Genomic DNA, 57,493 nt, shown 5'->3' on the forward strand with positions numbered 1-57,493 from the left:
CAGATGATCAAAGTTTAAAGGTTTCTGTAAATATTCGTTGATGCCTACGTTGGTGAATTCTTCTTCAGAGTAGTTCTTCGCATTTCCTGTGATAGCAACAATGGGAATGTTTGATTTATTAGAATCTTCCAGGGCTCTGATCTGCTTAGTACATTCCATGCCATCCATTTTGGGCATACCTATGTCCATCAGAATAATGTCATAGTCTTCAGCTTCAATAGCTTTAAGTACTTCTTCCCCATTTTTAACAGAGTCTATCTCATAGTTCTGAAACTGGAGAACTTTTTTGGTCAGATTTTGAATCACTGAACTGTCTTCAGCTACTAACACTTTCTTAGTATTGGCCATCTTTAAATGATTTTGAAAAGCTTTTGAACTCAAGTTGAAATTCAGAAAAATATGATTGAAGGTTATCCATGTCTTCACTAAGCCCCTTCCTCTTACCTTGCTTAAGCTCAGCTTCAATTCGGGTTATCAGCTTGGCTAGTCGGTCTATTCCCAGTGTACTGGAATTACCTTTCAATGTGTGCAATTTACTTAAAATATCATCATAATCTTCTTTTTTGAGTGATTCAATGCAAGAATTAATCAGTGTTTTTGATTCCTCTTCAAAATCACTCAAAGTTTCAACGATTATCTCTTTGCCTCCATATTTTTCAAGGTCCTTTAAGACCTCAAAATTTACAATTTTATATTCCGAATCCAATGGTGCTCTATTATTCTGAGCTGAGGATTCCACTTCCTGGCTGCTCAATACTTCCACCAGTTTTTTGACCAATACCCTGGGACGTATAGGCTTAGACACATAATCATCAAGCCCTGCTTTGATGAACCTTTCTTTATCTCCCTGCATAGAATAGGCGGTCATAGCTATAATAGGAGGAAGATGTTTTATTCCCAGAGAGCGTATGTTCTGAGTTGCAACGATACCATCCATTTCCGGCATCTGTATGTCCATCAGAATAACATCAAAATCATGCTTTTTTACCAGCTCAATTGCTTTTTTTCCGCTGTCAGCAACCGTGACCAAACAGTGCGATTTTTCCAGTATTTTACTGGAAACTTTTCGGTTGACCAGGTTATCATCAACCAGTAATATATGAGGTTTTAATTTTTGGAGGTAGTCTTCTGCCCCTTCCCTATCAGGTTCATCCTGCTCAGGTATGTCAGCTTCACTGGCCTTGAATGTAAACCAAAATGTGCTACCAAAGCCTGGTTTTGAGTGCAAGCCTATACTCCCATTCATTAACGCAGCCAGTTGTTTTGAAATAGAAAGTCCCAAACCAGTACCTTTATATTTTTTTGTAACCGAACTATCCACCTGGTTAAAATTCTGAAAAAGCTCTTTCTGAGCACTTTCAGATATTCCGATCCCCGTATCAGTTACAGAAACTTTCAATATCAATTGCCCTGGTTTGAGTTGTTCACTTTCAACTTCTTCCCTGGAAACCTGTATGCTCACCCTGCCATTTTGATCTGTAAACTTGATCGCATTAGAAGTTAGATTAGAGATAATTTGCAAGACTCTGGTTTCATCTATTCTTACATATTCGGGTAAGCCATCTGCTACCTGATAGTCAAAAGAAATCCCTTTGGCTCGTGCCTGCTGAGAAAAAAGTGCGTATGCTTTACCGGGTACTGATTTAAGGGGTACGGTACTCTTATGTAATTTCATTTTCCCTGCCTCAATTTTTGACAGGTCAAGAATGTCGTTTAATATATTGAGGAGTACCTCTGATGACTTTTTGATCGTTTGCACAAAATCTTCCTGCTCATCATCCAGGGTAGTATCCGCCAGCAGATCAATCATACTAATGATACCGTTCATGGGCGTCCTGATTTCATGACTCATATTTGCCAGAAAACTTTCTTTAACTTTGAGCGAACGCTCTGCTACTTCTTTGGCTCTTTGTAACTCCTGGCTGGCTTTTTTTAGTTGTGTGATGTCTCGTGCAACACCTTCAATTTCAACTGGCTTTCGGGAATAATTATAAATCAAGCGAACATTACAGATACATTGTAACAGCTCGCCATCTGCCTTTATGATTGAAGCCTCAAAGTTTCGGACCGACCTATATTTTACCAGTTGCCGGATAAGATTTTTTGTTCGGCTATCGTAGAGGTAATAATTGGTAATATTTTTACCTACTACGTCATAGGTTTGGTAATCTGTCAGTTCATGCACTGAGGGACTTATCAGTGAAATAGTACCGTCCAGATGGCATCTGAAGTAGATATCCTGAAAGGATTCAAATATGTTTCTGAACTTCTCTTCACTCTCTATCATTCTGAGTTCTGACTCTTTCTTCAAAGAAACATCATGCGCCATGCCGGAAACTTCTCTGATGGTTCCATCTTCGCGGTAGATAGGGTTGATAAAAATATGAAACCATTTATGCTTAATTTTTTTACTCTCCAAATGCAACTCATATTCGGAAGGGTTACCATCCAAAGCCATTTCATAGCGCATTTGCCAAATATCCAGATACTGGCCGGTAGCCTTTTTGCTGCTTTTATTGAACACTTCACCCAAAACAGGGGACACACCATAACGCTCAAGAGCAAAATTTTCAAAATTTTTATTGAAAGTAGTGAAGCGGAGTGACCTATCAACCGACCAGATAAGGTGACTGCTACTCTGGAAAATCGCATTTAAGCGACTTGTTTGTTCATTTAACTTTTCTTCATTGAGTTTTCTTTCTACCGCCAGGGCTACCTGACCTGAAACGAAATCCAGAAGGTCTAAATCACGGGTAGTGAGGCCTTCTCCGGACTTATAATGTTGCAGCGAGATCAGTCCGATGGTTCTTTTTTTTATTTTCAGGGGTACGCCAAGCCAAATTTTAGGAAATACAGGTAATGGCTTAATTATATTTTTTTCTGCCAATTGCTCCAGATCCTTTTCATAAAGAATGACTGGCTCGTTTTTATGGATTACGTACCTTACCAGCTCAGCTTGCGTCAGATTTCTTGTATCCTGCCCTGTATTTTGCTTTGGTCCTGAAATAAAATAAGGAAACCTTACCTCTTGTTCTTCTCCAATTAAAGCAATGTAAAAATTGTCGGCCTGGATTACTCTTTTTAATTCCCGATGTATGTTAAAATACAGTGTATCAAGATCAGGACTGTGAATCGTCAGGTTAGCTATACTATTGTATAAATTTTGAGCCCTTTCTGCCCTTACCTGATCACTAATATCATAAAAAATGCCTCTATACTCAACTTCAGTCCCACTCCTTTTGACAGTCAAACTACCTGAGACATATACATTTTTTCCTGCCTTGTTAACAAAAATCGTATTGAAATTACCCCCGGTTCCTTCTGTTTTTAAACGATCCAGATGGTCCAGGGTATTTTGCTGATAATGGGGATGAATGAGGGATTTGAAATTAAGTTTTTCTATTTCCTGATCTGTATATCCCATTTTATTTCGCCAGGCTTTGTTGACAAACTGTAATTCACCCGACTCATTAAAGATCAGGATAAGGTCAAAAGCAGTATTGAAAAGCTCGGCAAGTTGCTTATTCTTTTCGTTAAGCTTGCGCTTTACTTCTTTCTGCTCAGAAATGTTTTCAGCAAGTATGCTTAAACCCGAAAATTCACCATCGTTTTCGTGATAGATGATACTGCTAAGGTTGAGCTTGACCAGCTTACCACTTTTTGTTTGGACACTACGTTTAAGGTTGACATGTATATCATTTTGAGCTGCCAAATTGAGAAAAGAGGGCATATTTAACTTTTCACCTCTTAAAGGCACAAACTCATCAAAGAGGTTATTACCTATGATTGACTTTCCACGCTCTTCCAGCGTTTCCTGCATCGCCGCATTTGCATAAATGATCTTACCCTTGGAGTCTACTGATACAGCCAGCAAATTGGCATCCTTTAGTGAATTCTGAAATTGCTCAAAAGAAACAGTAGATTTTTGTAAGGCTCTGCTGTTTTCCGGAACCTGTATAATAAGCCCCAGGACATGTACTGATTCGGAGCTCTGATTAGTGCTATCTAACAGAACAAGCCTTGCATTGGTCTTTTTTTCAGCGTTTTTTAAGTTGAATTCAAGGCTTAATAAAAGTTCGTTGATGGGCTGATTGATGAGTTTTTTGCTCTTTTGCAGGAGCTTTTCCTGAGAGGAGGCATCTAATAAGTCATAAAGGTTTTCATTATTCTTAGTATGAAGCGCCAAAAATTCTTTACACGGATTATTGATTTGCTCACCAACAATTTCACAGTAATTTTGATTGTACTTTACTTTGATAAGGCCAAGCGGGAGGTGACCATATTCAAGTAAAAATCTGAATACTTTTTCGTGCTCTCGCTCCTCTTGATTAGAATTGTCAATCATACTTAAAAATAAGTGCCCAATTTATTTATTAACGTATCATTTATCAAAGACTTATTTCAATTGTTAAAATGATTGCAAAAAATACTCCAACCCTTATTATTTTACTAGGTCCTACCGCTGTTGGTAAAACCAGCATAGCTATTGAACTGGGTATGTGGCTGAGCACTTCTATAGTTTCCACCGATTCCAGACAATTTTATAAGGAAATGAACATTGGTACCGCAAAACCTAGCCCTGAAGAACTTAATAAGGTAACACATCATTTGGTTGATTTTTTGTCGGTAAAAGATCCATATGATGTAAAAAAATTTGAGGAGGATGCGTTAAATTGTTTATCTACTATTTTCCAGCATAAAAAGTGTGCTATCGCTACCGGGGGCTCAGGTTTATTTGTAAAGACCCTCTGTGAAGGCATTGACCCTATGCCTGATATTCCTGAGAAAATCAGAAATAATTTGCAGCAGAGGTTGGAAGAGAAAGGACTAGAAAATTTATTGAGCGAACTGCTGGAAGTAGATCCTGAATATTATAGCGAGGTAGATCTATATAACCATCGCAGAGTGTTACGCGCATTAGAAGTGTACCATGCCTGTGGAAAGCCCTACTCCTCTTACAGAAAACAACAATTATCTAGGGTAAACCGCCCGTTTGAGATCGTTAAAATTGGACTTAATCGTGACCGCAAAGAGTTGTATGAAAGAATCAATCAAAGGGTAGACCAGATGGTTAATGAAGGTTTGTTCGCAGAAGTAGACTCTTTGGTTGACTTTCAAGAACACAATGCTCTGCAAACCGTTGGTTATCAGGAAGTTTTTCCATTCTTAAGAGGAGACTATGGGCAGGAAGAAGCCATACGGCTTATCAAAAGAAATACTAGGAGGTTTGCCAAACGTCAGCTTACCTGGTTCAGGAAAGATGCTGAAGTGAAGTGGTTTCAGTTGAGCGGAAGAGAAGAAGATGCATTACAGGAAATAAAAAATTATCTAAAAATCAGACTCAGCACAGGTGCATAATAATTATTTTTTTTTCAGACAACTAAGTCAAGCGCTTGAAGATAAGATTAAGGGCTGGATGTTAGCGACATGCTTTAGTCAAAACAAAGACGAGCTCATTATAGGCTTTGCTAATCCTGAACCCCCACACGAAGATTTTTATATTAAAGCCCTTTTGGAAAGCCAGTTTTCCTGTCTTCATTTTCCGGATGACTTTCACCGTAGTAAAAAAAATAGTGTAGACCTTTTCTCTACAGTGCTTGATCAAAAGGTAATTGAGATCAGGCAGACACCCAATGACAGAAGCTTTGCCATCATTTTGCAGCCTGAAACAGGCGCTGCATCTTATCAGCTATTATTCAAAATGCATGGAAATCGTGCTAACATATTATTGCTGAAAGAAAATGAAGTACTTGACATTTTCAAACACCAACTGGGCAAGGATGAAAAGCTGGATGTTACTCAACTTCCTCTACAGATTGACCACTCATTTGATGCTTTTAAAGCTAAACAGGCTAATCCCAATAAGCTCTATCCTACATTGGGACCTGTCCCGGCTTACTATTTAGAAGAGCGCGCATATGCCGAACGATCAATGGAAGAAAAGTGGCATCTTTTTGAGGCAATGGTGCTGGAACTGCAAAAGCCAAAAGCTTTCTATACCACAATGATCAGGGGCAACTTACACCTCTCTCTTTTAGAAACCGGAGACATTGACCAGCGCTTTCAACACCCCATTGAGGCAATTAATCACTTCTTCCTCAAATATATCAGAGACATGCACCTCATGCATGAAAAGGGTGGGCTGCTAAAAAAACTTACCAGACAGATTACCCAAACAGAAAATTACATTCAGAAAAATTATGAAAAATTAGAGGAACTGGAGCATGGGACCCAACACGGCCAGATTGCTGATATTATCATGGCGAATATGCATCAGATCCCACCCAATAGCAGAAAGGTAGTTTTCAATAATTTTTATACGAACCAACCGATAGAAATCAAACTGAAGAAAAATATCAGCCCCCAGAAAAACGCGGAGATTCTTTATCGCAAAGCTAAAAACCAAAAAATTGAACTGGAGAATCTTAGCAAAAATATTGAGCAAAAGGAAGCAGTTTTGCTCAAACTTTATGAGCATGTAGAAAATCTGGAAGCACTTGATGAAGTTAAGTCCATCAGGCAATATGCGAAACACCATCAACTATTACAGGAACAAAAGGCACAGGAAGAAGCATTGCCTTATAAGAGCTTTGTGATTGAAAATTTTCAGGTTTGGGTAGGCAAACACGCCAAAAGTAATGATACTTTGCTTAGGGAGTTTAGTTTTAAAGACGATTTATGGTTGCATGCCAAGGATGTGCCCGGCTCTCATGTACTGATCAAGCAGCAGGCAGGAAAACCCTACCCAAAATCAGTAATAGAAAAAGCAGCAGAACTAGCCGCTTATTACTCTAAAAGGAAATCAGACAGTCTTTGCCCGGTGATAGTGACCCCCCGAAAGTATGTACGAAAATCTAAAGGTATGCTTGCCGGGCAGGTAATTGTGGATCAGGAAGAAGTCATTATGGTAGAACCCAAAAAGCCGAACTAAGCACACGAAAAATAAGTGACAGGCCGTTTTTTGGGGAGATGATCATGTTGAACAGTAAGACCAGAATAAGCAGCACACTAAATACGCCTTGTAAACGGCGCTAGCATTGGGCTTCTTAGACCATCAATGCAATAAAAATCGTTGCAAATAGAAATTTGCATGCCGATGCCTTAACTTAAATCTTTCAAATTTATCACATCAGACCATTTCCATTTGCTCTTCAGTGGCTTCAAGATTATGATAGACCTTGGCTACATCATCGTCATCCTCCAAAGCTTCAATCAATTTCATTACGCTCAGAAAATCATCATCACCTAAGTTAACTGTGGTGGTAGGGATACGCTGTAATTCGGCGCTTTCAGTTTCTATATTCAGCTCTTCCAGCTTGTTTTGCAGGCTACCGAAGTCTTCCATGGCGGTGCTGACCTGCACATAGCCATTTTCATTGTCAAATTCCACTTCCTCTGCTCCTCCATCAATTAATTCAAGCATAAAGCTGTCTTCATCTTCAATATTTTCAGGGCGACGAAAGCTGAACATACCTTTGCGGTCAAACATGAATTCTACTGAGCCGTTTTTACTTAAGCTACCTCCGTGCTTGGTAAATATAGAACGAACACTGGATACGGTACGGTTAAGGTTATCAGTGGTGCATTCTACAAATACAGCTACTCCATGAGGTGCGTAGCCTTCATAAGTCACATCTGAATAATCTTCAGCATCAGCACCGGAGCCTTTAGTGATGGCTCTCTCAATGGTGTCTTTGGGCATATTTGCCCCCTTTGCGTTCTGAATGGCTAGCCTAAGCCTGGGGTTGGCATCAGGGTCTGGCCCTGCTTCTTTGGATGCTACAGTAATTTCTTTGATAAGTTTGGTAAAGACTTTAGCCCGTTTAGCATCCTGTGCACCTTTTCTACGCTTGATGTTAGCCCATTTACTATGTCCTGCCATACTACTTTCTTATTGTCCTTCTTCTGTAACTGATTCTTGTATTCCTTTATCTAAGTTAAATTGTAAAGTAACCCTTAATGTTTCCTGCAATGGATGGGTACGCCCGGGTTGGGTTCCCTGGGGCATCAGGTAAGCGAAATCCACACCAAATACCTGGTAGCGTAAACCAAGTCCCGCGGTAAAATAGCGACGATCTCCTTTGTCCTCGTTTTCATAGTAATAACCGGTTCTTACCGCGAAGAGGTCATTATACCAGTACTCTACCCCTACCGAAAGCATAAGCTCCTTAATTTCTTCACTAAAGCCGTCTGGCGCATCAGCAAAAGAACCAAACATACCAGCCAATAATCCCTTGTCTCTATAACTCAATGTAGAGTCAGAGGGATCAGGGGTGGGTACCATTAGCTTATTAACATCAAATGCGAAAGTCAGTTTGTTATAAGGATCAAGATGGGTAGTAAAGGCTGTACCCAAACGTAGATTAGTAGGAAGGAAATCGGCATTATCTTCGTTTAGATAAGTTATTTTAGGTCCTATGTTAGAAATCACCGCGCCAAAAGCGATGTTATTCTTTTTACCGCCTACAACGGCTTCCTTATTATAAAACATACTGATATCAGCCGCTGCACTGATACCGGGCTTGCCATTGCCCGCACCGCTACCTGAAGTGGTTCCGGCAAACAGATTGGAATGGATAAACCTACCGGTTAAACCAGCACTTAAATTTTCGCTAAGCTTCATGGCAAATGTACCGGCGAGAGAAAATTCCCGCGGACTTACCAGTTGAAGCAGGTTGCCCTGATTATCAGTAAGCTGAATATCTCCCAGATCAAAATAGCGCATAGATAGGGCCAGCGCCTGCTCTTCATTGATTTTTTTGTAACCGGAAAGATAAGAAATAGACATATCACTTACTACTTTTGCCAGCCAGGGCGTGTAAGATCCAGCTATTCCCAGTTCATTTTCCATAAATGCTAGTTTGGAAGCATTCCAGTAAGTAGCATTGGCATCAGGTGAAATCGCCACCCCAACATCTCCCATAGCCCCTGAACGGGCGTCCGGGGTAATAGAAAGGAAGGGTACCGCGGTAGTGATTACTCTTTCTCCATTTTGGCCAAGTATAGCTGTGGCTTGGGAGAATGCCTGTAAACAGGCCAGCAAACTGATACTCGTAAGTAAAGTGGTTTTAAATACCTTTAACATGAATAGTTCGTATTACTCGAGTTAAATATAACTAATTTGTAAGAATTATTTTTAGATTTTCCTCTGCTTCCTGCTGGTCACTTAGCGCTTTTATAGACACCTTCACAAGATAAATACCAGGGGTAAGCGCTTGCATAGTTTGCTCATCCATGCTCCAGTTCATTAGGTCAAGCCTGCTCGTACTATTTTCAAATAGCTTTTCAAATTCGGTAACATGCTTCCCATTACTGTCAAAAATCTGCATCTTAACCGTCAGGTCATCCCCTGCCCGGTTGTGATCTAACACAAATAATGTTGAGTGACTAAAAGGGTTGGGATAATTGTAAAAGCTACTCACTATAAGTTTCTCAGAATTGGAGACATAAAACACAACATCCGTTCTACTGCTATTATTATGTGTGTCCCACGCCTGCAATGTTAATATATATTTTCCTTCTTCCAAATATCCTAATGGGTAGCGAACTGTTCCTGAGGCGTAGGCATCTAAATCAGACTCATAAAACTCATTTAAGACAAGCTCATTTCTAAAAGTTCCATCCTCTCTATAAATAGTAGCCTTTATTTCCTGACCAGCCTCTTGCCTGCTTAAATTAATTCCTTGCTCGTCCCATAATCGTGCCAGTAAGAGAGGCGTATTGCCGCTGACATCTCCACTCACAAAACTGCTATCATCAAGATATAGTGATATTTGCGGGCCTGTCCTGTCTAAGGTGATATGATCATTACTACTGCCTACATAGAATTCATCTACTCCTCCAAAAGCGTCTGAAGCAGTATTTTTATCTGGCTTGGCATACAAATTCACTCTCCCCAATTCTGTGCGGTATATGATGTTTTTAGGTATTACAAAATCAATTGTAAAACGCCCGTTCTTTATGCTGGCGCGACCTCTGTGGATAACGTTGTTGGTTTCTATAAATTGCATGACAGTACCTTCGTTTCCCTTGGTGCTGACAGTAAAAGGCTTATCGTGCAAGGCTAGCGTTAATTCTCCATTAAAAGTTTCCATTAAATCCCCGCCTTGCTGATTAATAATCCGGCCGCTCAAACGGACTTCCGTAAGCGCTTTCAGTGTATCTATTTTTTTTTCTTCAGCGATAGAAACCGCACTGTCTATCTCAATTTGATAAGAAGGATACGCCAAGCGCATAGAGGGATCGGCCAGTAAAGAGAAATTACGGTTATCTCTCCCATTGAGCGCATCGTTTTTGGTTTTCATAAATATCTCCCCTAACCTTAAGAATTGCCCCTCTTGCTGTTCAAATACATGCTGATAAAATGCCTGATTTAGAAGATAGTTGGTATTGGAGAAAACCGGACGGGCAGTAGTGACCAAACCTATGGCACCTCCTTTGGGGTTAAGCAGCAGTTCCTCAGCTCCGGAAACTCGTTTTGGATCATCGTGGCGACCAAATTCACAGGTAGCCGTAACAAAAAACGGTAGCTTATCTTGGTTATCCCAATCGGAGATCATTCCCACATTGAGTACATTTTCTTCAGCCAACCTGAGCTCACTTCCATGCCCTACATAATTAAAAATAAGCACTCCATTTTTGATGGCATCTTCAACTGCCTGGTTTACTTCAGGCGCTAGTTCCTGATTAGGATACCTTTCCTGGGGATAAGCATCCAGGTAAATTTTTTGAGGATTGAAGCCGGTATAGCGCTCATATATTGCTCCTGAAAGGAGCTCACTGTCTTTTTGATAGCGGTCATTGTCACCATCATCAGCCAGAAACGCCAGGCGAGTGCGCCAGGTGCCTAAAGTGTTTTCACCACTGGCGTAATTAATCAGCTTGTCTACTACTGCCTGCGCTTCCTGAATATTTTTGACCGGCAGGCGTCCGACACCTATATCCAAGCTGTGGTCTCCGCGATAACTTTCCTCCCATGCCCCCTCATCATTTTCCAAAAAAGCATAGTAGTCATCAGATGGATAACTGTAAATAGGATGCACAGAATTACGTGATTGGTAGGTGGGAACCAGATTCGTATTGTTTTCCAGCCTGTCTTTATAGTCGTATGAGGATTTGCCAAAAAGTAAGAGGCACTTGAATTTTTCAGCATCTTTGTCGTAAAGCGCTTTTGCAAAATTACGAATGGCTGAGATGTCTTGCCTGCCGGATGAAAATTGATTGTAAACCTGTTCGGTGGTGGCAACCTGTACATCCAGCTGATCATGCTGACGGCGGAAGGTAGCCAGTCTTTCGGCCTCAGCCAGGAGTGAGCGTGGACTGACAATCAACAGCTCAGGCACTTCTCCATGAACAAGATCCTGATTTTCTACCTTTGTCATCCCTTGGACTTGTGGTAGCGCTTCGGGATTAAAAATCACAAATTCTTTCAGTTGACCTTGAGTTTCTGATACAAACGACCAAGCTCCCTCTGCATAGGCGGCTTTCACAACTACCGGCGACAAAGGCTTACTTATTTCCCATATCAATGCATTGGTATGGGTGCTACTGAGCTGAAAACGGCTGAATGTATGCTGCACACTCGCCATACTTCTGAAATGCAACTGATCTTTTTCAAATTTCAGATTTCGTACCAGCTTCAGGAGGATACGATTTAAATGTGCATCACCACCGCTACCATCATATTTTAGTCCTATGCTCAGCTCATCCTGAGTGAAAGTGCCTGCAGGCACTTTCAGGCTTTCAAAAATTTCCTTGCCCTTATCCGTATAGGTTGCGTTAATAATTGTTGGTAGTTCAAGGGTGGATACTGGTTGATTATTGACTAAAATTTCAAAACTTGAAGGTGTGGTTGACATCCCCAGCACGTCTATCTGAATCAGCATTTCTTCACCTCCCCTGATCTGGTCCAGGTCAACCGGATAATATTCGTTCTGTCCGTTGCTAAACCTCTCGCCATACCATTCTCTGCCTGAGCCGGGTTGCAGCAGATGAAATTCATCTTGTTCGTGTACCCAGTAGTCGTCAAAAAAAGTGATGGGAGCAGCATTTACTTCTTCAGCAATTCCAGGCTGAGTGGTTATTCTGCTGCCTTTGCCTTCGGTAGTACTTAAAAAATAAAAAGCTGAGTCAGCATAAAGGTTCTTTTTGTACTCAAAGACATAATTACCTTCTTCATCAGGAATAAATTGAAAGCGATCTGGTCCCTGAGCATAAAAGATAATATAATCTTCCTCATTAAACGCTCCATCTTCTACGCCTACCACACTTATCACGTTTTCAGGTAAGTCAGTGTATCTTTCCTCCGAAAGAGGCTGGGGAAGCATCCCACCGCCATAGCCAAATACTCCCAGTTGATCTGGCTCTATCTGACTGATATCAATTCCCTGTTCAGATAGTTGACGAGCAGTAATTTTATACAGCCCCTTATGGGCTACCGCAAATTTATACCATTCCCCCCTAGATAATACCGAATGAGAAGTGTTTACCTGCTGATGTCCGTTTGGGTGAACACCGTTCAGGTTACTTCCAGTATGTGCCACTACAAAATTACTGGTGAACAATGCTGTGAAGAGCACAAAACCATAAAGAAATATGTAAGGCTGAAGCATCAAAGCTATGCAGGGTATATGTATATGCTACGCAAAAATCAGCCCGTTATTATTTCAGGCTCAGGCTTTCTCCAGCTCAAATTCATAATTCTCCATAATCAAATTTGCGAGCAGCTTCTGGCAGGCGAGCTCTACTTTCTCGGAGGCCTCTTTTTCGTTTTCAGCATCTACTTCCATGGTGATATGCTTACCGATTCTTACATCGTGTATTTGACTCAGCCCAAGATTACCAAGCCCCAGACGTACCGCTTTGCCCTGTGGGTCCAGGATTTCTTTTTTAGGCATGATATTGACTTTTGCAATGAAGTTCATATTCTCAAATGATTAGCTATTAATTGATACCTGCAAAAATAATAATCAGGATGACTTACCAGGGCTGCTTCGCCATGATTTTTTTAAAATAGAGAAAATGATGTACAAAAGAATCACCAAAGGAATGGCAATGGTGTTCAGAAGAATCACCAATATCAGGGAAATGAGCATGAAACTGTATTTGAATTTATTTTTTTGCCATCCAAATCCATCAAACTTAAAAGCCATCAACTGAATGTTGGATACCAGCAGATATGAATCTACCAGCACCAGTAGGATCAGGAAGATGTAATTATTCATCAGCTGCTCTACCAGCGGTATGTTGCTTAGCGGAAGAGCACTGATCAATAAAGCGCTGGCCGGCGTAGGCAAGCCGATAAAACTGCTTTTCTGACGGGTATCTATATTAAATATAGCCAAACGAATGGCAGAAAATGCGGCGATAGCAAATGCAACAAATGCCAGATCGCTAAAAGCTTCGGGAAGTATATCCTTTAAGAGTGCGTAAATAATAAATGAGGGTAACACGCCAAAACTCACCATATCTGATAATGAATCCAACTCCCCCCCTATGCTGGAATGTGCGCTAAAGGCCCGGGCACTTAAACCATCAAAAAAGTCAAAAATGGCAGCAAGCCAAATCATATAGGCTCCTCCGTTCAAATTACCTTCTGCAATGAGTACAATACCTATACAACCGCTTAAGAGGTTACATATCGTTAAAAAATTGGGAATATACCTTACCATAAATTAGGTTTAAGAATTCTATTTATGCATCAAAAAAATACCTGGCTCTGTTCAGAGAGGATTTTTATTATTTACAAATTTGTATATTATTTCACATAATTCCACTTAAGCACCAATACAATCCATGAAATTTGACTTTTTCCTTGTGGGTCAGGGTATAGCCGGGACTACTTTAGCATGGCATTTTTTTGAGAAAGGAATAAAGTTTAAAATCTTTAATCTAAGCAAAAAAGAGTCTTCATCTATGGTTGCTGCGGGTTTATATAACCCAGTGACCGGAAGAAAAATGGTAAAAACCTGGAATGCCGATCAGCTTTTTCCCTACCTGGAATATTTTTATAAAAAAATTGAAAATATGACCGGGCAAAAGTTTTTCCATCCCAAACCCATTTACCGTCCTTTTTTTACGATAGAAGAACAAAACGACTGGCTTGCCAAAGCTGACAATAAAGCATTTGCCCCTTACGTTGAGAAAGTAGCAACGAGTAGCCTGTTTCCGGGGGTGCTGAATGATCCCTGGGGTGGTATTTTGTTGAAAAGCGCAGGTTATCTGGATGTACCAAAGTACTTGGAAGCCAGCCGTTCTTTTTTCATGAATCATAAGCTATATCAGGAAACGTCAATTGATTTCAGTAAACTGAAGCTGAAAAAAGTCAATGCAGGAGAAGGTAATATTGAGATTGGGCAACAAAAAGCCAGCAAACTGATATTATGCGATGGCCCTGATGCTTCCTCAAACCTTTATTTTGAATGGTTGCCATTCCAGCTTGTAAAAGGAGAAATTCTTTACATCAAGCCTGAAAAAGAACAGCAAGTGGTCTATAACCGAGGAATATTTATATTGCCAGTCGGACGGGAGTGTAAAGTAGGCTCTACATATGAGCATCATGATATAAGTTATGAAACTACCGAAAAAGCCCGGACATATTTGGAGGAAAAAATCCGAAAATTATGTAAGTTTCGTTATGAAGTTGTCTCCCAGAAAGCAGGCATACGGCCTGCCACGCAAGACAGAAAACCATTTATAGGAATTCATCCTGAGCATAAACCATTGGGGATATTTAACGGTTTAGGAACGAAAGGTGTATCATTGGCACCTTACTACGCCAAACAGTTTACCTCTTATCTGCTTAAGGAGGAATCTCTTGACGAAGAAGTAGATATTAAAAGATTTTACCATCTGTATAATTCAGTATTGACCTAAATGAACAGATTTACCTATATTCCTCTGATTTTCCTGTTGGTAGCCACCACATTTAGTGGTCACGCACAAATCAATACTTCTCAGTTTGGTCAAAACAGGGTGCAATACAAAAATTTCAACTGGCGCTTTTATAGCTCTGATAATTTTGATATCTACTTCTATGATGGAGGGCAGGATAATGCGCTCATCGCTGCGAAGTTCATAGAAAAAGAGTTTGAACGCATTACGGATATCATAGGCTATGCCCCTTATTCCAAGACCAAAATCTTTCTGTATAACTCCAACATGGACTTACTGCAAAGTAATGTAGGGGTAGGTGGCAACAAATATAATGTGGGTGGGCAGACGGATTTTATCAAATCACAGGTGGAGATTGCCTATCCGGGTACCATGATTGCCTTCAAAGATGAGCTGGTGAAGCAGATTTCAGAAATGCTCATCAGCGATATGATGTTTGGAGGTAGCCTCACTGACATGTTTCAGAGTGCTTATCTACTCAGTTTACCAGAGTGGTTTATTCAGGGTGCTGCACGCTACATCGCCGAAGGCTGGAGTATAGAAATGGATGATTTTATGCGGGAGCAGTTCAGGGAAAACAATAGCCTCAAACTTGGAAAGCTTTCCGGGGAAGACGCGGCGCTTGCCGGTCAGTCCGTTTGGAATTATATAGCCGCACGCTACGGTAGAAGCAGTATTTCAAATATCCTAAACCTTACCCGTATTATCCGTAATGAAGAAAGCAGCATAGTCAACACACTTGGTATTCCTTACAAATTATTTATGCGCCAGTGGGCGTCTTACTATGCTGAAATGGCTACCCAGGTCAATGAGTCCTATGATTATCCTGAAGCTGAACAGAAATTAAGGAATAAAAACCGTAAGAACCTGGCCTATAATCATGTGGCATTCAGCCCCGATGGCACCTACCTCGCCTATTCAGAAAACTACAAGGGCAAATACAAGGTAAAAGTGCTTAACCTGAAAAACAACAAAACTAAAACCGTTCACGCTTCAGGTTATAAGGTAATCAATCAGGATTATGATACCGAAGTACCGTTGTTAAGCTGGAGTAATACTCAAACTTTAGGAATCGTAGGCTACGAGAAAGGTAGAAATTACATGTGGCTGTATAATGTAGCAGCCAAAAGCAAAAGGAGGATAACGCTCAATCGCTTTAATCAGGTCAAATCCTTGGATTTTAACTCCAATGGAAGACTTGCTATTATGAGTGCTGACCTCAATGGTCAAAACGATCTCTATTTGTACAATCCCAACCGTAATACTTTTAGAAGGATCACTAACGATATCTATGATGATATCTACCCCCGATTCATTCCGGAAAGTGATAAGATCGTTTTTAGTAGTAATCGCCCTGAAGACTCTCTTTATTATGTAAATCAATCAGCAAGAGATATACAACTTAATAATGAGATAGATGATAATTTCAATATTTTCATTTATGAAGGGGATGAAACTGATTCACTCTTAAACAGGGTAACCAATACGGTCAGCAAAGATATAAATCCCATACCTTTGGATGAAAACACGATTTACTACTTAAGTGATCAAAGGGGTATTTATAATATTTACAAATACAACTTAACGGATAGTCTTTTTAATCAGGTGACTAATTATGCCCTGAGTGTGCAGGATTTTGATATCAACTTTTCTGAGGAAGCTTTATCATTCATCATGTTGTCTGAGGAGGATGATTATGTGTATATGGATAAAAGCTTTGATCTGAATCAAAATATCTTTACCCCTAAAACGCAAAGACAGGAAGCCATACAGGCCAGAGCAATTTCTCAAAGACTTACAGACAACAAAAGAAAACTCAGAGAGCAAGGTGTCGCAGACTCTTCTGCGGTAATTGCACCCAGCGATCGTGTGAGTCAACTGGATAGTCTGATCATAGATGTACCTGATTCATTGTTAAGTGACAGCATAATAGGTACTGTAACCCTTCCCATGCAGGATAGCATCCCTCTTGATAGTAATATGGTCAATACCGAAGACTATACCTTTGATGCGGGAGAAGCGGAAGGCATCATTGATACTGACAATTATGTATTTGATACTCCCGAACGTAGTGATGACGGTGATATATCTACTGATAATTTCCGCTTTGAAAGTGATGAGGAGTCCGGTATAGGAAATTCTTTCTTAGCACGCTATCGCAAGCTGCAAAAAGAAACACGTATCAATGGTCCATTTCCTTATGAAACGAGATTCAGTGCGGACAATATAGTAACCTCATTGACGGTTGACCCTCTCAGAAGGTTTGGTTTTAACATTCAGGTGCAGATGAATGACATGCTGGAAAATCATCGTTTTTACGGGGGCTTGGTACAATACACAGATCTGCAGAGTGGAAATATCTATGCAGAATATGAATACCTTAAAAACAGGGTTGACTTCAGAGCCAGGTATGAGCGAAATGGTTACCTCTTCAATTCCGGTGATCGGGATATCCAAAAATATACAACAAATATGTTCAGGGCTGGTGCTTCTCTCCCTTTTAACAACACTACCAGATTTGAGCTGAATCCATTCTACACCAATACTTATTTTATTGACCTCTCTCAGGTGAGTGCCAATATTGAAAGTACTTTTCATTATGGTGGTATCAATCTGGGACTTGTGTTTGATAATACTCTGGTTACCGGGCTCAAAAACTTTGAAGGAACCAGGGCTAAAATATTTTTTACGCACTATCAGGGACTCAACGATCCTGACAAAACATTCAGCAATATTGAAGTGGATGTAAGGCATTATCAAAAACTTTATCGTGATATTACACTTGCTACGAGGGTCTTCTACGGTAACTTTTTTGGTAACAATGCTCAGAAATATCTTCTGGGTGGTATGAGCAACTGGCTTTTCTTTGATACTGAAAGTCAGGAAGAAGATGACCCCCTGGCAATAGAAAGAAATGTGGACAATAGTAATATCGTATTTACTCAGTTCACTGATCTTAGAGGATTTAATTATAATAAGTTTAATGGAACCGATGTACTCACATTTACTGCTGAGTTAAGGTTGCCCATTATCAGGTTCTTTCACAGAGGCCCGATCGCTTCCAACTTTTTCCGCAACCTCGAATTTGTCGGCTTTTATGATATTGGCTCATCGTGGACCGGTACCAGTCCCTTTAGCGAGAAAAACAGTTTAAATACCGAAGTCATTGAAGATGGAGGACCATTCCGGGCAGAAATCAGCAATTTCAAGAACCCCTGGCTCATGAGCTATGGCGCAGGAGTGAGGACCGTACTTCTTGGCTATTACTTAAAGTTTGATATGGCATATCCGATAGAAGATGGAATTGTAGGTGACAAACCTAAGTTTTATCTCACATTAGGGTATGATTTTTGACCTGTAAACTGAAACCCAAATTAAGTTTCAACTAAATTTTTTTCTATGAAACGTATTCTTTTAATCACTGCAGCATTAAGCATATTTGCTTTTTCCAGCAGCTACGCACAGTTATTTACCATGGGACCTAAAATAGGTATCAGCAGTTCAAAAATAAGTGTAGACGATGCAGAAGCTATTGCCTCAGGCGATGCTGCTGTGGGTTTCCACGCTGGTGCTTTTGCTCGTATCTCTATTCTGGGTTTCTATGTGCAGCCTGAAGCACTTTTTACATCCGCCAAGGGTAATATTGTTATTGACGATGATAACCTGGAAAATAATGCTGAATCTATTCAGGAATTAACTTATAATAAACTTGATGTGCCTGTGATGTTAGGTTTCAAAATTGGGCCATTGATAAGGCTAAACGCAGGCCCTACATTCAGTTTTATTCTCGGGGATGATATCAGAAACGATGCCGGAGCCGCTATTGACCAGGTGGAGCAGGACTACAACAGCGCCAATGTTGGCTATCAAGTGGGTGTCGGCTTAGACATTTCTAAAATTATTATTGACCTGAAGTATGAAAATAATTTAAGCGCATTAGGTGAAAGTGTTACTTTTGCAGGAGAAACTTTTCCTACTGACATGAGAAACCGACTGTTTCAGCTTTCTCTTGGATACAAACTGTTCTAAGGAAAGTAATTGCTTATTCATAATTCAAAGCCACCCAAAGGTGGCTTTTTTTATGCCGATGTGGCAAGTCTGTGCCTGGGCACAAAAAACAAATAGGCAAAGGCAAATAAGGATAAAATTGCTCCCAACCCATAGGCAAAAATAAACCTGCCGGGATCATTAGCGTAAATCCAGCCGCTAAGTAGTGCTCCCAGCCCTATGCCTATTTCCAGCGCAATATACATGGTAGCCATGCCCCTACCCCTGTGTTTTTCATGACTCAGGTCTATGGTCCAGGCGAAAATGGTAGGCGTATTCATACCGGCAGCTAACCCGAATACGATTGCAGCAGTCAGAAAGAACTCAACACTGTCTGCAAGGCTTAGCATCAACATGCCTATAAAGAGGACGGTAGTAGAAACTTTAAGCACCTGTATTCTTCCAAACTTATCAGATGCCTTACCGGCAAAAAACCTTACAGCCACAGAAGCAATGGTGAAAAAAGTGTAGAAAAGCCCCCGATTCTGAATCCCTAATTCATCACTAAAGTCCGGGGTGATGGTAAGGATAACGCCAAATGAAAAAGCAGTCAGCAGTAATACTACACAAGGAGCAATAACTCTTGGCTCAAAAAGTTCATCTCGCTTCAGCTTAAGAAAAGATATTTGAAAAGGCTGCCTGTCTTCCAATGTTTCCTTCATACCTGCTAATATAATTATCGATAAAATGGCAGACACTGATGAAGCATAAAACATCATATCCAAAGAAAAATGATTGGCAAGCAAACTACCTATTGCCGGACCGCCAGCCATCCCCAAACTACCACAAAGCCCAAGAATGCCCATTGCTTCCCCCCTCCTACTTGCGGACACTACATCTGCCACATAGGCTGATGTGCCGGTTGGCTTAAAACCCGTGGAAAACCCATGAAAAAATCTGAGTAACAAAAAAAGAAAGACACTTGAGGCAAGCGGGTAAATAAATCCACAGACAAAGCATACTACTGCCCCAAAAATCATCACAGGAATACGCCCGATTTTATCAGCCAGTTTACCGCTGAAGGGTCGTGATAAACCAGCGGTAAGTGTAAACAGTGAAATGATCAAACCTTTATACTCTCCTCCACCCAATGACTCCAAATATGCCGGAAGCTCAGGGATGATCATATTAAAACTGGAAAAAAACAGAAAGGAACTTAAGCAGAGCAAACCAAACTGTAAGTTGTAAATAGATTTAGTATCAGACATCTGCTTCCCTAGAAATTGGATTGTAATATAAAATATAGTTTACGGTTCAATCTAAAAAAGTTTTGAGTTGATCTGAAAAAAAACAAATACCTCAATAAATATAGATACAAGACTGATAAAATGGGTTTTAAAAGTATTATAATCAATTATAATAGACTAAATATTATTTATCGGTGCATTAATTTTGTTTTAATACATAATACCATAAACAAATAAATATTCAGCGAGTTACTTAGGAGTAAGTATATTTTTTAACCTTAACACTGATTTAAAATGAATAATATCAAAGATAAAAATATCGCATTTTTAGTAGCTAACGGCTTTGAAGAAGTAGAGCTAAGCAAGCCTATTGAAGCACTCCAGGAGGCAGGTGCAAACATTAAAATTGTATCGACTGAAAAAGATAATGTAAAAGCATGGGACAAAACAGACTGGGGAAAAGATTACCCAGTGGATGTACACATAGATAATGCTCAGGCTGATGACTTTGACGCGATTGTATTGCCTGGAGGACAGTTAAACCCTGACTTTCTGAGGGTAAACGAAAAAGCTGTTAATTTTGTAAAAGCTTTTGCTCAGCAAAACAAGTTGATTGCAGCCATCTGCCACGGACCCTGGACATTAATTGAGGCAGACCTGGTGAGTGGTAAGCGGATGACTTCTTACCCATCCATACAAACTGACCTGAAGAATGCAGGAGCCCAGTGGGTAGATGAAGAAGTGGTAGAAGATCAGGGCATCATCACCAGTAGAAAACCAGATGATATACCAGCCTTCAACAAAGCTATTATTGAGGCTTTTGAGCAGGTTACCGCATAATTTAAATGTAGGACAAACATCAAACCCGGGCAATCGCTCGGGTTTTGTTATTTGTAAAATAACACAATGATTATAGCGCATACTCCTTCTTTTCAAACTGTTCTACCTCTTCCATCAACGCAAGCGCTTCATTTATTTGTTTTATTCCTGCACCTTCTATTCCCTTCTTTACCCAGCTATTATTGATATTGCTTGGACTTAGTTTTTTGAAAAGCCAGATTGTTAAAGGCACAAAAACAACTACACTAATGACGAACTGACTAATCCACCATCTTTGATCTCCATATTGGTAAATATCAATATCAAAAAGGACTTCAAACCAGAAAATGGTATGTGCGGTATAAAAAGGCAGTATCAGTAAGCTCAGTTTAAAATACTTAAGTATAACCAACCTCAGAGATCCTAACTTTTTTTGCAGACTTATTATAGATGATGTATAGTCTAGCGCTATGATCATTCTTAACTGCATTACTGCACTGTAGGCGATCAAAGCAGACCAAAAGAATAGGATACTGCCCGCAGCGACAAAATGGATTTCGTAGATGTGATTTTTAACAAAAGTGCCAAATACTATACACAAACTTATGCCAACTGCCAATACCATTGTATTTAACCATTGTAGGGATGTTAACCTGTTTTTCACCTTATCCAGATTGGCCTTGCGTAACAGGCTCAGGTTTAATTGCCATTGTTGTTCCAGCTTTTCATCATAGGCTTTCCATAGCTGTTTGATTTCATCTATTTCCATGCTTCTATTTTTCTAGGGTTGCAAATTGTTTTCTTAATTTCTGTTTGATCCTATTGATCTTGGTACCAACATTAGAGACTGAGATCTCCAGGATATTGGCAATCTCCTCATGACTGTGCTCATCCAGGTAGAGTATCATCAACGCTCGGTTCAGAGGGGCAAGCTGGTTGATAAATTGTCTCAATAACTTCAGATTTTCTTCATCGGCATGGTCTTCTGTTTCCGTGATTAGTAAGAAACTATCGTTCAGGGAAAAAGTACGCTGACTTATTTTACTTTCCTTGCGATAAAATGATATTGCCACATTCAGGGCTATACTGTACATCCAGGTTGACAGCTTATACTGTTCATCGTACTTAGAGAAACTTCGCCAAAGCTGCACGATCACTTCCTGAACCAGGTCTTTTCTATCTTCAGGATCATAGCAATAGGCATTGCAGACCTTAAAGATGATTTTTTTGTGCTGCTCCAGTACCCGGAGAAAAGTTTCCTTATCTTTTTTCATAGCGAAAGATCATTTTTCAGCTGAATGCTTTAAATGACTTAAGTGGTTAATTTTCCGCCCCAACCATATCCTCTTTCCATATTATTCGCAGCTTGAAGCCAAAAATCACAGTCAGACAGTATTTTTTTTATCCCTGATCATTATTTATTGTCAGCTCCAAACGCTTATCGATTCGCTGAATATCAGCAGAAATATGTATCATTAAGTTTAGAGGAATGAGAAATGATTAACAACCTAATTTATGTATTATGCTTAAATGCTATTTATTATCTCTACTCACACTGATTCCCTTCCTGCTGCTGGCACAGCACGGAAAAGTTTTTGATAACCTCAGCATGCAGAGTGACATTCTGGGAAGTGAACGAAAGTTTGCTCTGTATCTGCCTCCAGATTATGAAAGTTCCGAACGCTCCTACCCTGTTCTTTACCTTCTACACGGTGGCGGGGACGACCAGACGGGATGGGTTCAGTTTGGGGAAGTACTTCACATTGCGGACAAAGCCATCAACGAAGGCAAAGCAACTCCGATGATCATCGTGATGCCGGATGCAAACAGCGGACAGAGAGGCTACTTCAATAGCATTCAGGGTGACTGGCGCTATGAAGATTTTTTCTTTGAAGAGTTCATGCCTTATGTGGAAAGTACATATCGCATTAAGGGTGACAAAAGGTACAGAGCAGTGGCTGGGCTTTCTATGGGCGGAGGGGGCTCTTTTATGTATGCGCTACACCATCCCGAGCTTTTTTCTTCTGCCTGTCCACTCAGTGCCAGTACCGGCCCCCTGACTGTGGAAGACGTAGACCGCTACGCCGAAAGAATGGGAGCTGGCAATGCGAGCAAGGCGCAAAAGCAGAAATATTATGAAACGCACAGTGCTTTGGCCTTGGTGGAGAGCATGCCTGCGGAAGAAATCAAATCTGTACGCTGGTACATTGACTGTGGTGATGATGATTTCCTTTATGAAGGTAATTCATTAATACATATCGCTATGCGCAAAAAAGAGATACCTCATGAATTCCGCATAAGGGATGGAGGGCATAGCTGGACCTATTGGCGAGAAGCTTTACCTAATGTACTCTCTTTCGTCTCGGATGCTTTTCATCAATATTAAAGTTAGCTCGCCTTGCCAAACAGGGCGGGGCTAGGCTTTCACTTTGATCTCCATCAGTTTTTCGGGTTGTGCTATGGCTTCAAACCCTACCTTCTTATATAGGCCATGCGCATCATCAGTGCCTAGCCGCCAGATCCTGATGTTTTGTAGTCTTTCATCTTTAAGAATATGCTTTATGAGCCGTAAAGCCAAGCCCTGGCCTCTGTGTTCCGGTACGATAACTACATCCAACAGATAAGCCATAAACACATAATCTGTTAACAGGCGGGCATAGCCTAGCTGCTGGTTCTGTTTGTAAATGCCAAAATTTAGTGAATTGGCTACACAGGTATTTACTTCTTCCAGTGTTCTGTTTCTGGCCCAGGGGGTCTGGCTCAGACAGCGATGAATAAGCGGGATATCCAGTTTTTCAACATCACTGCTTACATATACTGCTTCTTTCATATTGAACTTCCTTGATTTTTTACTTTGATGCTGGCTGAGTAAATCAATTCATGCAAATTGAATAAATATACAGGTTAAACGCATTAAAAGTACAAGAATAACATGTAAAGCGTAGCTTTGCCGGATGAATTGGCAAAAGTTTTTTGATAGTGTGCCTGATTTCAGGATAAATCGGCGTAAGAAGCACCAATTGGTGGATATTTTAGTGATAGCCTTATGTGCTATTGTAAGCGGGGCTGACGATTTTGAAGAGATTGAGGCTTATGGGAAACGTAAGGAGTCATTCTTAAAGGGGTTTTTAGATTTACCCAATGGTATTCCATCTCATGACACTTTTAATCGGGTGTTCAAATACATGGACAAAAATGCCTTTGGTGAATGTTTGTATAGTTGGTCTAAAGAATTGTTGAGGTTTATTTACAGTCATATCACCCAAATAAATGTGGATGGTAAAGTGCTCCGAGGTACGGCCAAGGCAGGGTTCAAGAAAAGTGGCATCTGTATTATTAGTGCTTGGGTGGCTGAACAGCATCTGGTTCTAGGACAAGAGAAGGTAGATACTAAAAGTAATGAAAAAATGGCTATTCCCGAACTGTTGAAGTCCTTAGCTCTGGAAGGCTGTTTAGTGAGTAGTGATGCGGCAGGCTGTCAAGTAAAGAATGCCGACCTGATTGTTGAAAAGGGTGGAGATTATTTGATAGCCATCAAAAAAGATCATAAGCATATTTATGAGCAGATCACAGATTGGATGGATAGAAGAAAGATATATTTGCCAGTGGATGAGTGGGTAGATTTTGGCAGTGGCAGGATAGAGCGCAGAAACTGCTATGTTGAATCTAACCTTAAATTACTTGATGACTTGTCAGCATGGAAGCACCTAAAGTCAATCGTAATGATAGAAGCCCACAGAGAAAAAAATGGCAAAACGACCTTAGAGAAACGTTTCTATTTGAGTAGCCTGAAAGCCTCTACTAAAGAGTTTAACCAATTAGTCAGAAATCACTGGAGTATCGAAAACCAGCTTCATTGGAAGTTAGATGTTATCTTCCGAGAGGACAGTAGCAGAACTAAATCGGGGAATGCGGCCGAAAATTTGACTACCGCCCGTAAGCTAGCCTTGCAACTTCTCCATCAGATCAAAGATAAAGAAAGTATTAAGAACAGAAGGAAAATAGCAGGGTGGGATGACCATTACCTAATTCGAATCCTCCAGAGATTAAATCAAAATTAAATGCGTTTAACCTGATAAATATACCAGCTTTTGAATATTTTAAGAGAATATCCTTAGCTTGCGATTAACCTTTGACCATCGGAGTGAACATAAGTGCCGTAAAAAAGGTTGTTATAATGGCTCTGAAACGTCGGGGTCTTTTTTTTTCACTTAAATCATACATTTATGGGTAGATCTCAGAATAGCTTCATGAAGAAACAACGCGAGAAGAAAAAGCAAAAGAAGAAAGAGGAAAAAATGCAGCGTAAGCAAGAGAGACAGGAGAATTCTAGTGGAGGAGCTCTTGATGAGATGGTAGCCTATGTTGATGAATACGGAAATATTACCTCAACTCCTCCCGAAGAAGATGATCTTTCTGCTTCACAAAGAAAAAACCCTAACAGCAAAGATCCTCTAAAAAAGTAATTCATTTGCCAAACATACGGTAATCTACTGGTTTTAATTGACCATATTCATCCCTGACATGGGTTTCCATATTGGGGATGATGTCTGTATTCTGTGCTGATGCTACAGACCATTCCTGCGCCGAGCGATGTACAACAAATGTAAAAATATTGCGACGAATGCCCGGATCTGATACTTCATCAGTAGGTGTTTGTCCACTTAATCTCATCCTGGCCTGCACTACGGCAATGTTTTCATCTAAATACTTCACTCTGGTTTGAACCAGCTTTAAAGTTGACTCATTAAAAATGGTTCGCAATCCATAATCATGGGCTTTTTCAATGTCCTTACGATTGTGCCACCACAGTCCGGTTACATTGATAAACTCAGCATCCTTATCAAATATGGAAGCTAATTTGATAGCATCACGCTGGTTCCATGCTTCTACGAAGATTTGCGGAATGCTTTCCGGACTATCGGCTTCACTGTATTTCATCGGATGCAATTTAGATATGATTATGCTTTAACCATGCTTTTTCTCGCTCCTCATCTGCCATCGCTCATTATTCATTACCAACACTTTCCCACCAGCGGCTGTTTGAATACGTATTTTTTTCCAGTATCATAGCCTCTCCAATAATAGGCGTGGCAACAGCTACTCCTGATTGCTGAGCCTTTGCCGTTGCCCTTTCTACCGGATCAGTCCAGCTATGCAAAGCAAGGGTAAACGCACCCCAGTGGATGGGCATGATCAGCTCAGCTTTTAAATCAATACCAGCCTGTACTGTCTGCTCAGGCATCATATGAATAGCTTCCCAGCGGGAATCATATTGTCCACATTCCATCATGGCAAAGTCAAAGGGACCGTAGCGTTCTCCTATCTCTGCGAAATGCGGACCATAGCCGCTGTCACCGCTGAAATAAATATTAGTGGAGGGAGAACTGATTATCCACGAACTCCAGAGTGTCTGGTCACGGTCCAGCACCCCCCTACCGGAAAAATGCCGGGCGGGAGCGCAAACCAAGGTCAGTTCATTCATTTGAATTTGATCCCACCAGTTAAGTTCATGGATTTTATCATCGCTCACGCCCCAGGATCTCAAATGTGCTCCAACGCCGAGAGGAACATAAAAATTACCTACTTTGTCTTTGAGCTTCAGGATCGAACCATAGTCCAGGTGATCGTAATGGTCGTGAGAGATAATCACTGCATCCAATGCGGGTAACTTTTCAATGGCAATTGGTAAATCGCTATAACGCTTGCTCCCCAGCCAGGGCAAAGGCGAAGGAGAGTCACCCAGCATAGGGTCTATAAAGATATTTTTACCTTCCAGTTCTAAGAGGATAGCTGAATGTCCAAACCAGGTGATGCGGGATGGTTTATCAGCATTTGCGACCAAATCTACTGAGTCCAGAGGTCTTACCGGTAGCACACCATCTGGTTGGCTATTAGGTGTTCCTTTAAAATAGTCTGCTATCAGGCCCGCATAATCTCCTACCTTCATATCCATAGTGGTAGTAATTAGATTGACAAACTTACCATCCTTATAATGACCTGATTTTACAAATCGCTCTTGCAGAGTTGTATCTGCTTTTCCTCCAAAAACCGGATTCAGGTTCAAGAAAAGCACACCGATTATGATCAATAGTAATATTATTCCTAATACAATCCAACTCAGCATTTTTAACATCTTAATGATAATATTTATACTATTTATTATATGACATTCCTTAAATGCTCTTTCGTCTCAAGGCATCAGGCGTCTGAAATAGTATGTCGCAGCTCAGCCGGGGGATATTGTAATAAATGCTAATAATTAAGCCTTTACTTCTTAAGAAATAAGAGCCCGATCTTTTAAATAAGTACGAATAAATTACTTTTAATTAGATCAATAAGTGCTGTTTACTTTCCAAAAATATAGCCTACACTCAAGTCCAGGCCAAGTCTGCCATCAATATCTCCCTCATAAACGGAGATACCATAGCCTACAGAAAAGTCAAACTTAAAATGCTCACCCAGAGCTCTTCTTGTACCCCACTTTGGTATAAAGGAAACGCCTTCATTTAGACTTACGCTACGCGGCTCATTTTCATTAGATATGTCAAATAAATCCGGATAAAAAGTCGTAGAGATGGTCAGGTATTCAGCGCTATTATTAATTGTTCTTTTACCTTTGCTCACTCTTCTGTTAAAATTATAGTAGAAGCGGGGTTCTACACTGATAGCAGGGACAAAGAGATAGTTGAATTCACCACCTCCGCCATATAACACACCCTCAAAACCTAAGTTGGCATTAATGATCAACTGCTCTCCAAGCTGACGTTCGTGATTGATCCATGCACCCAGAAATCCAATATCTACAGAAGTCAAATGCCTCTCCAGAGATTCAGAACCACTTTGGGCGAGCATCATGTGTGAAAACAACAAAGCAAAAGCTAAAACACTTAATTTTTTCATGTAGGGAAAGTTTTGGTTTAATCACATAAGGTTTACACGAAAGCAATATAATTTAAATTGTGCATATCACATAGTTTATTTGCATATCTCACAAAAAAACTCTCGTTGATATAAGAGATAATTCAATTTATATCATGCGCAAATAAATGATCTAGCAATTGCCATACAATGATTCTCTCATTTTTTGCATGAAAATATCACATAAAATTTGTAATTATAGCTTAATGCAGCTTTGTCCCTGTAAGTCAATGTGTATGTTTTGTTAAATACTAAATCTATCGTCCATTTTGATGTCTTGGTAGGCAAGGTCTGAAAATTGTAGTTATTGATTTTTACTACGAATCTTTAAATAGCGTATATCAATTTTCTCTTCACATGCAGGGCAGAAATCTATAGTCGTGTAGGCGAAATGAAAGCCATTACGCATCAGACAATTTTCACTTTCTTCACAATGTCTTAATCCTAACACATGCCCTATTTCATGTTTGACAACCTTAGATAAGTTTATAGTAAACTCATCACTGTTGACCGACTCCTGCCTGAGTTTATAGGTAGAAAGGCTAAGCACTCTTGCATCAGGATCCGCCAGCCCCCTAATGGTCATAGCGGGCCTATACTGCTTACCAATTGTCAGGGCGCTATCGGTGATGCCGATGATCAGGTCATACTTAGCTTCATCCAGGGCTGACAGTTCAGCATTGCTGGCATGAGCATTGATCACCATCATGGCCATTTGTTAATTACCATAGTTTTTTTTCGCAGGTAGCGCAGTATCTAACTCTATTTTATCAGATGATAACTTTACGTCAGCATAGTAATGACTTACCACTGCTGCTTCTGCGATTCGTAAATGCATGCGATCCACTTCACCTATGGATACCAGCACAGTTTACAGTGTCTGTGCTTCAGTTATAGTGAGACTACCTATCAAAAGAAATGTGATGATCAGTGCGCTGCATATCTTTATGATAGTCATAGAAAGGGTAAACTGAAAAGGTCATTGTACGTATGTTGTGATACAAAATATACAACATCTGTGAGAAATACACTTTAGGTTTGGGAAGGGTTTCACTAGCAGCGCTCTTCATTTCTGCTATGAGTATTAGCCTGGCTTTTCCAAGGACATCAGGATACAGGTAAACCAACTTAGTAAACAAAGCTGACTACTCAACACTGATTCCAAACTTATCCTGGGTATCATATTTCTGGGGTTTGCCCAGTGACACCATCCAGCGGTCATAGGAGGCCTTTGCCAGCCACTGCACCTGATACACATCCTTCAAAGCTTCAGCGGATGCTGCCTGGCTGGCCAGTTCATTGGCAATCTCATAATCCTTACTTTCCTCAGCATGATGGAAGACAAAAGCAGCATGAAATTTATCCAGTGGCTTCTGAATAAGCCTGTTTGTATACAGGTCTTTTACCTGTCTCAGCCTCAGGCTGTCTCTATTCGCCAACTCTTCTCTGAACAAGCCAATGTAGGCTTTCAGATTCTTCCTATCCCCCTGATCAGTTTGATAAGCATAAGACAAGTTTTCGCTTACATCATCGGTATGAATCACTGCCGGAGCCAGTGGACGAAAAAGGCCTATGAAAATTCCAACAATGCAAATCAGTATGATCTGAAACGGTAATTTTAGCCATATGGGATTCAAACTACTGCTCAATAGTTTTATTATCCCTGCTACAATGAGTACCAGCAGGCTTAAAGCTATACACAACATCAGCAGGAAACTGATCAGGCTATAGTGGTATGCTAATAAACTGATAGCAATCAAAAAGAGTAAGTGAAAAAAGTATTTTTTCATATCAAAAAATGTTAGACGTATCAGCTACACCTAACTAAAAGTGTCTGATAAGTTAAGTCTGATAGCATGAAGACTTAAAACAAAAGAGAAAGTGACAAATGTAAAAAGCTACAGATGATTTACAAATAAGGATTGCTGAGACTTAGTGCGGATTACTTGTCTATACTGCTCAAACATGCTGGTCAATAAGGATCATATTGCCATCGGGGTCAATTACCATGAAGTTCGCAGGACCGGAAGTATTTTCATCGGCTTCACTTTCAAGCTTCACTCCTTCTGCCTTCAGGGATTTTTGGATCTCCCTTACGTCATCAAAGGGTTCTACCTGGGCTGCATTCTGATCCCAACCCGGATTAAAAGTAAGTATGTTGTTTTCAAACATTCCCTGAAAGAGACCGATAAGGGTATCTTCATTTTTCATAATGAGGTAATTCTTCTCTATATCTCCGGCAAAAACTTTAAAGCCGAGTTTTTCATAGAATATTTTGGAAGCTTTGATATCCTTTACATTCAAGCTAACTGAAAATGCTCCTAATTTCATAAGTTTATTGGTTTGAGAGGTGGTCATTTTTAATTGTAAGAATCATGCTGTCCCGCCTGAATTACATTCAAGATAAATGATTTTTCTTTAAAAAGGATGAGAAATAGCATTGATAAAAAAAATCGCATTTACTCACTTTGAGCCTCAAAAATGAATGAGTGGCATTTCCCACGCTTAAAGATTTTTTACCGCTCAACCTCTTCCCCACCTATCCAAACTGAAGCGATACTTCTCAGATGTCTGATGTCTTCCAATGGATCCTGATTCAGTACCACAAAATCTGCCCAGTGACCTGGCTCCAGTGTACCGACATCTTCCAGCCCCAGACATTGCGCCGGGTTTCTTGTCGCTGATAGCAGGATTTCCATGGGCTGCATTCCTGCCTCAGCCATCATGTTCATTTCCAGATGCTCAAAATAGCCCTGGAAGCGGGTAGGCACACCACTATCTGTACCCATAGCGATGGTCACGCCGCTGTCAGAAAGTATCTTCAAATTGCGCTTTGCCATTTGCAGCGCCTCTTTGTAAGTTTCATTATCAGGGTTTTCTCTCACCTGCTCCTGTCTTTCCGGTGCTGTCAATGCTGCAATTTCCAGGCTGTCAACACTCTGAAGAAAAAAAGGGTCATTAAAAAAAGCAGGTACACCCTCATATACATAGGTCGAAAGGTCACGTGTAAGTGTAGGACAATAACATACTTCTTCAGCTTTGAGCAGGTTAATCAGGGTAGCGTCTACTTCCTGATCGCGGACACTATGTGCGAGAAAATCTGCGCCTGCACCCACCAGACTTTTAGCATCTTCAAGGTAGTACATATGAGCAGCCAGCATAAGGTTATAGTCATGAGAACGATTGATTACCGTCTGATATACATCCTCAGGCATTTTCTTACTGCTTCCCAAATTATCGTCTACCCTGATCTTGATAAAGTCTACACCCATCTTCACATTATTGTCAACCATACGAATAGCTTCCTGCGGTGTATCTCCGGTGACGACCGCGCCAGCGATATACAAGCGGGCTCTACCTGGTGAGCTTATCGTATCCACCTCATCCCTAAGAGAAACTGCTGCCGGATGATCTTCTCCCAAACTGATCACTGTGGTAATTCCATAGCTTGCATAGAGCTTCAGTTGGTCTACAATATTATCTTCTGCATAATCCTTAGCCTGCATGCTACCTTCATAGCCGACATGCGCATGGCTGTTTATCAGGCCCGGGATCACTATTTTTCCACTTAAGTCTATCACTTTTGCGTGTTCAGGAATCTCCACATCAGATCTGCTACCTACCGCTTCAATCCGCCCCTCGCTGATCAGTAAAACACCATCAGAAATTGAGGGTCCGCCTTTACCATCTAAGAGTTTGGCGCCCACAAAAACAGTATAGACCTTTTGGCTTTGCTTGGGTGAATTGCTGCAAGCATTGAGAAAAAATAAAGAAGAAAAGATCAGCAGAAAAACGAAAGAATGTTCGGGCAAATTACAGAAGGTTCTCATGTTCAAGGTTAAGTTGAAAGCCAAATTAGTAGATGAAAGTACAGCTATAAGTAGTGACTATTTCACAATCAACAAAAAATATTAAACTTTTTTATATCGGTCATTCAGCCCTCTCCCTTCCAGAATCATCGGAATGACCTTTTCCAGTCTTTTTATTCTGGTATTCTCCCTTTTAGCCTGCATTATATACTCCGAATATTCTCTTTGTTTTGCAGCACTAAGCGCGTGAAATGCTTTTGCCAGCGTCTGATCATCGTTTAATTTACTTTTTAAAATTGGAGGGACAGCAATTACCTTAGGCTTACGCAGGTTTACAACTTTACCTTCCTTCTGATGCTTGACCGCTTCCTGAATATATACCTTCACAGTTTGGGAATCAACTTCTGCTGAAGAAGTAAAGCGCCATTGACGAAGCGCCTGAGTTTTCCCTTCCTGTGCGTTGATCAGCACATTGTGTTTGTCGGTAAGCAACGCGCCCTGATAAAACCATAATGCCGCATAAGCTTTAAATGCTGCCATGCCAATGACATTTTTGCCATCCCATGTGTAACAGGGTATCCCCCACTTGATCGTCTCCTGCAATTCACTATCCAGCAGGAGGTCTCTGAGCATCAAGAGCATCTCTTTTTTATCCTGATGACGATCAATGTATGCTTCTACTCGTTTATCACTTTCCATAAGCAATATTTTTAATCAAACACTAAGAATTTTCTAATCGTATTAGTTTAATTATGCCCTTTTGTCTACTAAATTCTAAAGCGAAAAAAATAAAAATTTTTACCTGACTATAATTCATCTCCTTGTCTTTATCCTCACAAATAAGAACCATCATAAAGCCATGGCCTTAAATATAAATATTGTAAGAGTAAATTTAGTTATGATATGGTATTAACACATCAAATTCACACCTATTTAGATGGTGTAAGCATGAGTTCATTTTCAGCCGTGATGAAGCGTATACAATAATAAGTCTTGTATTGGTCAGGCTGTTTCTTCCTATAGCGATTGAAGAAACTGGAAAGGGTAGGGAAGTAAAAATGCATTGTATTGATGATAATTCAGTCAAAAATGAGTTTCAAAACTTCATTAAATCATCAATACAATCACTATTTTCAGAATATCAAGTACAAAAATGCAAGCGGGGAAGCTCAAGCTTGTTTACGTTATGACACCTGTTTTTTGATGTTGGCAATCTTTTTATGGGAGGCAACAATACCTTTGATCAAGGCTGAACTCAGACCATTATGCTCCATTTCGTTAAGCCCCGCAATGGTACAACCCCGCGGTGTAGTTACCCGGTCAATTTCTGATTCGGGATGACGTCCACTTTCTATCAGCAATGAAGCTGCTCCCCGGCAGGTCTGCATTGCAATAGCCTGTGCCTCATCGGCATCAAATCCCATTTCAATACCTCCCTGTGCCGCAGCACGTATAAACCGAAGCGCGAACGCAATACCACTTGCTCCCAATACCGTAGCGGCAGCCATTAATTCTTCTTCTATTACCAGCGTACGGCCCATTACATTAAAGATGGCCTGGACACTTTCTAACTGACTTTCAGTAGCCTTACGTGTCGCCATGCATGTCATAGACTCACGGATAGCGATGGCTGTATTGGGCATGGCACGGATGATAGGAAAGTTATCCCCGACTCTGGCCTCAATTTCTTCTATGGCAACGCCGGTAATTGTAGAAATCAGTACGTGCTGCTGTGCACTGAGTACAGACTTGATCTGATCCAATAAGCTGTGCAACTGCTTAGGTTGTACACATAGAAATACAAGTTCAGATTGGGTTACAGCTTTCACATTATCAGTAATGACATCTACTCCTTTTTGTAGCAGATCATCAACTCCATGTATTTTTCGGCGGGTCACGATCACATCGCCATGATTGTAATTGCCTGTACTTATCAGACCCAGGGCAATGGATTGTCCAAGGTTCCCCCCCCCTAGTATCGCTATTTTCTTACTCATACTTATTATGTTTGATGCCAGCTTAGTTTAATAATAAATTGAAGTATACAATAACATTTCTTCAAGCTAGCAGTTTGATTGATTAGATGCCTGACTTTCCTCAGGCTTATTTTTAATTAAGAATTACTTTTTAAGCTTTAACACAATGGAAGAAGAACTTTTTTGGGATCTTACCCTCGTATCAGCTAGTGTGGCAGTCGTTCTTGGTATTGTATACCTGATCAGTATTGTCTGGTCATACAATGATGCAAAGAAAAGAGGCGTCAATGGACTGATCGTCGCACTGCTTGTAGCTTTTGTTGCCTGGCCCCTTAGCCTTATTGGCTGGTTTGTCCTGAGGCCATCCAAGAAAGAATACCAGCACCATTAGAAGAAGCTCGCTTTTAGCGCCAAGCCGGTAGTTTCTTCCAGGCCAAACATCAGGTTCATGTTATGAACTGCCTGACCAGAAGCTCCTTTCAACAAGTTATCAATCATGCTAATGATCAGGAGCGTATCTTCATATTGTTGCAGGTAGATAATGCCCTTGTTTGTATTAACTATCTGCTTCAGGTGAGGATTGCTCTCAGATACATGGACAAAAGGAGCATCTGCGTAGAAAGTATTATAAAGCGTTTTGATTGCTTCAAAAGGCTGCTCTATCTTGGTATAAAGAGAAGCATATATTCCTCTGGTGAAATCACCTCGCATCGGCAAAAACATCAGCTTAGCATCAAAGTCAGGCTGTAAACCATAAATACTTTGGTTTATTTCTTTTAGATGCTGATGCTCAAAGGCTTTGTAAACAGACACATTATTATTCCTCCAGCTAAAGTGAGAAGTTGCCGATGGTTTCTGACCGGCCCCGGTTGAGCCGGTGATTGCATTTACATGTACATCGTCCTTAAGCCATCCGGCATAAGCCAAAGGAAGTACACCTAACTGAAGGCAGGTCGCAAAACAACCAGGATTGGCAATATGGTTAGCTTCTTTGATTTTATGCTTGTTTAGTTCAGGTAGGCCATATACAAAATCGTTGCCTTCAGCATCTAATCTAAAATCCTGGCTTAGGTCAATCACTTTCACTTTCGCAGGAACTTCGTTCTCATTCCAGAATACTTTTGCCTCTCCATGACCAACACAGAGGAAAAGTACGTCTATATCGTAAGACAAGCTATCTGTAAAGGTAAGCTCCAGGTCACCTAACAAATCAGTATGCACATCGCTGATAGGATTTCCGGTATTACTTTTACTATGAACAAAAGAAATTTCTGTCTGAGGATGGTGGATTAGTAAACGAAGTAATTCTCCTGCTGTGTAACCTGCCCCACCTACTATTCCTACACTAATTTTCTCCATCGTTGTAAGCGTGATAAATTTTATTCTGATTAGAAAATATTTTAGTAAAGCCTTTTACATCTTCACCTGACCAGGCGAGATTCATTTCACCATACTGACCATATTTAGAAGCCATCAAATCATATTTAGATTCTATCCCAATCAATTCAAAACGATAGGGTAAAAGCTTCACTTCCACTGTTCCGGTCACTCTCTTCTGAGAATGCTCCATGAAAGCCTCCATGTCACGCATTACAGGATCCAGATACTGACCTTCATGTAACATCATTCCGTACCAGTTGGCAAGCTGCTCTTTCCAGTACTGCTGCCATTTGGCTAATGTATGCTTTTCCAGTAAGTGATGTGCTTTAATGATGATCAGCGGGGCTGCTGCCTCAAATCCTACCCTACCCTTGATTCCTATGATCGTATCTCCAACGTGAATATCACGCCCTATCGCATAAGGAGCAGCTAATTCCTGGAGTTTTAGTATCGCTTCGACCGGATTGCTAAAGCCTTGTGAATCAATACCTTTAAGCTCCCCCTCTTCAAATTTTAGTTTAACTGATTTAGGCGATTTCTCCTCCAGTTGGCTTGGATACGCTTCCTCCGGTAATGACTGATTGGAAGTCAAAGTCTCCTGCCCCCCTACACTTGTACCCCAAAGTCCTTTGTTAATGGAGTATTTGGCCTTTTCCCAGTTCACATCCACCCCTTTGGCTTGCAAGTAAGCAACTTCTTCCTGCCGTGAAAGTCGCTGATCACGTATTGGAGTAATGATTGATATATCAGGAGCTAAAATACTGAATATCAAATCAAAGCGAACCTGATCATTACCTGCTCCAGTGCTCCCATGCGCGATAAACTTAGCGCCTATCGCCTTGGCGTGTTCTACAATTGCAATCGCCTGAAAAACTCTTTCCGCAGATACCGAAAGCGGGTAGGTATTGTTCCTCAGTACATTACCATATATAAGAAAACGGAGGCATTTCTGGTAGAAATTATCGGTTTCATCAATCGTGCTATGTTGCTTAACCTCAAGCATTTCTGCCTTTTGCGCAATTTCATCTAATTCTTCTTTAGAAAAACCCCCGGTATTGACGATTACCGAATGCACTTCATATCCCTGTTCAGATAGATACTTGACGCAATAAGACGTATCAAGCCCACCACTGAAAGCTAGGACTAATTTCATGTTATTTCCCTGATTTTCAGCTTTTTCTATAGCCATTATTAATGTATAAGTTTAACTAACGAGTACTTTCTTCTGCGTATATTTTTTCAAAAAGGAGTGTTGCTTCAGCCTTAGCCAGCGCTCATACTTCTTGAGATGGTCCCTGACATTCTGGCGAGTGCTTGAGCTGCTTTCTTTTTGTTTTTGACTGCTCTTGGGAGTTGGGTCATAAAGCATGGCAGTACACAGGCAATTACTACGATTGTTTCTAGTCAGTATATCAAAATTGGGACAACTCTGGCAACCTTTCCAGAACTCATCATCCGTTGTTAATTCTGAAAATGTCACCGGACGATATCCCAAATCAGAATTAATTTTCATTACTGCCAGACTGGTTGTAATACCAAACAGTTTGGCATCCGGATATTTTTTCCGGGAAAGCTTAAATGCAGCCTTTTTAATTTTTGTGGCTAGCCCATGCTTTCTGTAATCTTCATTGACAATCAGTCCGGAATTCGCGATATATTTATTGTGCCCCCAGGTTTCAATATAGCAGAATCCTGCTACCGTATTTTGTTCCAGCGCAATGATCGCCTTTCCTTCCATGATTTTTCTCCGGATGTATTCGGGGGGTCTTTTGGAGATGCCTGTTCCTCGTTTTCGGGCAGCATCTTCAATCATTACGCTGATCGTTTCTGCGTATTGTGTATCTTTCTCAGTAGCTACTTGAATAGAAATATTCATTGATGCATCAAGATGTAAAGTTTGTTTGCTTAAAAAATGAGTGAATAGATTTGTAGGAAACGTTACCACATAGGTATCGCATTAACATATTAGACCCTGCCGGGCCTGAAGTGCCTAAGAGATGGGGATAAAAAAATAAATCGGTATGTGCTTAGTACATACATTGGGCAAAGGCATTTTTTTTTGAAGGCCTAAAGTTAATAAACAAAATAGTGAATACAACCAAATAGTTCATTTAATACCTTCTTATTCTCAATTAATTATATACGCAAAACTCCCATTGGCTTTACTGACTGAATTATTCATCTCTGTTATCCTTATAAGATCTCCTAACAGTAGAATAACCAAAATATCCTCTGACAATCAGTTGGCCGTCTTCATGAAGTGTTAACTGGCACAATTTATTTTATCGGTATCAAAACTCTCATTCCCTCCATCCTTACTGGATCGAACTTAGGGGTGCTTCAGGGCATTAAGAACATTTCTCCCTACCTGGGTCTATCCTGCTTCTCCTGATCAGGATGAATAGTAGCTTTCACGTTGCTTCTTTCCTGATTGGACCAACCTAAGCAGTCAATCTTACCAAAACAGGTTCCTCCACAATAGTATATCTCTATAATTACTTTCTTTACTTCTGTTTATCATTTTCCTGCTAACTGATCACCTGGCGGCAAAATATGGTAATGGGTAAAAGCTATGGAATATGAGGTAGCAATAAATGTTCTGGTATATATGTTACTTAGCACAACTTTTACAGACTTAACTATTTTTGTATGCTCAAATTAATTACTTGAATGCAAGACTGTTAATGTGTTAAGGACACAAAATATTATGGGTACGGACAAAGCAATCACTAAAAACTCAATCAGCATAACGATCAAAGGGCAACAATTAATGCTCTTAGCGGAAAAAGCTATTTTCTGGGTTGAAAAATCATACCTGATACTCACTGACGTGCATCTGGGAAAAGCCGGTCATTTCAGGAAGGCAGGCATTCCCATTCCCAGCAGTATCCATGAAGCTGACCTCCAAAATCTACAAAAGTTAGTTTATCGTTATAAGCCGAAATGTATACTTATTTTAGGTGACCTCTTTCATAGTGAAATTAATTTGGAGTGGAATATATTCCGGCGCTTTTTGGACAATAACGCTACCTATCAATTTGTATTGGTGAAGGGGAACCATGACATCCTGCCGGAAGATGCCTACCGGGAAGACAATTTGAAAGTGTATGAAGAATCATGGACCATAGCTCCTTTCTATTTTACCCATCACCCTATGGAAAGTGCACCTGAGCAGTTGTATTATATGGCTGGACATGTACATCCCGGTTATAAGGTCAGAGGTAAAGCCGGTCAGAGTATCAAATTTCCCAGCTTTCACTTTGCGAAAGAAGGCGCACTCTTACCTGCTTTTGGTAAATTTACCGGATGTGTGCATGTACCCAAAAAGCAGCAGGATCAAGTATTCATCGTAGTTCCTGCACTCAAAAAGCAATATAAACTCATGAAAGTTTAGCTTCATAATGTTCAAAAACAGGAAGTAGTCAATCAAATTTTCATAGAACACTTTCCTGAAGCACCAGTTGTTTTTTAAAAAGCATGGATAATATTGTTCAGGAAGCAGAAAAAATCATCTCCAGAAGAATTGGTGATCACGGTAACTTTCCCAACAACCCGACATTACCTTTACTGCTCTATAAGCAATCTCTACATATTAATGAAGGTGATGCCGAAAGTGTGGAAGAAGTCTTTGCGAAAAACGATTGGGGTAATTCATGGAGAAATGGTATTTATGGTTACCATCATTACCACAGCACTGCCCACGAGGTGCTTGGCATCTACAGTGGAAGTGCAAAAGTTCAATTAGGAGGTCCTGATGGTATAAAGTATGAAGTCAAAACTGGGGATGTTATTATCATACCCGCTGGGGTAGCACATAAGAAACTGGGGGCTACAGCAGACTTTGCCTGCGTGGGCGCCTATCCTCCCGGTCAGCATTTTGACATGAATTATGGCAAATCAGATGAAAGACCTAGGGTAGATGAAAATATAAAATCTCTTTCATTGCCTAAAACTGATCCGGTCTACGGAGATGAAGGAGAGCTAATACGAAATTGGCATTCAAGCTAAATTTTCTTAACAAAACCCTTTGTAAATGGATTGTTAAGATAGATTTCATTTTTTTAAACTTAATATATCGTGTCTGATAGGCTTGTGTTCATTTCGTTTCTATAAGATTTCAGCACGCTAGGTTTTTTTAAACAAATTCACAGATGTCTGAAGCACTTTGTCAGTGGCTGGGTATTGTCTTACTCATCGGTGTTATTTTGGATATAATCATAACTACCCTCTCACCACAAGGAGCAGGTTTTTTCTCAAAATTCATTATCAGTGGTGTCTGGAAAATTTTTCTCAGAGCCTGTGGCAAAAAGGGGGATCAACCTATACTAGATTATTATCCTACCATTGTATCAGTCATCATGCTCACTTTCTGGATCGCATTACTTTGGTTCAGTAATGCATTGATTCTCATCTCAGATCAAAATTCAGTATTAACTACTAACCGTATACCCACATCCTATATTGAAAAAATCTATTATACCGGCTATACCATCTCTACGCTTGGTAATGGTGAATTTATTCCCGGTTCTAATTTCTGGATGATATACACTAATTTTTTGGCGTTTACAGGTTTGCTTATGATCACAATAGGCATCACGTATCTGGTCCCCTTACTTCAAGGAGAAATACAGAGGAGAACCTTGTGTTTACATATTGCCTCTTTTGGCGATTCGGTAGAAAGGATTCTCATCCAAAATTGGAATGGAAGAGATTTTAGTAATTTGACTGATCATTTTGATGATCTGAGACAGGAAATATTTTACCTGGGCCAAAACCATAAAGCGTACCCCATATTACATCACTCTCATAGCCATATCAAACATCGCTCTACATCAATTACCATCTCTATGCTGGATGAGGCCCTTACGATTATGATGCATTGTATTCCTCAAAATCACTGGCCTAACAAAACTTCTATAAGATCACTGCGCTTTGCGATAACTTCTTATCTGTCTACACTGAATAGCGCATTTATTACTCCAGCAAAAGAGACACCTCCTTCTCCGGATTTTGAAAAGCTGAAACATGCCGGTATTCCGGTAACTTCTGATGAAAACAGTTTGAGAGACTGTTATGAGGACTTTACTGACCGTAGAAAATTACTCTTAGGCCTTTTGCATACCGACGGATGGCAATGGAAAGATCTTAACTTTAATACCTTATCAATTGATGAATGATAAATCGTATATGAAGAATTTTCTCAGTCTATTTTTTAATTTTACGAAGGGGTTTAACACTTTTGAATGGGTAATTTTAGCAGCTTTTGGTTTAGGAATCACATCATCAGAAGGTTGCCTGCTTTGCTGCTTATAAAACCTTTTTTAAAACATTTTAACCCATATATAGATGTATCATTATTAAGATGGTATGGATCTATAGATATGGCTGCTATTTTTTATGTATTGCATGAGTTCCAAAGAACGCTTATCATAAGATATGGGTGATGTTTTTTTAACATTTTTATATTTACCATCATACCTGGTGATAGCAGCCAAATGGTATTATCATGCTAAACAAAAGCAGTCTTGCATACAGACCAAGGCTTTTTATCTATCTTTGAGTTTTATTACAATATTTTTTTTGCATATATAAAAACTATCAATATTGAGAAATACCGACCAGACACCCATAGAAAGAATTTTTCAACATATTAAAGAATACATAGCCGCCCAACGAAATTTGCTGCTTACCATAGCATCCAAAAAAGGGGGCGATGTATTGTATGCCATCGTTCTTGCCCTTATTCTTTTCTTGATAGCATGTTATTTCCTGATGATATTTAGTGTAGGCATAGCTTATGGGATTGGGGTATGGATAGGCAGTATATTCTGGGGATTCATGATTGTAGCAGCGCTATATCTCCTCCTTGCTTTTTTGGTATGGATATTCCGTGACAGCTTATTGAGGACTCCAATTTTTAAACTTTTCTTTAAACTAGCGAACACTGACAAACAAGAAGCTCATGAGCAAAAAGACTAGCCAAAAAAAATACGAAGAGCTGAAAACTTATTACAAAGAAGAAGCCAAGGCAATTGAAAAACAATTGCATATGGACTTGGTGGCTGTACGCCATGAGTACATACCTCACCGTCTGAAAAACAAGTTTATTACCGGATGTGCTATTTTTGGTTCGGTTTACTTAGCTGAAAAATTAATATTTGGAAAGAGGCTTCCCAGAATCATCCGATTTACTACTTCCTTGTCTGCTATTGTTTGGGCACCAAAAGTATATCAAAAAATGCATGATAAACTTACTGGCATCGGAGCACAGGATCCTATAGAAATGGAAATGATAGAAGATCAGCAATATTACGATGAAAGCGGAGCAGAAATCGCAGAAGAAGATTACCTGCTTATGGATGAGGCAGAAGAAGAAGTTGAGCTATACCCTGAGGAGGAAAGTGAACAAATAATAAATCCTCTTAACAGAAAAAATGAAGATGATGATAAAAAAGAAGAAGGGGATAAGCTCCCCCCTACTTGATTTCCGATTCATTGAATCATCAAAACTGATAAGCAGAAAAAGGGCTTAAGCCACTCCTTCAGTTTGTAAAAAAATCTCCCAGGGGTGTGTCATGTAAGAAAGACTTTCTCTATTTAAAGCGTTTAAAGTGATTACATCATCCTTCAAAAGGGAGATATCCTCTTCATGATACTGTGACAATGCTTCAAGTTTATACTCAAGCACTTCTTTACTGTCTAATTGCAAAAGTTTAAGATCAGACTCTGTTGCTTCACGTATTTGACTTTCGTCTATCCAGGGCTGCTGTGCATATTCTATAATATTAGTATAGCAAGCTTCCTGTTGTAAGGCAGAGTGTATAATTCTCTTTATCGCAACATAGTCTTTCACTTGGTCAAACCGCCACGGGATAAGTACAGTATCGGGAAAATAATGTTTAAACTTCTGCTTACATCTGGATACGATTTCGTTGAAGCTATCCTGACCAACAGAAGGCACAGAAGCATGACCTATATCCATAAAGGTAATAGATTCCTCACTTACCCCTAATTTGGACAAAGCACTTTTCGCTTCATATTTTCGTAAATCTTTCAGGCATTGAAGTGGTATGTTATGAGTATCAGAAGAAGCATACATTGCATCGCAAATAAACATAACATGCACTCTGTATCCCATTTGACGGAGTAAGGCAATAGCACTTCCACATCCCATGATGTCAGTATTGGTCCTGCTGGCGATGACAAGTGTCGTACCCCACTCGTACACATTTAAAAGGGGACGAATCGCGATTTCATGTTGTGAATGCCGTACATTTTTCTTTCCAGAAGTCATGGATAACTTTTGGTTTAGTTATCAATAAGGCCAATCAGTTATGTTCCAAACAAATGCTTTTCAAAGGAGGGGCTTTCCTTTTCTATAGAGAATTGAGATTTTTATTCGGATTCAAGGTAGGGCCAAAAAAAATATCAGGCATACCTATAACTCACATAAGTTAATATTATTTTGATATTTTCAAAAAGCTTTGAAAAAAATTGTTTAAGGAAAGCTCACCCGGGGCAAAACATTTGGCTTGTTCATTGTGCCTAAAGCTGCTTTCTCAACAGATTAAGTAAAGCCACCTTAGTCAAATTGATATTCAGCATTCTGTCTTTTGTAAGCTGGAGTTTTTGCGTTTTCACTTCTTTATCATTGGCTACTGCTATCCAGATAGTACCCACCGGTTTATCCTCTGTACCACCTCCAGGTCCGGCAATACCACTACTGGCCAGTCCAAAATCCGAATGCATTAGTTTGCGGATGTTTTTTGCCATTTCTATAACTGTTTCCTCGCTTACTGCACCGTTTTTTAAAAGTGTATCATAGCTTACTCCCAATACTTCTTCCTTAAGTTGATTATGATAAGGCACCACAGCGCCCTGGAAGTAGGCTGAACTTCCTGCTAAACTGGTGAGGGAATGAGCCACATATCCTCCGCTACAGCTTTCTGCCAAGGCAAGGGTTTTCTGCTGGGCTTTCAGCATATTTCCGATGGCTTCTTCCAGGCTCACATTGCCTAGAGCAAACACATATTCATCAATTAGTGGCATTACTTTATCTACTTCTTCCATGACCTGCTTTTTTAGTGTAGTAAGGTCTTCTCCCAATGCGGTAAGCCTCAACTTGACACATCCTAAACTGGGCAGGTAAGCTAAACGAATATGTGCCGGCAAATTATCTTCCCAATCAGCGATCTTATCGGATAGCCACGATTCTCCAATACCCACAGTCTGTATCATCTGGTGAAAAATTACAGGAAGGGAAAATTTCTCTTTGACTCTGGGGAGCACTTCTTCATCCATGATGGTCTTCATTTCATAAGGTACGCCTGGCATAGAGACATAAATTTTACCACTTCGTTCAAACCACATCGCTGCAGCAGTACCCATGCGGTTGTGTACCATCGTACAACCCTCCGGTAAATCAGCCTGACGTTCGTTGGTTGGAGTAATATTTCTTCCTCTACTGGCAAACAAAGCTTTAATATGGGCAAGTGCTTGCTCATTTCTTTTTAATGGCATCCCAAAATATTCCGCCAAAGTATATTTCGTAATATCATCTTTGGTAGGTCCCAGCCCCCCTGTCATCAAAATAATATCTGCCCGGCCTGAAGCTTCATCCAAAGCACTGAGGATTTCCTCTCTGGCATCACCAATAGCAACCTTACGTAAAATTTTAATTCCCATTTCATTTAGCCTCTGCCCCATCCAATGCGTATTAGTATCTAGTGTTTGGCCATAGAGGATTTCATCTCCGATAGTAATCACTTCAGCATAAACATTCTTCATTTACCAGGATTAGGTTTATAGAGTTGGAACAAAATTTGAAAACGTTAAAGATATGAAGCAAAATAATAATACAAATATACCGCAACGCATTAGGCAAACTTTATTTGCCTTAATGCTTTTACCGCTGATGACCTTTTCAGCTTGTGATGTCTTAACTGGCATTCTCAATGATTACGGATCTGGTACCGGAGGCTTAAGTAATACCGAAATCACCCAGGGACTGAAAGAAGCACTGAAAGAAGGCGCTCGCTTTGCCAGCGACAATGCATCACAAGACAACGGATATCTGAACAACCCCATTGTTGACATCCGCATCTTACTTCCTCCTGAACTGAGGAAGGCAGAGAAAAATATCAGGAAAGTTCCGCTGATTGGCGATAAACTGGTAGATGATCTGGTAGAAGCCATGAATGAAGGAGCGGAAAAAGCGGCGGAAGAAGCGGCGCCCATCTTTGTAAATGCAATCACATCTATGACTGTTACCGATGCAGTGAACATATTGAAAGGACAGGATGATGCAGCAACCCAATATTTAAAGAGAACTACTTCCAACCAACTTGCCACTAAGTTTGAACCCATCATTGAAGATGCACTGGAGGACGTAGGTGCTACCAGAATTTACAATACCCTCAAGACTGGAATTAAGAAATACAATGACACCCCCTTTGTCAATAAACTGGATGTCAACGTAAAAGAGCTTCCGGAAATTGAAGCCTACGCTACTGAAAAGGCCTTAGACGGCCTATTCCGTTTGGTAGCCGTTGAAGAAAAGAAAATCAGAGATAATCCTTTTGACTATTCACAGCAAATTATCCGAAGGGTATTTGGAAGCGAGCTGAATGCTCAATCCTCCTCCTCAAACAGATATTGATTATAGGCATTCTGAAGTTCACGAAGAGCCAGAGAATTTTGCTGGCTCTTTGCTTTTTCAATACCTGTCATATATGTCTGCTCTGCACTTTTGTTCATGCCCAGGTCAACATATAGCTGGGCAGCATGGTAGTAGGTAGCAATATAATCGGGATGCTGCTCCAGTAATTTTTCAAAATACTGCAGTGCTTTTTGATCCTGGTTTTTCAAATATTCCAGAGCAATAGCATACAGGTTAAATGGATCATTCGGATCTTCTTTTAAAAAAGAAAAAAGTTGTTGTAAACGCTCTTGCGACATTAGCTTTGCTGGTTTTTATTTCTTTGATTATTACGTAACTTCACGCGATAATTTGGGTTACATAGATATTAGAAGTTTAGGTACTATTTTTTTATGAAAATACTAGTTTGTATAACACACGTTCCCGATACCACTTCAAAAATAGCTTTTACTGATAATAATACGAAGTTTGACACTACAGGTGTTCAGTTTATTATCGGTCCCTATGACGATTATGCGCTGGCACGCGCAGTAGAGTTGAAAGAGCAACATGGGGGGAGTGTTACCTTGCTGAATGTAGGGACATCTGCAACTGAGCCCACTATCCGAAAAGGATTAGCCATAGGTGCGGATGATGCTATCAGGATCAATGCTGAACCCAAAGATGCCTTTTTCGTTGCTAAACAGATTGCAAAGGTAGTGCAGGAAGGTAATTATGACCTCATTCTGATGGGCCGTGAGTCCATTGACTATAATGGAGGCCAGGTACATGGTATGGTAGGCGAATTAGTAGGCTTACCGTCTATCGCTCCGGTAATGCAACTGGAAATAGAAGGTGATACTGCAAAATTGGCCCGTGAGATTGAAGGCGGAAAAGAGTTTCTGGAAGCAAAGCTACCGTTTATCGCTGGCTGTCAGGAACCGATTGCGGAGTGGAAAATTCCCAACATGCGGGGGATCATGACTGCCCGTAAAAAACCCCTGGAAGTGAAAGAGCCAAGCGGTGATGAGCAAATGACAACAACCATCAGCTATGAAATGCCACCCGCTAAAGGTGAAGTTAAAATGATTGATCCCGAGCAAGTTGAAGCCTTGGTAAAAGCTTTGAAGAACGATATCAAGGTGCTCTGATTTATTAAGATAAACGAATTAACATGTCTATATTAGTATTTGTAGAAAATGCTGATGGTGAGGTAAAAAAAACCTCGCATGAGGCTATCTCGTATGCTGCAGCACTGGCAGAAAAGTTAGGAGAACAGGAAGTTATTGCCCTTTCAATCGGTACGGAAGTCAATGATGATACCCTTGCCGCTTTAGGCAAAAATGGGGCTACCAAAATTGTAAATGTCGCCGATGAAAAGCTCAATCAGGGTGTGATACAAGCCTATACTACAGTAATCACGCAAGTAATGGAGAAAACCAATGCCACTCACCTGGTATTGGCAAAGTCTTCATTAGGTGATCCGGTGGCTGCCCGCGTTGCTATTAAAGCTAATGCGGCACTGGCTTCCAATGTTGTAGCACTACCTGACCTCAGTGAGGGTTTTAAAGTAAAACGTAGCATTTATACTGGAAAAGCTTTCGCCTGGATGAGCCTAAGCACTGAGAAAAAGATTATCGCTATCAAGAAAAACGCGATTGAGGTCAAAGAAGACGGAAGTGATGTTACTGTTGAGCGATTGGAAGTGCCCCTTGACGAAAATGATTTTAACGTAAACATTACCAAAACTGAAAAAGCTGAAGGGGATGTGTTATTACCAGAAGCAGATATTGTTGTGTCTGGTGGAAGAGGATTGAAAGGGCCGGAAAACTGGCAAATGATTGAAGATCTCGCAAAAACACTGGGCGCTGCCACAGGTTGCAGTAAGCCTGTTTCTGATATGAATTGGCGGCCTCATCACGAACATGTTGGCCAGACAGGAGTAAAAGTTAGCCCTACGCTGTATATTGCAATAGGCATTTCGGGTGCTATTCAACACCTTGCTGGTGTAAACTCTTCCAAATACATTATCGTCATCAATAAAGATCCTGAAGCGCCATTTTTCAAAGCTGCCGACTATGGTATAGTGGGTGATGCGTTTGAAGTAGTACCAAAATTAACCGAAGCCATCAAAGCTTCATAATATAACAAGTGATTAATTGTGGATAAAATAGAGTTAGAAATCTTAGGGCTATCTTCCAGTCAGTCTTCATCGGGCTCATTTGCGCTGGTACTAGGGGAAACGGTAGGGAACCGACGCTTACCGATCATTATCGGTATGTTTGAAGCTCAGGCAATTGCTATTGAGATTGAAAAAATTGTCCCTAACAGACCTATGACCCATGACCTTTTCAAGTCTTTTGCCAAAAGCTTTAATTATACAATTGAAGAAATCATTATTTCAGATTTGAAGGAAGGTGTTTTCTTTGCAAAAATTGTCTGTAGCGATGGCAGCCATACTGAAGAGATAGACGCTCGCCCCTCAGACGCAATCGCCATTGGACTCAGATTTGGTGTATCAATATTTACCTACGAGCGGGTGTTATCTGAAGCTGGTATTGTTCTGACCGATGAGGAAGGTGAAAAAGAAGGCCAGGCTGAACCTGCGGAGGCTGAAAACATATCTTCAAATAAGCCTTTTAAAGAACAGCTCAAAGATTTGAGTTCTGATCGTCTACAGACCTTATTAGACGAAGCACTTAAAAACGAAGACTACGAGAAAGCAGCTCATATCAGGGATGAGATGAACCGCAGAAATTAATATTATTCAAAATCAATACAGACAAGCCTCCTGCTTAACTCGGGAGGTTTTTTTGTTGTTGAAATAGTCTTACTTTTGGCCTTTTATGGACTATCTACGCGGAACCTTAGGAATCGCCATCTTAGTGGCTATTGCTTTCCTGTTTTCCAGGAACAAAAAATCAATCAATTGGCGCCTTGTGGTAAGCGGGATAGCTCTTCAGTTTCTTGCCGGCTTTCTGATACTTAAAGTTTCCTTCGTAGCACAAATTTTCAGCACTGTAAGTGAAGGATTCGTAAAGTTTCTGAGTTTTTCCGAAGCAGGTGCAGAGTTTCTTTTCGGGGAATTGGTGGATGCGTCTTCATTCGGATTTATTTTTGCTTTTCAGGTACTACCCACCATCATATTTTTTTCTACCGTTTCTGCTGGCTTATATTATCTGGGGATTCTTCAGAAGATTGTGTACGGTATCGCCTGGATTATGGCCCGCACTATGCATTTATCCGGGGCAGAGAGCCTTTCTGCGGCAGGGAACATCTTCTTAGGGCAAACAGAAGCACCTTTGCTTGTAAAGCCTTATATCTCTCGTATGACCTACTCCGAACTTATGTGCCTCATGACGGGGGGAATGGCTACCATCGCCGGAGGCGTATTGGCAGGTTATGTCGCTTTTTTGGGAGGAGACGACCCTGCTGAAAGGACAAGATTTGCCGCATACCTGCTCAGTGCTTCCATCATGAATGCGCCGGCAGCCATAGTAATAGCCAAAATCCTGATTCCTGAAACTAAAGAGGAAAAAATCAACTATAAACTAAACCTAAGCGATGAAACGCTGGGTGTGAACCTCATTGATGCACTCTCCAAAGGCGCTTCTGACGGACTCAGGCTAGCGGTCAATGTAGGTGCCATGCTCCTCGCTTTTATCGCAGTCATCGCTGCCCTCAATTTCTTGCTTAAAGATGTTTTGGGTGATATTACAAACTTAAACGGACTAATTGTGAATAGTACCGGGGGAGAATTTGAAGGCCTCTCTCTGGAGTATCTGCTGGGACAAATTTTCCGGATTTTTGCTTTTATCATGGGTGTAGAGTGGCAGGAGACACTTGAAGTGGGTAGTCTCTTAGGACAGAAAACCGTCATCAATGAATTTGTTGCCTACCTCAGTATGTCCGAGATGAAAGCTGATCAGATTATCCAGGGCAAGGCCCTTGTTGTGGCAACTTATGCTTTGTGCGGATTTTCAAATTTCAGCTCTATAGCTATACAGATCGGTGGCATCGGAAGCATTGCTCCCAATCAGCAGGCCAACCTTTCAAAATTAGGACTGTGGGCACTACTTGCCGCTACCATCGCCTGCATGATGACCGGTACCCTCGCCGGTATGCTGGTAAACCACTAGCATACAAAACCTTGATTTTTAATAACATACGCAAAGTTCTATCTGTTAAGACGTTAAGAGTAAAGTGAATTTTTTCAACTAAACAGATAATGTTATGAGTTTTAACATTGATAAGTTTGCACAGGAAGGACACACATTTGTACATGAACTAAGTAACGAACTTGGACATTCGGGAGAAGACGAAGCTATTTCCCGTCTACTCAGGTCGGTGCTGCATGTGCTAAGAGACAGAATTACGATGAGTGAATCGCTGGATTTGCTGGCACAACTACCCATGTTTCTTAAGGCAGTATATGTTGAACAATGGAAATACCGTGAGAAGCCGCTTAAATTTGAAAGTATGGAGGAATTTTGCCAACATGTAAAAGATGAGCAGTCTCGCATGGGTGAAAGTGATTTTCAGTGGAATGAGCCTACTGATGAGTTGGTCAAGCGTACGTTTGTAGCATTGCGTAAATACCTGACACAGGGAGAAGCTAAGCATGTCATTGATCAGCTACCCAAAGATATCAAAGAAGAGCTGAAGCCTGCTTTAGCCCTTAGCTAAGACATATCAGTTTTTATTAAACCGAAAAACCGGCAATCCGCCGGTTTTTCTTTGCCCTACAGCATGACTGAAAAGCTACGTAGAAAAATATCATTTAGAATCAATGGTCACAAACAAATTTTAATTAAACGGCCAGAAGAAAAAGAAACGCACGTGTTGATGAAAATTTTTCTGGCTAAACTCTATGCTTCCCAATACAAAGAAATCAAAATTGAAACTTACCATAGGGCTGAAAGACGATATAAGCCCGACTTACTGGCAACTGATTTGAGAGAAGAAGCACTTTTCTGGGGTGAATGTGGAGAGGTGAGCGAGGCCAAAATTCAACATTTAATAGCTAAATACAGCAATACACACTTTTGCTTTGCCAAATGGAATATTAAGCTGCTCCCATTTGAGCGAATGCTGGACAAAAAAGTTAATCTGCTGCGAAGAAAACGTTCTGCCCCAATAGATTTTATCAACTTCAAAGAAGAGAATAAACGCTCCATTGCCGAAAATGGAGAAATTATCATTGACTGGAATGACATTTACTTAAGGCAATGGCCAGCTGTTTGAGCTTGACTTTGAGTAATGGTTAAGTATTTTTATAAAGTTTACTCACAATTCATTTACGAATGAAACCATTTACTTTTTCTCTACTTTGTATATGCTTTTTTTCCAGCGGTTTTGCCCAGCAGCAGATCGGCGCTTCCGGCTCGGTAGATGCCACTAATGCTATTTACTTTGAAAGCCTTGACGGGACTGCAAGTTCTAACGGAGGTACTGGCTATAGCTTTTCGCTGGCTTATTTTTATTCTATCAACCCAAACTGGAAATTTCAAAGTGGGCTTACTTACCGAAATGCTAAACATACGATTAGCCCGAACCTCCTACCCGGAGAAATAGCCCCTGAGCGGGATTACAGCAGAAATCTTATTTCTGTGCCCGTAGTGTTCCGCAGATATTTAGGAGAAAGCAGCACCAGGTTTTTCATAGACATAGGCGCTAGCTTTGATTTTGAAAATGATGCCCCTAATGATCTGGATGATAACAGTGGAGTGAGTATTCTGTTCTCTCCGGGCCTGGAGCAAAAGCTTAACGACTCATTTGCTCTAAATCTGGCGCCACAACTGCAAATCTATTCACTCGTACCTTTTCAGAAAGATCATCATCACCGTCGCCTGATTGCAGCAGGAATAGAATTTAGCCTGCTGTATTCGCTTCACTAATGTTGAAAGGGTTCAGAAACTCTGCCGAAGTTTATATATTTGCGTCTTATCTGAATCACAAGATTAGAAATTGATGAGCGAAACTACTATGGCGAGCAAACAATCACGCGGCGAAGCGCTGAGCCAATTTATAGACGAACTCCGTTGGAGAGGCCTGATCCATGATATGGTGCCCGGCACTGAAGAGCAACTTAGCAAGGAAGTCACCACTGCTTATATCGGTTTTGACCCTACTGCCCGATCTTTGCATATTGGTAACCTGGCCACGATCATGCTCCTGAAGCATTTACAACTGGCAGGCCATAAACCGATTGCGCTGGTGGGCGGAGCTACCGGTATGATTGGTGACCCTTCTTTTAAGGCTGCCGAACGAAAATTTCTTGACGAAGAAACACTCAGGGACAATCAGGCGGGCATCAAAAAACAACTGGAAAAATTTCTTGAGTTTGAAGAAGGTGAAAATGCCGCTGAAATTGTCAATAACTATGACTGGTTCTCGGGCATTGGCTTTCTGGAGTTTTTGCGCGATGCAGGTAAACACCTCACAATAAATTATATGATTGCGAAGGATTCAGTAAAGAAAAGGTTGGATACCGGCTTATCTTTTACCGAATTCTCTTATCAATTGCTCCAGGGTTATGACTTTTACCACCTTTACAAAACGAAAGGGGTAAAGCTGCAGATGGGTGGGTCTGACCAGTGGGGAAACATTACGACCGGAACTGAATTTATTCGCCGCAAAGAAGGGGGAGATGCTTTTGCTTTGACTGCTCCGCTGGTTACCAAAGCGGACGGAACCAAGTTCGGTAAATCGGAAGAGGGCAATGTATGGCTTGATCCTGAGTTTACTTCTCCTTACAAATTTTACCAGTTTTGGCTCAACGTATCCGATGAAGATACGCCACGACTGTTGAGAGTGTTTACGCTCTTCTCCGAAGAGAAAATCAAAGCGTTGGAAGCTAATCCTAACCCTAATGAAGCCAAAAGAGAACTGGCTAAAGATATTACTATCCGGGTTCACTCTGAAGAAGAATATGAAAAAGCGGTAAATGCATCTAACATTCTCTTTGGTAAATCTACGCTGGAAGACCTCAACGAAATAGATGAAAAAACTCTGCTGGAAGTGTTTGAAGGGGTTCCGCAGAAAGAAATCAGTCGCTCCGACTATGATGCCTCAGAAAATGTACTGGAGCTATTGGCAGATACTGCACAAGATTTGGTGTTCTCTTCAAAAGGAGAAGCCCGTAGAATGATCAAGCAAGGAGGTGTAAGTATCAACAAGCAAAAAGTGGAGGATGAAAATGAGGCTCTGAAGTATCAGCTGCTGCAGGATAAGTATCTCATCATTCAGCGAGGCAAGAAGAACTATTACCTTTTAAAGGTAAATCCCTGATGGCTGGGGTTAGAATCAAAAAATTTACTGGCTCTGAGATTTTACAGTATTTAGATGATCTCGCTGCTTTGAGGATAGAGGTTTTTCGGAGCTTCCCATATCTTTATGATGGGAACGAAGCCTACGAAAAGGACTATCTTTCTACCTATACACGTGCAGAGGGCAGTGCTGTAATACTCGCTCTTGAGCATGAGGAAGTAGTCGGCGCCTCCACCTGTATTCCTTTAGTGGAAGAAACCGAAGCTATCAAAAAAGCTTTTGAAGGCACTGAATATCCGGTGGAGGACGTCATGTATTTTGGAGAATCCGTATTAAAGGAAAGCTACCGGGGAAGAGGGATAGGCGTAGAATTTTTTCGGCAAAGAGAAGGACATGCCCATAATCTGAAGAAAAAATATGCTTCCTTCTGTGCTGTAGAACGCCGGGCAGACCACCCTCTCAAGCCGGAAAACTATAAACCTTTGCATGGTTTCTGGGAAAAAAGAGGTTACACCCGCCTGCCCCAGCTTGAAACTACCATGAGATGGAAAGATATAGATCAGCAACAAGAAACTGACAAAACATTTAAATTTTGGATCAAAGAACTTAGGTAGCTACCTCACTCCTTTTTCAGGAAATTTGGCGGTCTTTGTTCTGTAAAAAGCCTTAATTTCTTCTACATCTTTATCTCTGTCGCCCGTGGGCTGAAATACGGCTCCGATTCCAGCTTCTTTGGCTTTATAATCCAGGTAGCCTAATATGATCGGCACATTAGCCCTTTGGGCGGTGAAGTAAAATCCTGACTTCCACTTCTCCACATATTTTCTTGTGCCTTCGGGTGTCACCAGTATGATTAGGTGATCTTCCTGATTAAAAATATCAACCATTTTATCCACGGTACTGGTTCTGCTCATTCCTTTTTTCTGGCGGTCTATGGGAAGTGCTCCCAGCGGGTTAAGGATAAGGCTAAGCGGAAACTTTACCCATTCTTTTTTGATGGTAAACTTTACCGGAACCCTTAATATAAATAATGCTGCCCTTGCATATATGAAGTCCCAATTACTGGTATGCGGTGCAGCTACCATGACTGCTTTTTTTATATCAGTAGGTATATAGGAACGGGCTTTCCATCCGGTGATTTTGAAAATGATAATCGCAATAATTCTCCACATGCCGAAAGATAAAAGTTTAATCGGGAATTTTGAACTCGTTTTTATGGAAGTCAGGGCGATTTGCTTTTTGTGAAAGTTGATCGGATGACCTTGTTTTCAGCTTCTTTTCACTTATATTCAGAAAAATGATCCTTCAGCAAATATTATTTGGCAAGACAATTGATTTACTTTAAACTTCAGTATTACGCAAACTTATTTTTTGTTATGAAAAGATTCACTCTTCCCTTTTTTTGTGCCTTATTCTGTTTTTTATCTGCATGTGATGGTCCGGTTGGCCCTGAAGGTCCTATCGGTCCGCAAGGCCCTCCCGGTGAAGATGGTTTAGACGGTGTAAATATCCTGGGATCTGTATTTGAGATTGAAGGAGACTTCAGCAGTGAAAATGAATATGGCTTTGGCTTTGAGTTTCCCGAGGATGAAATAGAAGTTTTTGAGTCCGATGTAGTGCTTGTGTATATTTCATGGGAACAAATTGAAGTCACTGATGAGCCCCCGATTAACATCTGGCGACTACTACCCCAAAATGCTTTTTTAGATGGTGGTACACTTCAGTACAATTTTGACCATACTTTTGTGGATGTTAATATCTTTCTGGATGGGACTGTTGATTTAAGTACATTAGGAACTGAATATACCCAGGATCAGATTTTCAGAGTCGTCGTACTTCCTGCAGACTACTCAACTTCTAATGCCCGAAAGGACGTTGATTACAGCAATTATGAAGAAGTGATTCGCACTTTTGGCTTAGATGACTCTGATGTAAAAAGATATTGAAGCTTAATTAATCACTTAGGCAGGCACTAACTATGCAGGAGATTTTTGATTTCAGGCTCTTTGCTCTTTCCATATTTATAGCCTATTTCAAAAATCTCTTTAGACTTTTTGATGTCAAAAACTTTTATTTTTTTCAATCCGGGAGGCTCTAAAAACAGGTCACAATCACTGACATTATGATAGCTGTTGGCATTGATCGCCAACAGGAATGTTCTTTCAAACATAGTCTTCACATTGGTCAGTTTAAATGATTCGTCTACCGGATTGGAATGTAGCCCAATGATCTTTACATTTTTAGCCAGCAGTGGCTGGGTAGGAAAGTTATTAAGTACCCCCCCGTCTATATATAAGTTACCGTCAATATTAATGGGATCAAATATTACAGGAAGGCAAGAGGAAGCGATTAAGGGTTTTAAGAGTTGACCTTCACTGAAGTAAATACTTTTACCCTTACACAAATCAGTGGCACAAACAAAAAGTGGGATATTTAATGTAGAAAAATCGTCTTCCGGTAAGTACTTACGAAACAGTTCTACGGCGGAATCCATTCGTAACAAGCCCGTTTTACTTATTGCAGGTTTCAGCAGTTTGACCAGGCTAAGCTCTGAGATAATTTTTAATATTTCATCTACAGAATATCCATAACTAAATAATGCTCCTGCTATGGCCCCGGAACTGCTTCCGGAAATAATGTCAACGGGAACCTCAAACTCTAAAAGTGCTTTGATAATACCTAAATGAGCAATCCCCCTGGCTCCTCCACCTGATAGTACGAGACCAATTTTCATGTCCATTGCGTGATCAGCGTATATCTTATTTAACTACGCCCATGGCAGTAAACTTTTTGATCCTTTGGTCAATTCTTTTTTCAGGAGAAAGTTTGCTGAGCAGTTTGATGCTATCCAAAAGGTATTTTTTTAATATGCCACTTTGTTTTTTCAGATCAGTGTGAGCTCCTCCCAATGGTTCTTCAATAATTCCATCTACAAGTTTAAACTTGAACATATCTTCTGCAGTAAGTTTCATAGCTTCTGCTGCTTGTTCCTTGTATTCCCAACTTCTCCACAAAATTGTGGAGCAGTTTTCGGGTGAGATCACAGAATACCATGTATTTTCTAACATGAAGACTCTATCGCCAATTGCAATTCCCAATGCCCCCCCAGAAGCCCCCTCTCCTATTACTACGCAAATGACGGGCACCTTAAGCATAAACATCTCTTTCAGGTTACGGGCAATCGCTTCGCCCTGACCTCTTTCTTCGGCCTCTATACCAGGAAAGGCTCCGGGTGTGTCTATAAAGGTGACGATTGGCTTATTAAACTTTTCAGCCTGTTTCATAAGACGTAATGCCTTACGATACCCTTCCGGATTAGGCATGCCAAAGTTTCTAAGCTGACGTTGCTTGGTATTTCTACCCTTTTGCTGGCCAATAAACATGATAGTCTGCCCGTCAATACTTCCCAGGCCACCAACCATGGCTTTATCATCACTCACTGAGCGGTCACCATGTAGCTCTATAAAGTCAGAACAAAGCTCATAAATATAATCCAGCGTATAAGGACGGTCATTATGCCGTGAGATCTGGACTTTTTGCCAGCGGGTCAGATTCTGGAATGTTTCCTTTTTCAAGGTGAAAATTTTTTGCTCCAGGGATTTTACAGCCTCAGTGACATCCACTCCACTCTCTTCAGCCATCTGCCTCATATCCGCTAATTTATTCTCCAGTTCCACAATGGGTTTTTCAAATTCTAATAGCATAGTAATCCATTGATTGTTGAGCAAAACTAAGTGTTCTTGCAGTATTTACCAAAAGTAAAAAACAAGCTTCAAGCCTAAAGGAAGGCACATAAAAAAAAGTTAAATTATTTTTACTTGAGCATTGTATTTAAAATCATTGCTTATATCTTTGCAACACCAAAACGGAAAAGTAGAAAGTACTTTTCACACAAACTTCAAGGTCTGGTAGTTCAGTTGGTTAGAATGCCTGCCTGTCACGCAGGAGGTCGCGGGTTCGAGTCCCGTCCAGACCGCAAGACTCAAGTCAAATAATTGTAAAACCGCTTAAACGTTAAATTTAAGCGGTTTTTTTTTGTTTTTACCCTACCAAATTAAACCAAGTTAATTCGGATCAAGCAACAAATCTGGGGGACAGTAGTACTAAGCATAGATTTTGGAAAGTCTGTAGAGGAAGAAGCTAATGTTTCTCACCCCTCTGAACTGTGACCTGAAAGCTTTGATTTTGGCATTGAAAGATTCAGCAGCAGCATTAGTACTTCTTCTATCAAAGAAGTTTAAGATAGTTTTATAGTGTTGCTGAATGGTTCTAGAGACTGTATTGAAAGATTTAAAGCCAGCTTTTTCTACCTGATCATACCATCTGGCCAGTCTGGTGAAAGCGACACCTTTCTCTTTAGTGTTTTGGTATATATGTCCTAGCTTTTGAGCTAATTCATAAGCTTGCTCAAGCTGTGGATAGAGTTTGAACAGGATTTCTGCCCTGTGGACTTGGGAAGACGTCCATTTGCTTTTGTCCTTGAAGAGCAGGTACCTGCTCCTGACCAGTAGTTGTTTAGGAGTATCACCATTTTCTAACCTGTTGGCAACGAAGGTTCTGCCTACTTCTTTGCTCAATTCCATTTCTTGGTTCTCTTGCTCAATAGCTTCCCAGCGATAAGCTATCCTCATTTCCTGAACTGCTTCATAAGCCAGTTTTTGCACATGAAAACGATCGGTGACTAAAACAGCTTTGGTAAATGTCTTAGTCACGATCTGTTCCATACTGGCCCCCATGGAATGGCCGCCATGTCTAAGGTGACTTCTTTGACCAGCCTCCTTTTTTCTAATGGGATCTTTCTAAGCAGGATAGACTTTACTCGTTCACTGTTAGTACCCTTGATCATTGCAATAAGGCAGCCTTTATTCCCCCTGGCCGCTTTGTTGGTGATCACTGTGTAAAGTTCACCCTGTGAAACTGCTGTTTCATCAATAGTGATATATTCACCAACATTCTCAGGAAAAACAACATAATCCTCGGCATGCTCTAACTGATCCCAATGCCTGTAGTCACTCAAATGAGCAGCATATTGCTCTTCTAATAACTTGCCGTTTATATGGAAGTAGTTGCCTAAGCTTTTACAGCTTACCGGTGTGGTATCGATGCAATGCTTTTAAAAAAGACGCGAATTCCATAGTCATTCGCGTGCCCTGAGCCACCAATTCCCAGTTTCTAAAAACTACCTTTCCTGTATCTTCATTCCACCACCTTCTGCGTTTTACTTTCAGATAGCAGGCTTTACCGCGTATGGGAAAATCTTTTACAGTAATTTCTGCAAAATAGCCTTTGGAGATGAGGTTCTCACCTGCATATTCCTCCGGATGCTGGTTCTTCTCTGCTAAACTAATAGTGTAGCTCTCTTCTGTCTTTTCTACTGAAGTAACTTCAAAATAGTCAAGCATCCCATCCGGTAGAAACAAAGAAATGATAGCTTTATCCAATGATTCTTTTTGACGGCTAAATTATACCCTACCAGCTCACTCCACAACTTTTACGCTTGATCCTAAATTTTGAGGATTTATACTAATTTATATAGAGTTGGCTTCGAGATATTCA

59 protein-coding genes, 1 tRNA gene and 1 pseudogene (2 of these 61 running past the window's edge) are annotated in these 57,493 nt (G+C 40.5%); 27 read left to right on the forward strand and 34 right to left on the reverse strand.

Going from position 1 to position 57,493, the window contains the following annotated elements:
• Window positions 1-348, reverse strand: partial view of a response regulator gene (locus OKW21_RS14345; RefSeq protein ID WP_277480289.1) — the 5' portion only. 30 nt of this gene lie to the left of the window's left edge; only the first 348 of its 378 coding nucleotides appear in the window; its start codon is at window positions 346-348; its stop codon lies beyond the left edge, outside the window.
• Window positions 335-4,345: a PAS domain S-box protein gene (locus OKW21_RS14350; protein WP_277480291.1), complete on the reverse strand. Its 4,011-nt coding sequence runs from the start codon at window positions 4,343-4,345 to the stop codon at window positions 335-337. Before OKW21_RS14350 ends, OKW21_RS14345 begins: the two co-directional genes overlap by 14 nt.
• Window positions 4,346-4,413: 68 nt before the next feature.
• Here OKW21_RS14350 and miaA point away from each other — a divergent pair, with 68 nt between their 5' ends.
• Together miaA and OKW21_RS14360 are read left to right on the forward strand one after the other, a co-directional pair.
• Complete coding sequence (gene miaA, locus OKW21_RS14355; RefSeq protein WP_277480292.1) at window positions 4,414-5,358, forward strand: tRNA (adenosine(37)-N6)-dimethylallyltransferase MiaA; 945 nt, start codon at window positions 4,414-4,416, stop codon at window positions 5,356-5,358.
• A gap of 58 nt (window positions 5,359-5,416) precedes the next feature.
• Window positions 5,417-6,931: an NFACT RNA binding domain-containing protein gene (locus tag OKW21_RS14360; protein WP_277480293.1), complete on the forward strand. Its 1,515-nt coding sequence runs from the start codon at window positions 5,417-5,419 to the stop codon at window positions 6,929-6,931.
• A gap of 198 nt (window positions 6,932-7,129) precedes the next feature.
• Here the strand turns inward: OKW21_RS14360 and OKW21_RS14365 are convergent, their stop codons facing one another.
• Genes OKW21_RS14365 through pssA form a run of 5 tightly spaced genes read right to left on the reverse strand, consistent with a single transcriptional unit; the run spans window position 7,130 to window position 13,670 of the window.
• On the reverse strand, window positions 7,130-7,882 hold the full coding sequence (locus OKW21_RS14365; RefSeq protein ID WP_277480294.1) for a YebC/PmpR family DNA-binding transcriptional regulator: 753 nt from the start codon (window positions 7,880-7,882) through the stop codon (window positions 7,130-7,132).
• Between the two features lie 9 nt (window positions 7,883-7,891).
• Window positions 7,892-9,085, reverse strand: coding sequence for a type IX secretion system outer membrane channel protein PorV (porV, locus tag OKW21_RS14370; RefSeq protein WP_277480295.1), 1,194 nt, complete (start codon window positions 9,083-9,085; stop codon window positions 7,892-7,894).
• Window positions 9,086-9,116: 31 nt separating this feature from the next.
• Complete coding sequence (gene porU / locus OKW21_RS14375; RefSeq protein ID WP_277480297.1) at window positions 9,117-12,611, reverse strand: type IX secretion system sortase PorU; 3,495 nt, start codon at window positions 12,609-12,611, stop codon at window positions 9,117-9,119.
• Between the two features lie 60 nt (window positions 12,612-12,671).
• A complete protein-coding gene (gene purS, locus OKW21_RS14380) occupies window positions 12,672-12,923 on the reverse strand; it encodes a phosphoribosylformylglycinamidine synthase subunit PurS (protein ID WP_277480298.1) in 252 nt (83 codons plus the stop codon).
• A 45-nt stretch (window positions 12,924-12,968) separates the two neighbouring features.
• Window positions 12,969-13,670, reverse strand: coding sequence for a CDP-diacylglycerol--serine O-phosphatidyltransferase (gene pssA, locus OKW21_RS14385; protein ID WP_277480299.1), 702 nt, complete (start codon window positions 13,668-13,670; stop codon window positions 12,969-12,971).
• A 124-nt stretch (window positions 13,671-13,794) separates the two neighbouring features.
• On the opposite strand from pssA, the gene OKW21_RS14390 reads away from it, so the two are divergent.
• The 3 genes from OKW21_RS14390 to OKW21_RS14400 are packed head-to-tail and all read left to right on the forward strand — an operon-like array spanning window position 13,795 to window position 18,921.
• Window positions 13,795-14,874: an NAD(P)/FAD-dependent oxidoreductase gene (locus OKW21_RS14390; protein WP_277480300.1), complete on the forward strand. Its 1,080-nt coding sequence runs from the start codon at window positions 13,795-13,797 to the stop codon at window positions 14,872-14,874.
• Window positions 14,875-18,246 (forward strand): TolB-like translocation protein, encoded by a 3,372-nt coding sequence (locus OKW21_RS14395; protein WP_277480302.1) that lies wholly within the window; start codon window positions 14,875-14,877, stop codon window positions 18,244-18,246.
• A gap of 45 nt (window positions 18,247-18,291) precedes the next feature.
• Window positions 18,292-18,921 (forward strand): porin family protein, encoded by a 630-nt coding sequence (locus OKW21_RS14400; protein ID WP_277480303.1) that lies wholly within the window; start codon window positions 18,292-18,294, stop codon window positions 18,919-18,921.
• A 50-nt stretch (window positions 18,922-18,971) separates the two neighbouring features.
• On the opposite strand, the gene OKW21_RS14405 is transcribed toward OKW21_RS14400, so the two are convergent.
• Window positions 18,972-20,147: an MFS transporter gene (locus OKW21_RS14405; RefSeq protein ID WP_277480306.1), complete on the reverse strand. Its 1,176-nt coding sequence runs from the start codon at window positions 20,145-20,147 to the stop codon at window positions 18,972-18,974.
• Window positions 20,148-20,420: 273 nt separating this feature from the next.
• Between OKW21_RS14405 and OKW21_RS14410 the strand changes: the two genes are divergently transcribed.
• Window positions 20,421-20,966: a type 1 glutamine amidotransferase domain-containing protein gene (locus tag OKW21_RS14410; RefSeq protein WP_277480308.1), complete on the forward strand. Its 546-nt coding sequence runs from the start codon at window positions 20,421-20,423 to the stop codon at window positions 20,964-20,966.
• Window positions 20,967-21,036: 70 nt separating this feature from the next.
• On the opposite strand, the gene OKW21_RS14415 is transcribed toward OKW21_RS14410, so the two are convergent.
• Entirely contained in the window at window positions 21,037-21,714 is a 678-nt protein-coding gene (locus tag OKW21_RS14415) for a hypothetical protein (RefSeq protein ID WP_277480309.1), read from the reverse strand.
• Between the two features lie 4 nt (window positions 21,715-21,718).
• On the reverse strand, window positions 21,719-22,219 hold the full coding sequence (locus tag OKW21_RS14420) for an RNA polymerase sigma factor (RefSeq protein WP_277480311.1): 501 nt from the start codon (window positions 22,217-22,219) through the stop codon (window positions 21,719-21,721).
• Between the two features lie 248 nt (window positions 22,220-22,467).
• Between OKW21_RS14420 and OKW21_RS14425 the strand changes: the two genes are divergently transcribed.
• Complete coding sequence (locus tag OKW21_RS14425) at window positions 22,468-23,331, forward strand: alpha/beta hydrolase (protein WP_277480312.1); 864 nt, start codon at window positions 22,468-22,470, stop codon at window positions 23,329-23,331.
• A 30-nt stretch (window positions 23,332-23,361) separates the two neighbouring features.
• Here the strand turns inward: OKW21_RS14425 and OKW21_RS14430 are convergent, their stop codons facing one another.
• Window positions 23,362-23,775 (reverse strand): GNAT family N-acetyltransferase, encoded by a 414-nt coding sequence (locus OKW21_RS14430; RefSeq protein ID WP_277480314.1) that lies wholly within the window; start codon window positions 23,773-23,775, stop codon window positions 23,362-23,364.
• Window positions 23,776-23,899: 124 nt separating this feature from the next.
• Here OKW21_RS14430 and OKW21_RS14435 point away from each other — a divergent pair, with 124 nt between their 5' ends.
• Complete coding sequence (locus OKW21_RS14435) at window positions 23,900-25,006, forward strand: ISAs1 family transposase (RefSeq protein ID WP_277478228.1); 1,107 nt, start codon at window positions 23,900-23,902, stop codon at window positions 25,004-25,006.
• A 189-nt stretch (window positions 25,007-25,195) separates the two neighbouring features.
• Complete coding sequence (locus tag OKW21_RS14440; RefSeq protein ID WP_277480316.1) at window positions 25,196-25,411, forward strand: cold-shock protein; 216 nt, start codon at window positions 25,196-25,198, stop codon at window positions 25,409-25,411.
• Window position 25,412: 1 nt separating this feature from the next.
• Here OKW21_RS14440 and OKW21_RS14445 read toward each other — a convergent pair whose 3' ends face one another.
• The 10 genes from OKW21_RS14445 to proC all read right to left on the reverse strand — a co-directional run bounded on the left by OKW21_RS14445 (window position 25,413) and on the right by proC (window position 33,672).
• On the reverse strand, window positions 25,413-25,886 hold the full coding sequence (locus OKW21_RS14445) for an SgcJ/EcaC family oxidoreductase (RefSeq protein ID WP_277480318.1): 474 nt from the start codon (window positions 25,884-25,886) through the stop codon (window positions 25,413-25,415).
• Between the two features lie 67 nt (window positions 25,887-25,953).
• Window positions 25,954-27,072, reverse strand: a complete 1,119-nt coding sequence (locus OKW21_RS14450; RefSeq protein WP_277480320.1) for an MBL fold metallo-hydrolase — start codon at window positions 27,070-27,072, stop codon at window positions 25,954-25,956.
• A gap of 221 nt (window positions 27,073-27,293) precedes the next feature.
• Window positions 27,294-27,848, reverse strand: a complete 555-nt coding sequence (locus OKW21_RS14455; RefSeq protein ID WP_277480321.1) for a hypothetical protein — start codon at window positions 27,846-27,848, stop codon at window positions 27,294-27,296.
• Between the two features lie 322 nt (window positions 27,849-28,170).
• On the reverse strand, window positions 28,171-28,575 hold the full coding sequence (locus OKW21_RS14460) for a matrixin family metalloprotease (RefSeq protein WP_277480322.1): 405 nt from the start codon (window positions 28,573-28,575) through the stop codon (window positions 28,171-28,173).
• A gap of 9 nt (window positions 28,576-28,584) precedes the next feature.
• Window positions 28,585-28,734 (reverse strand): hypothetical protein, encoded by a 150-nt coding sequence (locus OKW21_RS14465; protein ID WP_277480324.1) that lies wholly within the window; start codon window positions 28,732-28,734, stop codon window positions 28,585-28,587.
• Between the two features lie 277 nt (window positions 28,735-29,011).
• Window positions 29,012-29,656 (reverse strand): hypothetical protein, encoded by a 645-nt coding sequence (locus OKW21_RS14470; protein WP_277480326.1) that lies wholly within the window; start codon window positions 29,654-29,656, stop codon window positions 29,012-29,014.
• 169 nt (window positions 29,657-29,825) lie between these two features.
• On the reverse strand, window positions 29,826-30,197 hold the full coding sequence (locus tag OKW21_RS14475) for a VOC family protein (RefSeq protein WP_277480328.1): 372 nt from the start codon (window positions 30,195-30,197) through the stop codon (window positions 29,826-29,828).
• Between the two features lie 185 nt (window positions 30,198-30,382).
• On the reverse strand, window positions 30,383-31,696 hold the full coding sequence (locus OKW21_RS14480) for an amidohydrolase family protein (protein WP_277480329.1): 1,314 nt from the start codon (window positions 31,694-31,696) through the stop codon (window positions 30,383-30,385).
• A gap of 81 nt (window positions 31,697-31,777) precedes the next feature.
• Entirely contained in the window at window positions 31,778-32,374 is a 597-nt protein-coding gene (locus OKW21_RS14485) for a YdeI/OmpD-associated family protein (RefSeq protein ID WP_277480331.1), read from the reverse strand.
• Between the two features lie 485 nt (window positions 32,375-32,859).
• Window positions 32,860-33,672, reverse strand: a complete 813-nt coding sequence (gene proC / locus OKW21_RS14490) for a pyrroline-5-carboxylate reductase (protein ID WP_277480333.1) — start codon at window positions 33,670-33,672, stop codon at window positions 32,860-32,862.
• A 145-nt stretch (window positions 33,673-33,817) separates the two neighbouring features.
• Here proC and OKW21_RS14495 point away from each other — a divergent pair, with 145 nt between their 5' ends.
• Window positions 33,818-34,042 carry a hypothetical protein gene (locus OKW21_RS14495; RefSeq protein ID WP_277480334.1) on the forward strand — a complete coding sequence of 75 codons (225 nt, stop codon included), beginning with the start codon at window positions 33,818-33,820 and terminating at the stop codon, window positions 34,040-34,042.
• On the opposite strand, the gene argC is transcribed toward OKW21_RS14495, so the two are convergent.
• From argC to OKW21_RS14510, 3 genes are read right to left on the reverse strand one after another with little or no spacing between them, the layout of a single operon-like run.
• Window positions 34,039-35,010 (reverse strand): N-acetyl-gamma-glutamyl-phosphate reductase, encoded by a 972-nt coding sequence (gene argC / locus OKW21_RS14500; RefSeq protein WP_277480336.1) that lies wholly within the window; start codon window positions 35,008-35,010, stop codon window positions 34,039-34,041. The two genes, OKW21_RS14495 and argC, sit on opposite strands and share 4 nt — an antisense overlap.
• The gene (locus OKW21_RS14505) at window positions 34,997-36,220 is read right to left on the reverse strand and encodes an argininosuccinate synthase (RefSeq protein WP_277480337.1); all 1,224 of its coding nucleotides are present in this window, start codon (window positions 36,218-36,220) and stop codon (window positions 34,997-34,999) included. The genes argC and OKW21_RS14505 overlap by 14 nt, the downstream gene beginning before the upstream one ends.
• A 15-nt stretch (window positions 36,221-36,235) precedes the next feature.
• Window positions 36,236-36,907, reverse strand: coding sequence for a GNAT family N-acetyltransferase (locus OKW21_RS14510; RefSeq protein ID WP_277480338.1), 672 nt, complete (start codon window positions 36,905-36,907; stop codon window positions 36,236-36,238).
• Window positions 36,908-37,738: 831 nt separating this feature from the next.
• On the opposite strand from OKW21_RS14510, the gene pdeM reads away from it, so the two are divergent.
• From pdeM to OKW21_RS14535, 5 genes are all read left to right on the forward strand, one after another.
• Entirely contained in the window at window positions 37,739-38,425 is a 687-nt protein-coding gene (pdeM, locus tag OKW21_RS14515; protein WP_277480340.1) for a ligase-associated DNA damage response endonuclease PdeM, read from the forward strand.
• 83 nt (window positions 38,426-38,508) lie between these two features.
• Window positions 38,509-39,039, forward strand: coding sequence for a cupin domain-containing protein (locus OKW21_RS14520; protein ID WP_277480342.1), 531 nt, complete (start codon window positions 38,509-38,511; stop codon window positions 39,037-39,039).
• Between the two features lie 143 nt (window positions 39,040-39,182).
• Window positions 39,183-40,208, forward strand: coding sequence for a potassium channel family protein (locus OKW21_RS14525; protein ID WP_277480343.1), 1,026 nt, complete (start codon window positions 39,183-39,185; stop codon window positions 40,206-40,208).
• Between the two features lie 427 nt (window positions 40,209-40,635).
• Window positions 40,636-41,010 (forward strand): hypothetical protein, encoded by a 375-nt coding sequence (locus OKW21_RS14530; protein WP_277480344.1) that lies wholly within the window; start codon window positions 40,636-40,638, stop codon window positions 41,008-41,010.
• Entirely contained in the window at window positions 40,994-41,515 is a 522-nt protein-coding gene (locus tag OKW21_RS14535; RefSeq protein WP_277480346.1) for a hypothetical protein, read from the forward strand. The genes OKW21_RS14530 and OKW21_RS14535 overlap by 17 nt, the downstream gene beginning before the upstream one ends.
• A 45-nt stretch (window positions 41,516-41,560) precedes the next feature.
• Here the strand turns inward: OKW21_RS14535 and OKW21_RS14540 are convergent, their stop codons facing one another.
• Entirely contained in the window at window positions 41,561-42,325 is a 765-nt protein-coding gene (locus tag OKW21_RS14540; RefSeq protein WP_277480347.1) for a PIG-L deacetylase family protein, read from the reverse strand.
• Between the two features lie 251 nt (window positions 42,326-42,576).
• The gene (locus OKW21_RS14545; RefSeq protein WP_277480348.1) at window positions 42,577-43,818 is read right to left on the reverse strand and encodes a competence/damage-inducible protein A; all 1,242 of its coding nucleotides are present in this window, start codon (window positions 43,816-43,818) and stop codon (window positions 42,577-42,579) included.
• A 52-nt stretch (window positions 43,819-43,870) separates the two neighbouring features.
• Here OKW21_RS14545 and OKW21_RS14550 point away from each other — a divergent pair, with 52 nt between their 5' ends.
• Window positions 43,871-44,689, forward strand: a complete 819-nt coding sequence (locus OKW21_RS14550; protein WP_277480349.1) for a DUF4197 domain-containing protein — start codon at window positions 43,871-43,873, stop codon at window positions 44,687-44,689.
• Here the strand turns inward: OKW21_RS14550 and OKW21_RS14555 are convergent.
• A complete protein-coding gene (locus OKW21_RS14555; protein WP_277480350.1) occupies window positions 44,662-44,988 on the reverse strand; it encodes a tetratricopeptide repeat protein in 327 nt (108 codons plus the stop codon). The genes OKW21_RS14550 and OKW21_RS14555 overlap by 28 nt on opposite strands.
• 93 nt (window positions 44,989-45,081) lie before the next feature.
• Between OKW21_RS14555 and OKW21_RS14560 the strand changes: the two genes are divergently transcribed.
• The 9 genes from OKW21_RS14560 to OKW21_RS14600 all read left to right on the forward strand — a co-directional run bounded on the left by OKW21_RS14560 (window position 45,082) and on the right by OKW21_RS14600 (window position 52,551).
• On the forward strand, window positions 45,082-45,819 hold the full coding sequence (locus tag OKW21_RS14560) for an electron transfer flavoprotein subunit beta/FixA family protein (RefSeq protein ID WP_277480351.1): 738 nt from the start codon (window positions 45,082-45,084) through the stop codon (window positions 45,817-45,819).
• 23 nt (window positions 45,820-45,842) lie between these two features.
• Complete coding sequence (locus tag OKW21_RS14565) at window positions 45,843-46,811, forward strand: electron transfer flavoprotein subunit alpha/FixB family protein (RefSeq protein WP_277480353.1); 969 nt, start codon at window positions 45,843-45,845, stop codon at window positions 46,809-46,811.
• Window positions 46,812-46,829: 18 nt separating this feature from the next.
• Entirely contained in the window at window positions 46,830-47,429 is a 600-nt protein-coding gene (locus tag OKW21_RS14570) for a bifunctional nuclease family protein (protein ID WP_277480354.1), read from the forward strand.
• Between the two features lie 85 nt (window positions 47,430-47,514).
• Window positions 47,515-48,807, forward strand: coding sequence for a NupC/NupG family nucleoside CNT transporter (locus tag OKW21_RS14575; RefSeq protein ID WP_277480356.1), 1,293 nt, complete (start codon window positions 47,515-47,517; stop codon window positions 48,805-48,807).
• 94 nt (window positions 48,808-48,901) lie between these two features.
• Window positions 48,902-49,354: a DUF2267 domain-containing protein gene (locus OKW21_RS14580; RefSeq protein WP_277480357.1), complete on the forward strand. Its 453-nt coding sequence runs from the start codon at window positions 48,902-48,904 to the stop codon at window positions 49,352-49,354.
• Between the two features lie 159 nt (window positions 49,355-49,513).
• Window positions 49,514-49,912, forward strand: coding sequence for a hypothetical protein (locus OKW21_RS14585; protein WP_277480359.1), 399 nt, complete (start codon window positions 49,514-49,516; stop codon window positions 49,910-49,912).
• Window positions 49,913-49,971: 59 nt separating this feature from the next.
• Window positions 49,972-50,565, forward strand: a complete 594-nt coding sequence (locus OKW21_RS14590; protein WP_277480361.1) for an outer membrane beta-barrel protein — start codon at window positions 49,972-49,974, stop codon at window positions 50,563-50,565.
• A gap of 73 nt (window positions 50,566-50,638) precedes the next feature.
• Window positions 50,639-51,958, forward strand: coding sequence for a tyrosine--tRNA ligase (tyrS, locus tag OKW21_RS14595; protein WP_277480362.1), 1,320 nt, complete (start codon window positions 50,639-50,641; stop codon window positions 51,956-51,958).
• Window positions 51,958-52,551, forward strand: a complete 594-nt coding sequence (locus OKW21_RS14600) for a GNAT family N-acetyltransferase (RefSeq protein WP_277480364.1) — start codon at window positions 51,958-51,960, stop codon at window positions 52,549-52,551. Before tyrS ends, OKW21_RS14600 begins: the two co-directional genes overlap by 1 nt.
• Here OKW21_RS14600 and OKW21_RS14605 read toward each other — a convergent pair whose 3' ends face one another.
• A complete protein-coding gene (locus OKW21_RS14605; RefSeq protein WP_277480365.1) occupies window positions 52,552-53,109 on the reverse strand; it encodes a 1-acyl-sn-glycerol-3-phosphate acyltransferase in 558 nt (185 codons plus the stop codon).
• Between the two features lie 204 nt (window positions 53,110-53,313).
• Between OKW21_RS14605 and OKW21_RS14610 the strand changes: the two genes are divergently transcribed.
• Window positions 53,314-53,883: a hypothetical protein gene (locus tag OKW21_RS14610; protein ID WP_277480366.1), complete on the forward strand. Its 570-nt coding sequence runs from the start codon at window positions 53,314-53,316 to the stop codon at window positions 53,881-53,883.
• A gap of 26 nt (window positions 53,884-53,909) precedes the next feature.
• Here OKW21_RS14610 and OKW21_RS14615 read toward each other — a convergent pair whose 3' ends face one another.
• Both OKW21_RS14615 and OKW21_RS14620 read right to left on the reverse strand, forming a co-directional pair.
• On the reverse strand, window positions 53,910-54,671 hold the full coding sequence (locus OKW21_RS14615) for a patatin-like phospholipase family protein (RefSeq protein ID WP_277480367.1): 762 nt from the start codon (window positions 54,669-54,671) through the stop codon (window positions 53,910-53,912).
• 25 nt (window positions 54,672-54,696) lie between these two features.
• Window positions 54,697-55,641 carry an acetyl-CoA carboxylase carboxyltransferase subunit alpha gene (locus OKW21_RS14620; RefSeq protein WP_277480369.1) on the reverse strand — a complete coding sequence of 315 codons (945 nt, stop codon included), beginning with the start codon at window positions 55,639-55,641 and terminating at the stop codon, window positions 54,697-54,699.
• A 198-nt stretch (window positions 55,642-55,839) separates the two neighbouring features.
• Here OKW21_RS14620 and OKW21_RS14625 point away from each other — a divergent pair.
• Window positions 55,840-55,913: transfer RNA gene (locus OKW21_RS14625), tRNA-Asp, on the forward strand.
• Between the two features lie 127 nt (window positions 55,914-56,040).
• Here the strand turns inward: OKW21_RS14625 and OKW21_RS14630 are convergent.
• From OKW21_RS14630 to OKW21_RS14640, 4 genes and pseudogenes are all read right to left on the reverse strand, one after another.
• Entirely contained in the window at window positions 56,041-56,673 is a 633-nt protein-coding gene (locus tag OKW21_RS14630) for an ISAon1 family transposase (protein WP_420870093.1), read from the reverse strand.
• Window positions 56,646-56,954 (reverse strand): transposase, encoded by a 309-nt coding sequence (locus OKW21_RS32715; RefSeq protein ID WP_420870092.1) that lies wholly within the window; start codon window positions 56,952-56,954, stop codon window positions 56,646-56,648. The genes OKW21_RS14630 and OKW21_RS32715 overlap by 28 nt, the downstream gene beginning before the upstream one ends.
• 61 nt (window positions 56,955-57,015) lie before the next feature.
• A complete protein-coding gene (locus OKW21_RS14635; protein WP_277476278.1) occupies window positions 57,016-57,378 on the reverse strand; it encodes an ISAon1 family transposase N-terminal region protein in 363 nt (120 codons plus the stop codon).
• 77 nt (window positions 57,379-57,455) lie between these two features.
• A pseudogene (locus OKW21_RS14640) lies at window positions 57,456-57,493 on the reverse strand (recombinase family protein); it runs 408 nt beyond the window's last position.

It is taken from the genome of Catalinimonas alkaloidigena, from assembly GCF_029504655.1.
In the GTDB taxonomy this organism is placed as follows: Bacteria; Bacteroidota; Bacteroidia; order Cytophagales; family Cyclobacteriaceae; genus Catalinimonas; species Catalinimonas alkaloidigena.

Bases quoted from the DNA above. Each gene is read 5' to 3' on its own strand.
- OKW21_RS14605 (WP_277480365.1), bottom strand. From the start codon at position 53,109: ATGTGGAGAATTATTGCGATTATCATTTTCAAAATCACCGGATGGAAA.
- OKW21_RS14545 (WP_277480348.1), bottom strand. From the start codon at position 43,818: ATGAAGAATGTTTATGCTGAAGTGATTACTATCGGAGATGAAATCCTC.
- OKW21_RS14405 (WP_277480306.1), bottom strand. From the start codon at position 20,147: ATGTCTGATACTAAATCTATTTACAACTTACAGTTTGGTTTGCTCTGC.
- OKW21_RS14470 (WP_277480326.1), bottom strand. From the start codon at position 29,656: ATGAAAAAATACTTTTTTCACTTACTCTTTTTGATTGCTATCAGTTTA.
- OKW21_RS14505 (WP_277480337.1), bottom strand. From the start codon at position 36,220: ATGGCTATAGAAAAAGCTGAAAATCAGGGAAATAACATGAAATTAGTC.
- OKW21_RS14485 (WP_277480331.1), bottom strand. From the start codon at position 32,374: ATGGAAAGTGATAAACGAGTAGAAGCATACATTGATCGTCATCAGGAT.
- OKW21_RS14610 (WP_277480366.1), top strand. From the start codon at position 53,314: ATGAAAAGATTCACTCTTCCCTTTTTTTGTGCCTTATTCTGTTTTTTA.
- OKW21_RS14585 (WP_277480359.1), top strand. From the start codon at position 49,514: ATGAAAATTTTTCTGGCTAAACTCTATGCTTCCCAATACAAAGAAATC.
- OKW21_RS14620 (WP_277480369.1), bottom strand. From the start codon at position 55,641: ATGCTATTAGAATTTGAAAAACCCATTGTGGAACTGGAGAATAAATTA.
- argC (WP_277480336.1), bottom strand. From the start codon at position 35,010: ATGGAGAAAATTAGTGTAGGAATAGTAGGTGGGGCAGGTTACACAGCA.
- OKW21_RS14365 (WP_277480294.1), bottom strand. From the start codon at position 7,882: ATGGCAGGACATAGTAAATGGGCTAACATCAAGCGTAGAAAAGGTGCA.
- OKW21_RS14430 (WP_277480314.1), bottom strand. From the start codon at position 23,775: ATGAAAGAAGCAGTATATGTAAGCAGTGATGTTGAAAAACTGGATATC.
- OKW21_RS14445 (WP_277480318.1), bottom strand. From the start codon at position 25,886: ATGAAATACAGTGAAGCCGATAGTCCGGAAAGCATTCCGCAAATCTTC.
- OKW21_RS14395 (WP_277480302.1), top strand. From the start codon at position 14,875: ATGAACAGATTTACCTATATTCCTCTGATTTTCCTGTTGGTAGCCACC.
- OKW21_RS14460 (WP_277480322.1), bottom strand. From the start codon at position 28,575: ATGATGGTGATCAATGCTCATGCCAGCAATGCTGAACTGTCAGCCCTG.
- OKW21_RS14435 (WP_277478228.1), top strand. From the start codon at position 23,900: ATGAATTGGCAAAAGTTTTTTGATAGTGTGCCTGATTTCAGGATAAAT.
- OKW21_RS14415 (WP_277480309.1), bottom strand. From the start codon at position 21,714: ATGGAAATAGATGAAATCAAACAGCTATGGAAAGCCTATGATGAAAAG.
- OKW21_RS14540 (WP_277480347.1), bottom strand. From the start codon at position 42,325: ATGACTTCTGGAAAGAAAAATGTACGGCATTCACAACATGAAATCGCG.
- OKW21_RS14420 (WP_277480311.1), bottom strand. From the start codon at position 22,219: ATGAAAAAAGATAAGGAAACTTTTCTCCGGGTACTGGAGCAGCACAAA.
- OKW21_RS14580 (WP_277480357.1), top strand. From the start codon at position 48,902: ATGAGTTTTAACATTGATAAGTTTGCACAGGAAGGACACACATTTGTA.
- OKW21_RS14475 (WP_277480328.1), bottom strand. From the start codon at position 30,197: ATGAAATTAGGAGCATTTTCAGTTAGCTTGAATGTAAAGGATATCAAA.
- OKW21_RS14495 (WP_277480334.1), top strand. From the start codon at position 33,818: ATGGAAGAAGAACTTTTTTGGGATCTTACCCTCGTATCAGCTAGTGTG.
- tyrS (WP_277480362.1), top strand. From the start codon at position 50,639: ATGAGCGAAACTACTATGGCGAGCAAACAATCACGCGGCGAAGCGCTG.
- pssA (WP_277480299.1), bottom strand. From the start codon at position 13,670: ATGGTAAGGTATATTCCCAATTTTTTAACGATATGTAACCTCTTAAGC.
- OKW21_RS14360 (WP_277480293.1), top strand. From the start codon at position 5,417: ATGTTAGCGACATGCTTTAGTCAAAACAAAGACGAGCTCATTATAGGC.
- OKW21_RS14535 (WP_277480346.1), top strand. From the start codon at position 40,994: ATGAGCAAAAAGACTAGCCAAAAAAAATACGAAGAGCTGAAAACTTAT.
- OKW21_RS14450 (WP_277480320.1), bottom strand. From the start codon at position 27,072: ATGCTGAGTTGGATTGTATTAGGAATAATATTACTATTGATCATAATC.
- OKW21_RS14575 (WP_277480356.1), top strand. From the start codon at position 47,515: ATGGACTATCTACGCGGAACCTTAGGAATCGCCATCTTAGTGGCTATT.
- OKW21_RS14615 (WP_277480367.1), bottom strand. From the start codon at position 54,671: ATGAAAATTGGTCTCGTACTATCAGGTGGAGGAGCCAGGGGGATTGCT.
- porV (WP_277480295.1), bottom strand. From the start codon at position 9,085: ATGTTAAAGGTATTTAAAACCACTTTACTTACGAGTATCAGTTTGCTG.
- porU (WP_277480297.1), bottom strand. From the start codon at position 12,611: ATGCTTCAGCCTTACATATTTCTTTATGGTTTTGTGCTCTTCACAGCA.
- OKW21_RS14390 (WP_277480300.1), top strand. From the start codon at position 13,795: ATGAAATTTGACTTTTTCCTTGTGGGTCAGGGTATAGCCGGGACTACT.
- pdeM (WP_277480340.1), top strand. From the start codon at position 37,739: ATGGGTACGGACAAAGCAATCACTAAAAACTCAATCAGCATAACGATC.
- purS (WP_277480298.1), bottom strand. From the start codon at position 12,923: ATGAACTTCATTGCAAAAGTCAATATCATGCCTAAAAAAGAAATCCTG.
- OKW21_RS14410 (WP_277480308.1), top strand. From the start codon at position 20,421: ATGAATAATATCAAAGATAAAAATATCGCATTTTTAGTAGCTAACGGC.
- OKW21_RS14510 (WP_277480338.1), bottom strand. From the start codon at position 36,907: ATGAATATTTCTATTCAAGTAGCTACTGAGAAAGATACACAATACGCA.
- OKW21_RS14600 (WP_277480364.1), top strand. From the start codon at position 51,958: ATGGCTGGGGTTAGAATCAAAAAATTTACTGGCTCTGAGATTTTACAG.
- OKW21_RS14400 (WP_277480303.1), top strand. From the start codon at position 18,292: ATGAAACGTATTCTTTTAATCACTGCAGCATTAAGCATATTTGCTTTT.
- OKW21_RS14440 (WP_277480316.1), top strand. From the start codon at position 25,196: ATGAAGAAACAACGCGAGAAGAAAAAGCAAAAGAAGAAAGAGGAAAAA.
- OKW21_RS14425 (WP_277480312.1), top strand. From the start codon at position 22,468: ATGCTTAAATGCTATTTATTATCTCTACTCACACTGATTCCCTTCCTG.
- OKW21_RS14525 (WP_277480343.1), top strand. From the start codon at position 39,183: ATGTCTGAAGCACTTTGTCAGTGGCTGGGTATTGTCTTACTCATCGGT.
- miaA (WP_277480292.1), top strand. From the start codon at position 4,414: ATGATTGCAAAAAATACTCCAACCCTTATTATTTTACTAGGTCCTACC.
- OKW21_RS14455 (WP_277480321.1), bottom strand. From the start codon at position 27,848: ATGAAAAAATTAAGTGTTTTAGCTTTTGCTTTGTTGTTTTCACACATG.
- OKW21_RS14550 (WP_277480349.1), top strand. From the start codon at position 43,871: ATGAAGCAAAATAATAATACAAATATACCGCAACGCATTAGGCAAACT.
- OKW21_RS14555 (WP_277480350.1), bottom strand. From the start codon at position 44,988: ATGTCGCAAGAGCGTTTACAACAACTTTTTTCTTTTTTAAAAGAAGAT.
- OKW21_RS14590 (WP_277480361.1), top strand. From the start codon at position 49,972: ATGAAACCATTTACTTTTTCTCTACTTTGTATATGCTTTTTTTCCAGC.
- OKW21_RS14520 (WP_277480342.1), top strand. From the start codon at position 38,509: ATGGATAATATTGTTCAGGAAGCAGAAAAAATCATCTCCAGAAGAATT.
- OKW21_RS14630 (WP_420870093.1), bottom strand. From the start codon at position 56,673: ATGGGGGCCAGTATGGAACAGATCGTGACTAAGACATTTACCAAAGCT.
- OKW21_RS14350 (WP_277480291.1), bottom strand. From the start codon at position 4,345: ATGATTGACAATTCTAATCAAGAGGAGCGAGAGCACGAAAAAGTATTC.
- OKW21_RS14565 (WP_277480353.1), top strand. From the start codon at position 45,843: ATGTCTATATTAGTATTTGTAGAAAATGCTGATGGTGAGGTAAAAAAA.
- OKW21_RS14560 (WP_277480351.1), top strand. From the start codon at position 45,082: ATGAAAATACTAGTTTGTATAACACACGTTCCCGATACCACTTCAAAA.
- OKW21_RS14480 (WP_277480329.1), bottom strand. From the start codon at position 31,696: ATGAGAACCTTCTGTAATTTGCCCGAACATTCTTTCGTTTTTCTGCTG.
- proC (WP_277480333.1), bottom strand. From the start codon at position 33,672: ATGAGTAAGAAAATAGCGATACTAGGGGGGGGGAACCTTGGACAATCC.